This is a genomic window from Paralcaligenes sp. KSB-10 (assembly GCF_021266465.1).
Classification (GTDB): Bacteria; Pseudomonadota; Gammaproteobacteria; order Burkholderiales; family Burkholderiaceae_B.
The window spans coordinates 2,910,842-2,967,906 of the sequence record NZ_CP089848.1 but is presented as its reverse complement, the minus strand read 5'-3'; the positions used below and the strand labels follow the sequence as shown (position 1 = coordinate 2,967,906).

Sequence of the window (57,065 nt, the reverse complement as noted above, 5' to 3'; positions counted from 1 at the left end):
ACGCCTTCAATCTCGACATCACTCATAACCTTGCGCCGCCATGATGCAATGGAGCCGCTATGCCGCAGGCATTCTTCCACTGCAGGTGAAATCAGCCCGGGATCGGCACACAGATCCTGCCAAGCTTCCGGATGTTCCAGAAGCATTTTGATCGCATTGGCCGATGCAAAGGACGTCGTTTCATGCGCGGCCACGATGATCGCCATCATCATCGAGTGCAGATAGGAATCCGTGACCACATCCGGATAGTCTTTTTGCTGACGGATCGAGTAGCGCATCCACCCCGGTCCATCTGGCGTGCGTTTCATTTTTTCCAGCACTTCGCCTGCCAACTGCCAGAACTGACCGACGGTATGCGCTACCGACTCCCGTTCCTCAGGGGTCGGCCGCCCGAAGGCGTTGACCGTATGCGCAATCGAAAAGCGGTGCATTTTTTCACGATCCGAGTCATCATCGATGCCCAGAAAATGCAAAGCCACGGAGAAGGGGACATCCCATAACAGCTTCTGGAACAGATCGACGTGGCCTTCATCCATAAACTGATCGATGGCCTCTGTGACCAGGCGGCGCACCATCGGCTCATGTTGCTTCAGGTGTTCTGGTGTAAAAGGTGCCATCAGTACCCGTCGTCGAGCCATATGCGCCGGCTCGTCCTCATTGACCAAGGTCCGATTCATTGCATAGCCATAGTGCTTCAAAATGGCAGCCGCTTCATTTGAAAGCGGCTCTATCGGCTCCAAAACATTTGACGGACTGAACGTAATCGGGTCTCGAAAAATATTTTTAATCGCCTGATAACGTGTCACGACCCAGTAATCGAGCTTGGGGCTATAAAAAACCGGTTCCTTTTCGCGTGCCCAGCGTATAAATTCGGAAGGGTTTTCCATGTAAGCATCTTGAAACGGGTCGAAATCGGCGGCGTGCTGACTGATAGGGCAGCCCGTCGAGGGTTTTGGCACCGCTCCGGCTACGTGCGCGATTGGGCAGGCTGAAGGAAGTTTGTGATGGATGGCATTCGTCATGCTGCTTTCTCCGTTTAAGCCAACGCCGTGGGATAGGGGCTGGTATCGACATGATTGAGCATCATGTACGCAAGTTTTTCCAGCATCTTGGCGCGCAGGCAGGCGCTGGAAGAATCGCTCCACAGATTATTCAGTTCGTTCGGATCCTCTGCCAAATTGTAGAGTTCCCCCCAATTGGCGCCATCGTAGATGGTGACGCGGCAGTCGTTTGCCAGCAAAGTCCGGCAACGTATGCGAGTATTGAAACCCAGTATTACCCGCTGCCCTTCTTCTTCAATGATTAGCGCATCGCGCAATTGCGTGTCTGCCCCTGCCATGACAGGCATCAAGCTATGCCCTTGAATGCCGTTGTAGGGCGCTACACCTGCGCGGTTCAGTACCGTTGGAGCGATATCGACAGTGCTGACGAGGCTGTCGGAGTTCAGGGTTTTGGCTGCGCCTTCTGGTTCCGCCCATAGGAATGGCACACGGGTGAGGCCTCGGTAGTGGATTGGCCCTTTAAGCATAAGCTGATGATCGCCCAGATAATCGCCATGGTCGCTGGTAAACACCACCACGGTGTTGCGGCTCAGCCCCAGTCGATCCAATTCGCCCAGCACCCGGCCGATCTGGTGATCGATGTTGCTGATCGAGCCATAGTTTAGCGCCAGTGCCTCTTTGGCTTCCTGTTCATTGCAGGCAAATATGGCGGGCGTGTTCTTGATGGCCTTGCCGGAATCGCGCTGATCGTAGAGCCACTTCACATGAGGGGGCACCGATGTCGGCGTGCCATGGAACGAAGGGGGTAGTTCCATCTGCGCTGGGTCGTACATGTCCCAATACTTGCCGGGCGGTGTAAACGGATGGTGCGGATCGGGAAATGAACACTTCAGGAAGAAAGGTTGTCCTTGCGCGGCGAATTCCCGCAAATAGTCCATGCCACGATCGGCAATATACGCTGACGGATAAATCTCTTCAGGCAGGCGTGTGCGCCAGGCTTGGCGGATTTTCGACAGGGCATAGCCGGGTGTGGGCATGGCGCCATCCGGACCGACGTGGCGCTCCAGTTCCGGATAGTGCTTGCGCAGCCAGTATCGATAATGGCCATGAACCTCGTCGCTGTGTTCATCCACCAGACGTGCCTGCTCGAAGCCGTAGTAAGGGTAGTCCAGATCGAAATCGTCGCTGGACAGCCAGTATTTTCGCCGTTCCTGGTCGTAATTACCCGGTGTGGCGCGCATGGCCTCCTGCTTCAAGCGACTTTCAAGAGGCACCGGCCACACCGGGGGCCTGAGTGTCATGTTCTGCAGATGTGCTTTGCCCACCAGTGCTGTCCGATATCCGGCTTGCCGCAGCGATTCAACAAAGGTCATGGCCTGCAAGGATAGTGGAATACCATTGTGGCGGGCTCCATGCGTGGATGGAAAGCGGCCGGTCATCAGGCTTGCGCGATTTGGCATGCAAATAGGAGTTGCCACATGCATGTTGTTGAATTGGCTGGCCCGCCGGGCAAGCGTGTCCAGATTGGGGGTTTTCACCACCGGATTGCCATAGCAGCCCAGATGATCCGCCCGTTGCTGGTCAGTAATGAAAAACAGAAAGTTTACCGGCGCATCGGATCCAACGCTCATTGTGTCGTCCCAGTCTCTTCTACTGTCTTTTTCCAGAAGGCCAACCCGTCGGCCACCAGTTTTCTGAATGCCTCCGGCGTCATGGGCAGGGGCTTTGTACCCTGCTTGTCCAGCTCCTTAATGAACTCGGGGGATGCCAATACTGTATTGACGAGCGTGTTGAGTTTCTCCACAGTCTGGGCGGATGTACCCGCCGGCGCAAACAATCCCAGCCAGGAGCTGACGGATGCGCCTGTGGTCAGATCGGAAAAATACTCCACCCCTTTGATCGAATCATATTTTTCATCGTTGGCAATACCCAGCAGCTTGACTTTACCGGACTTGATGAACGGCAGTGCCGGGGCCAAACCGCCCATCATCAAAGGCACCGTATCCGCCGCGAGATCCATCATGGCAGGGCCAGCGCCCTTGTAGGGTACATGCTGGATTTTGAGGCCCAGTTTCTTGCTCAGCAATGCCATGGCAAATTCATGCACCGTACCCACCCCGGGCGAGGCATAGCTATATTTTCCAGGGTGTGTCTTGATGACCTCGACCGCTTCTTTCAGGCTGCTGGCCGGAAAGCTTTGATTGGCGAGCAATACCACGACGTTATCAACTACAGCGGCCACCGGGGCAAAACTTTTTTGCGGATCATAAGCGAGATCATGATAAATGAATGGATTAAGGCCGTGCGTATTTGAAGTCCCCATCAATAGGGTATAGCCGTCTGGCTTGGAGCGGGCCACGTAGCCCGCGCCAATTCCACCGCCTGCGCCGGGCTTGTTCTCCACAATAAAGTTATAGCCGGAAGCCGTGGACATTCGCTGCGCCAATAAACGTGAAATGACATCTGTGGCCCCACCGGGCGCATAAGGCACTATGATTTTGATGGGTCTGGATGGATAGTTATCGGCCGCCATGGCCGGGGTGCTGACCGCAGTTGCTACAAGACTGCAAGCCAATATTCTTTTGATCAAATGCTTCATGCCGCTCTCCTGGATTATCGCGACCGCCATTTCGCTAGAACGAATAGGGATGCGAATGTGATTTCCTCAATAGTGTGGCGCCGCATCGCCATAACGTAAAATGAAATCTTTTACCACCGCGATAACTATAAATATATGATGAGCGAGCCATTATTCCCTCAGCTGTACATTAAAAAACGTCATGTCGAGCTGCTTCTGGCCCTATATGAAACCCAGCATATGGGACGCGCGGCCGATCGCCTGAATATGAGCCAACCGGCTGCCTCGAAGGCACTGGCCCAGCTTGAAGAGCACGTCGGTGCGCCGCTATTCCTGCGCACGCCTTACGGTACCAAACCCACGCCGCTGGGCATGCTTTTGATTTCCCATGCGCAAAATCTAAATGGCGCGGCACAAAGAGTAGGCGACGAAGTCCGATCCTTGCTGACGCGCGACAGGCGTATCCTGCGCATAGGCGTGCTGCCTTCCTCGTCGGTTCACACATTGCCCAAATTGATTTCCAGCCTGATCGAGCACGACGCCGGGCTCGAGCTCACTATTTTCGAAGGCGTCTTGAACGTCCTGGTTGAAAAGCTGGAGCGGGAAGAGCTCGATCTCGTTCTGGGGCGTGTGTCCGATGCGCTCCATCGCAACTGGATTCATGAGGTGTTTTTGTATGACGAACCGGTAGCTATCGTATGCGGACCGCGACACGAACTGATACAGCGCAAGCCGAAACACTTGCGTGAACTGATCCCGTACCGCTGGATCATCCCCATTAGCGGTACCGTTCAAAGAGACTGCGTGGAAGCGATGCTCGATCGGGCCCGGCTTAGGCTTGCCGATTCCATTGAGTCGAACTCCTTATTAACCAATATCTCGCTTATCAATCAATATAACTGGATCAGCGTGCTGCCCCAAAGCCTGGCTGGCTACTATGAAACCAAAAACCTCGTCAAAACTCTAGCCATAAAATCGGGCGTCAACTTTGGCGCCATCAGCTTGCTGTATCGGAAGCAGGTCGTTGTGTCTAGCCAAATACAACTGGCGGTACAAATCATGCAAGATTTATTTCCGGCTGCTCGTCAGTAGGACAAGGTCAAAGTGAAGAAGCTGCTCTTGCTCGCCATGAGCCCTCATACAGGGGCTGAACGCCGCACATGGCGCAGACATTGTGCGGCGCTTATGGTTTTTACTGTTCGGCAGCGCCGGATTCCCGCACGATGCGTCCCCATTTCTCGCTTTCCTTGCGTATGAAAGCGGCGAATTCCTGGGGTGTTTGCGTCATGGGATCGGAGCCGATGGCCTGTAGCTTTTTATCCATGCCGGGGTGTTTGACCACCTGCTGTATCGCTGTCGAGAGTTTTTCAACCACCTCTTTGGGCAGGCCGGCGGGTCCCAGTATGGCATACCAGATGGTGATGTCGTAGCCAGGGACACCTGCCTGGGCAATGGTCGGAACGCCGGGAAACAGCGGCGATGTGGTGGTGCCCGAGACACCCAGCGGGCGGACTTTGCCGGCTTTGGCGAGTTCCACATAGCTGGGAATGTTGTCGATCATCATATTGATGCGGCCGCCTACGAGGTCGGTGATGGCCGGTGCCGTACCCTTGTATGGAATGTGCAGCAGCTTGATGCCGGTAAGCGATTCCAGCATGACGGCGGCCAGGTGGCTGGAACTGCCTATGCCCGAAGAGCCGAACGTGAGCTTGCCCGGTTCGGACTTGGCCAGTGCGATCAGCTCTTTGACGGTGTGCACCGGTACCTTGGGGTTGACCACCAGCACGTTGGCGGAGGAGGCAACCGGGCTGATGGGGGTGAAGTCCTTGACAGGATCGTAGCGCAGGTTTTTGTACAGATAGGGGTTGATGACCAGCACCCCCGTTGTGGAGAAAAACAGGGTATAGCCGTCGGGCGCTGCCCCAACCACGGATTGCGCGCCAATCGTACCCGCCGCGCCGGCACGATTTTCAACGATTACGGTCTGCCCCAGAAGAGGCCCAAGTTCGGCGGCGATGAGGCGGGCGGTGGCGTCGGTACCGCCGCCGGCGGGGAAAGGCACGATCAAGTGTATCGGCTTATCCGGATACGCCGCTTGCGCGGCAACGGCGGCGGTACATAGCGCGAGGCCTGCGAGAATGCTTGTAACATTTTTGAGGATGGACATGTAGGCTCCGGGAATAGATGGGCTGATTTCCCTTTGCGGAATATAAGCCCTGGGTCAATGGAAAATTACACTTGAAAACGATGCGGCCGCATTCAAGCCTTGTCCGGCTTGTTGTTCGCGCGGCCGTGAAATTGACGCGCATGGTGCACCATGTCGGCCGGAGGCCGCGCATGCAGATAGCCGCGGCGGGTCACGCTGATGCCCATATCCTTGAAGTCCGCCATTACTTCGGCCATCTTGATCGTTGCGCTCAGGCCATCGATTATCGGCACCTCGTCGATGCGGGTGATATGGGCACGCGCCATTGCTTCACTCAGATAGAGCTGGCCTGGAATAATGGCCTCGGCGCCTTGTGCAATCGCTACTCGCGCGGCTTTTTCGAATTTGGCCACCAGTTGCTCGGATTCCGAAAGCCCGCGGCTGATATCCTCGAAGCTGGCGTCGATGAGCAGCGTAGGCAGTGCGCGTGTGGCCAGGCCCAGTCGCTGGACGCGCAAGTCCATCATTTGATCGAAGCCTTCCTGGAACACCAGTATGGCGAATCGAGTGGACATGCAGCAGGCGAAGTGCATGGCGGATTCGCCATAGCCCACCACGGGAATATCGAGCAGAGACCGAGCTTCTTCGAGAGCGGGATCCTGCACCGAGCCGACCACGAACACGTCATAACCTTGCGCTTCGGCACGCAGCGCGTTTTCCAGGATGAGCTGCGTGCTGAAGGCCGCCATATATGGATACTTCACCACATCCGCGGGCGTGTATTTGCCATAGACGTTCTCCGGCATGCCGATGAAGTCGACCGTCACGCCGGGCCGGGCAATTTTTTTGACCCGCTCGTGCATGCCTGCGAAGTAGGCCGGAGTGCGACCGGTTTCGACGAGGCTCTGGAAAAGTATGCGCATTATTCATTCCTCCGGTCGGCGTGCCTGGCATGCCGCCAATAATCAAGAAGCGGTGAAGGCCGCGACGATGTCGCGCCAAGGCTGGCGCATGCGGGCGGCGGGCAGCGTCATCAGAGCATCGGCAGCCGGACGCAGGCGTGGATACATCGATTGGGTCAGTGCGCCGATCTTGTCCAGCCGCTGCTCGTCCGCGTAAGGCCGGTCAGGGCCGCCGGTGGCCGATAGACACTCCGCTACGAGCTGCGTGCCGTCGGCGAACCCCATTTGTATGCGCGCCGGCCTATCGTTTGGCGGCGCTGGAATCGGCGTGGGCCAGGGCGCCATGGATACGCGCTGACGCAGTCGATTCACTTTTTCATCGGCCAGCATGGCGCTGGAGAAGGCGTCGGCGCCACCGTTGCCGCGCACCACCGCTGCCGCCAGCGCGTGCGACATCGAGAACTTTGCGGCCAAGGTGTTGTGAGGCTGCGGGTTCTGCAGAGGCAGCGCCAATTCATGGGTTTCCACCTCGATGGCGGTGATATTGTCTACGCCTTTCTGTATGGCCTGGTCGCGGATCTCGAGTGTCGCCTCGACCGCGGCGTGCAGGTGCTGGCAGCAGGCGTACATCTTGGTGTAGCCGTCCAGGATGGCCCAGGATCGGCCCAGTTCCTGCGTCAGGAATTTCTCATGGGAAATACCGCCCAGCACCGTGCAATACACATCGTAAAAACTGCCTGGTGTGCCGGAGATTCCACCATCGGCCCATTCCACGGCGGCCATGCCGGATTGCGCGCCCACGCCGGCCCACACATTGCGTACCAATGCGCCGAGCGCCAGGTGATTGCGCGGCGCGGGAGTGATCAATGTAACGGCGGCGCTGGCGGCGTTCAACGCCTGTTGCGCCGACAGCTTGCGATTGAGGGCCACCGCCACCGCCGCACCCACGGCGGCGAATCGGCCATGCGATTGCATCACCGCGGGACGTTGCTCGAAGGCGCGCGCGACGCGGGTTACGACTTCGTAAGCAAGCACGATAGCGTGCAGCAGATCGTCGAATGACGTGCCGTCGGCTTCCGCGTCGGCCAGCAATGCAGGCAGCACATAGAGGCCCGCGTGGCAGGGCGATAGGCGATAGCCTTCATCCAGTTCCAGCCAATTAGTGGCGACAGCGTTGATGAGGGCCGCGTTGCGGCGATCGGTCTTTCGCCCCGGTACTGGAATGATCGTGGCTTCGGGCGTCCCCCCCGTCCCCCCGAGCTTGGGCAGCAGGCGTTGGAACTCCGGCTCGGCGGCGGCGCCGGTCATGGCGGCGAGGTCGTCGAACAGGACCAATACCGCGCGGCGCTTGACCTCTTCCGGGATATCGTGCGGCGTCGTCGAAAAGGCCCAGTCGAACAATTGGAGAATAGCTTGCTCGCAGACCTCTCTGGGGTCGGCAGGCGCGGAACTGAGGCGGCTGGACATAGGATTCTCCTAGTAAGCGTGAACAAGCAAGGACTGTGCGGCATGGTCGCCGGCTATCATGCCGAGTCCGTAGGCGCTGAGCAGGCCGTTTCCGGACATATAGCCCTGCGCGCAGTCTCCGGAGATGCCGGCCGCCGAGCCGCCGCCCGCGTACAGGTTCGGAATGCGGGACCCATCGGGCCGCTTGACGCGCGCGTGCACATCCACGACCAGGCCGCCTTGCGTATGCACCATCGCACCGGTGATGACGGCACCGTAGAATGGCGGTGCCTGAGGCACCGGCAGGCCTGCCCGATCCCAGGGATCCGGGCGTATCCCCGCGCATTCCTCGAAGCTTTGCTGCAATGCCTCCGGCGGCAGCTTGAACCTTTCGGCCAGTTGCGCGAGGGTGGGTGCGGATTTGATCGCGCCGGACGCCACGGTTTCCTTCCAGTGGTCCAGCCGGGCTACCACGTCGAACATGTTTTGATCGAAAATCGCAATGGCCTGCTGGTCCGCCTGCGCCAGCACCTCTTGGGCGAATTCCGAATAGCCCTGGTCTTCGCGCGCAAAGCGCCGGCCTTGCCGATTGACGATCACCGCACCGAGCTGCGGGATTTCCGGCGACAGACGGGTGCCGTAGCCCGCACATACCAGTCCATGCCCCTGATAGGCGGACATATGAGCGACCGCCGCTCCCAGCTCGAGTCCCCAGCGAATGGCGTCGCCGGTATTGCCCTGCACGCCAATGCAATCGATTCCGGCCATTTCGGGAATGTAGCGCGCAATCATGTCCTGGTTCGATCCGAAGCCGTCGCAGGCCAGGATGACGCGCTTGGCTCCAATGCATTGTTCACCGTCAGGACCGGCACGCACACCGTTCACCGCTCCTTGCGCATCGATTATCAGACCCATGCCGGGCGTGCGATCGGCATGGGTGATGTTGTTCATTCGCGCCAGTGCGCCTTGCAAAGCCCGTATCAGTGGCGCACCGGTCCGGCCCGGCCCGTTGTGCAGGCGCAGGGCGGAAAAGCCGGAGCGTCCAGCATCTTGATTGAGTTCGATCGGTACGCCCAGATCTTCCTCGAAAATGCGAATGATTTCGGTTGAAAGGGCGCATAGCGCATGCACGATCCGGGCATCGGCGCGGCCTTTGTTCTTGCGCAGGATATCGGCCGCCATCCGCTCCGGCGAATCTTCGATGCCGGCCGCGCGCTGATGATGCGTACCGGCCGCGGGCAAGGAGCCGCTGGCAATTTCGGCGTTGCATCCGAGCCTGGAGTCTTTGTCCAGCAATATGACGTCCAGCCCTTGCAGGCCGGCGCGGTAAGCCGCCATCAGCCCGCATGCGCCGGCGCCGACGACGACTACATCCGCTTCATAGTCGAACTCTGTATGTTCCATGGTTCCTCAGGCGAGTGAGTCAGGACATGTGGCAATGGGCGATGGCACCCGTCTTATCGTTCGATCTTGATATTGGCCTTCTTGATGATATTGCCAAAACGGTCGTACTCCGCCTTTACGAAATCGGCGAATGCCTGCTGGCTCATGCCGTTGGCCGGATCCATGCCTAGCTGGGTATAACGCTTGCTCAGGTCGCCGGCCAAGGCCTGGTTGACCGCGTCATGCAAGCGCTTGACCACGGCATCGGGGGTGCCCTTGGGTGCAAAAATGGCGTACCACGTACTGGATTGATAACCTGGCACACCCGCTTCCTGCGCGGTCGGCACTTCGGGCAGAATGGGCGAACGCTTCTGGCCTGTTGTCGCCAGCGCCTTGACGCGGGCGGACTGGATCAGCGGCACGGCAAAAGCAATGTCCGCGAAAGCGAAGTTGACCTCGCCGGACAGCACGGCCGTCATGGCCGGCCCCATGCCTTTGTAGGCCACCGGCAGAAACTTTGCGCCGGTGGCCGCGGAGAGCATTTCGCCCGCCAGATGAGGTGCTCCACCGACGCCGGAAGTACCGTATGTAATGTGTCCGGGGTTCTGTTTGGCCAGGGCCACGAGCTCCTTCAGCGTGGACACCTTGACCGTGTCATTGACGATGATCGCCGAGGGCGTCTTGACCACCAGCGCGACGGGGATGAACGCTTTCAGTGGATCGACCCGCAGCTTGTACAGGTGCGGGGCCGCCGTCATCGGGCCGGCCGAGGCGAACAATAAGGTATAGCCGTCCGGTTTGGATTGCGCCACGAATTGGTTGGCGATGACGCCGTTGGCACCGGGTTTGCTATCGATCACGATGGACTGGCCCAGAATCCTGCCCAACTCCGGCGCCAAGGGCCGTGCCACGGCATCGCTGCCTCCTCCGGGTGCGAATTGCTGAATGAGCGTGATGGGGTGGGTCGGATACTGCTCGGCACCGGCTGTGCCCGTGGCCAGCGGGGCTATTGCGAGTGTGGCGGCGGATAAGAACCTGCGTGTGATTTTCATTGCTCCTCCAGTTGTTCAGTTATGCGGGTGAAACGGTTATGTTCAGGGCATGCGTGCGTGCAAGTACCGAGGCGCGTCTGGCCCGGCCCCTTAGCGGGCCGGGCTCACACCCTGCAGACGATCCAGCAACTCTTCGGTGGTGCCGACATCGGCGTATTTTTCCGACATGTCGAATAGATTGACCGCATGGGAAACGGCGCTGCGGTCATAGACGCAATCTTGCGGAACGAAGACTTTGAAATTCAGCGAAAACGCGTCTACTACGCTCCCTCGCACGCAGCCGCTCGTCGTGCATCCCGTTACGATCAGGGTATCGGCCTGCAAATCGATCAAATGACTCGCCAGGGCGGTACCGAAAAACGCGCTCGGATGTTTCTTGGGCAGCAGTACGTCGGTCTGGGCCGGTGCGATCTCGGCAACGAAGTCATAGCCGTGCGAGGCGATATTCATGATCGCGGGCACTTTCTCCGCCAAACGGCCGCCTTCACCTGCGACTTTCGGCGCGACATGCGGATAGAGCACTGGCCAACCCTTGGCGCGGAACATCTCGAGCAGTTTTTGAATATTGCCGACCGCTTGCCAGCCCACTTCGCCGCAACTGGTGGGGAATTCTTTGATGGCTTCCCAGAAGGGCATCGGACGGGTGCCGACGGTACGGTACTGCACATCGATGATCAGCAGCGCCGGTCGTTGGCCGATACCCCCCGGCCGGCCAAAACCCGCGGCCCGATATCCGGCCTGTTCGTCTGCGCTGATGATGTTGTCCCAAGGTTTCATGATTCCATCCCACTATCGAAATTGATTTATGCAGAAAATTTCCAATTCAGGACACTAGCGGCCGCGCCAGATACTGGCCATAGCCGGGTTCGCCCATAATCTTGCCGTCTTGCATCACAGTCTCGCCGCGCACGATGGTGCGCACCGGCCAGCCCTTGAGCGTCCAGCCGTCATACAAGCTGTAGTCCGAATACGAGCCGAGCTCCTCCGCTCGCACGGTACGGCTGCGCTCCAGGTCGACCAGGGTGATGTCCGCATCCGCGCCGGTCTGCAGCGTTCCCTTGCGCGGCATCATTCCAAAGATCTGCGCGGGTGCCCTGCTCAGCAGTTCGGCGACACGCTGCAGCGATAGGCGGCCCTTGTGGTAGCCCTCGCTGAGCAGCACCGGCAGGATCGTTGCTGTGCCCGGGAAGCCCTGCGAGGCCAGCCAGAAAGGCCGTTCCTTGGTGGAGCGCTTGCGCGGCACGTGGTCGGAAGCGACCACATCGATGCTGCCGTCGCGCAAGCCTTCCCACATTGCTTCGACGTCATCCTTGCTGCGAAACGGCGGGTTGGCTTTGCCCATGGAACCCAGGGTCGAGTCGTCGTCGTGCGTCAGGTAGTGCGGGCAGGTTTCGACATGGATATGTGGATAGCGCGAGCGCCAGCGGCGCACTTCGTCCAGCGCCATGCGCGTGCTCAAGTGCGGAATATAGAGATGTGCGCCCAGTTGTTCCGCGAAATACATGGCCCGCACACAGCTCTCCGCTTCGGTGAATGGCGGCTTTGCGTTGGCCCAGTCTTTCAGCGTCGGCTGCTCGATCGACTGTGCGCGCCGGCGCAGCCTGTTGACGATTTCGATGTTCTCGGTGTGGCAGACTATCTTCACGCCCGGCAATGTTCCTGCCATTTTCAGCAGATCGTAGAAATAGCCGTCATCGGTTCCATCCAGGCCGAGGTAGCGCCCTTCCTCACCCTTGAAGTTCATGAAGTATTTGAACGAGGTGACACCATAGCGATTGACATAGGCGGGCATGTCGCGGACATGCTCTTCGTTGGCCACGCTGAAGTGGAAACCGTAGTCGACATGGCAACGAGCCCGTGCGTATTCCTGCTCACGCTCGTAGACATCGGCATAGCTTTCGTTGTTTAGAAAGTAGCCCAGAATCGAGGTAAAGCCGCCCTGCGCGGCATACACGGTTTCGGTGGAGTACTCGGTGATCTTTTCACCGAAGCCGAAATGCACGTGAGCGTCGATGAGGCCGGGAAAAGCATGCAAGCCATCCGCTCGAAGGACGGGAATCGACGCATCGACCGGCGTGTCGGGAGTCAGTCGCCCCGCGATTTTTCCGTCCTGGATCAGGAGGTCGAGCGCGCAGGGCATATGGTCGGGTTCGACCACTTGAGCGCCGCGCAGGACAAATTCAGCTGGCATGGAAAGCGTTCTCCATCATAAGTTACATAGGATGCAGGTGGCTGCATGTGGAATGGACCACCTGATTCAACTCTTCGAGCGTGCGCGGCAGCAGCCCCGTTTCATCGATGAGAAAGGCGGGCAGACTGGCGCGCAGCCAGGACGGGTCGATCCGTTCGCCAATCACCACCATCCTCGCGCGGGGGTCGCTGTCTGGCCAGCGTGCAATGGCCGCGGAGGGGTGGAAGTAGCGTCCGACCCCTTGCACGAACACATCGCGTATCGGGTCGGATAAATGCAGTAGGCCCTTGCAACGCAACAATCGGTCGCCGTATTCACAAATCAGCAGATGTGTCCACGCCGCCAGCCCCGCGGGATGAATGCGCTGCGGCCCGAGCCAAAGGCTTTCATTGTTGACCGCTCCATGCAGGTGCGCGGCATGGTTGTGACGATGGCTATCGTGGCTGGTGCCGGCCTCGTGCGTAGGCTCGCTCCTGGCCGGCACCGCGGGGTTGGCGCGCACGAAAATGTCAGTGAGCGCGTCGGCATCATTCGCCCGCACCCGCAGCGCTGTCGCATTCAGGCCGTCGAGCGCCGTATTCAATGCAAGCTCGGCCTGCTTGTCCACCAGATCGGTCTTGGTGATCGCAAGCACATCCGCGAGCGCGACCTGGCGCACGGTTTCGCGTTGCCGTCGAATCTGCCCGAGCGCCTGATGCGCGTCGACGGTTGAGATTACGCGACCCAGCACGAAGCTATCGGCCAGTGTCTGGTCGCCCAATAAGATGTTAAGGATCGGTGCCGGTTCGGCCAGCCCGGTTGTCTCGATCACCACCCGTGTGAGCGGATGCCCTGCCGCCCGTGCCTGCCGTTTCAGGTCGAGCAGGGTTTCGCGCAGGGACCCCGAGAGCGAACAGCACAAGCAGCCCGACTCGAGCAGAACCACGTTCTCGGATATTTGCGACAGGATCAGTTGATCGATACCGATGGCGCCGATTTCATTAATGACAACCGCCACTCCCCGCGTGGTTTCCGTATGCAGGAAGCGATTGAGCAGGCTTGTCTTGCCGCTGCCCAGAAAACCCGTGAGTACATCGCAGGTAATACGACAGGCGTCTGGCTGTGCCGAGTTCGCAGCGTTTTCCATTGAGGCGCATTCCCATCGATATGAGCCGGATTCGATCCGATGTTATGTCTTGATGTTACGTCCTAATCGTTACGTCTGACAATAATTTATTTCTTCTAGCGTAACATGTGACCCTATTGCGATGCAAGATCTATCGTCAATCCACAGGAGGGCTATCTCATATCCTGGACGCCCTGGACTGGTAGGCCGGACGGGGAGTGGCCCACCTGCCCGGCCATATCCGTGGATTCTTCGGTACACTTTTGGCATGGGCAGTGTTGTCCGGTCCTTGCCGTCGAGAGTCATAACCGCATATGAGTGAAAAAAAATTGAATTCGGTCGATGCCGTCAAGGTATCGGTCCGCATCCTGGATAGCCTGGCCCTCGCGCATCGTGCGATGGGTGTGACCGAGCTGGCCGAGCAATTGAGCGAAACCAAGCCTCGCATTCATAGGCATCTGGCAACGCTCAAGGAAGTGGGCTTGATTGAACAGGACAACGCCAACGAGCGCTATCGTCTGGGGTGGCGGCTGTTCCAGCTTGGCGAGGCGGCTGGCAATCAGTTTGATCTTCGGCGAAGAGCCGAGCCTTACCTGGTGCAATTGCGCGATGAATTGCGCGAGACGGTGGTGTTGACCGTTGCGACCAATGGCATGCCCATGGTTATCAGCACCATGGAAAATATCTACGCGCGCATTTGCGTGAGCGTCAAACCCGGCAACCGCCCGCCACCGCATCGGTCCGCCCTGGGGCGAGTGTCACTCGCATTTGCTTCGCCGCGGGAGCGCGATGCCATGCTGGACGAGGTGCTGGCCTCCGGTGTCAAGTTCGATGCAGCGGCGCTGACCGAGCTCTCGAAGCGACTGGATCGGATTCGCGCGGATTACTACGAAATATGCAGTGGCGAGATGATGACCGGCATCAGCACGCTGGCGGTACCGATATTTCGCGACGGCGCTTCGCTTGCCGGCTCGATTGCGATCGTGGGTTCGGTCGACGATATTCCAACGCCGCCCGACGAGCGGCAGATCAAGGCACTTCAGCGCGTCGCCCGTGAGCTGTCCGAGCAGTTGAATAGCATGATGTATTCGGAGCGCGCGGGTGCTCCGGTGCGTCGCTGATGCTCCGCGGCAACGCCTCCACTGTCTGAAAACGGTTCGGGGCCGAGGTTGCTCGTACGTTAGTCCAGCCATTGTGCTGTTGGTCAAGGTGTCTGGCTCCGGATATGATGAGGATGCTCAAACGGCTGAAGGAGATATTTTGATTACTGTCGATGAAAAGCGGCTTTGGGATTCGGTGATGGACATGGCACGCATAGGCCAGACCACCAACGGAGGCAGTTGCCGGCTGACGCTGACCGAGGATGACGTGGCAGGCCGTCGTCTTTTCATGCAATGGTGCGAAGAGGCGGGGTGCCAAGTCTATACCGACGAAGTCGGGAATATTTTCGCCCGTCGGCCTGGGACCGATTCCGGCGCGGCGCCGGTATTGTGCGGCAGTCATCTGGACACGCAGCCGCTGGGCGGGCGCTTCGACGGCGTTTATGGAGTGCTGGCTGGGCTTGAAGTCCTGCGCACGTTCAATGCGCGGGGCATCGCTACCTGGCGTCCGGTAGAGGTTGTCGCCTGGACCAATGAGGAAGGCTCGCGCTTCACGCCGGGAATATTGGGGTCGTCCGTTTACGCCGGGCGCGCGGATCTCGCGTTCGCGCGTGCCCGTCCCTGTCTGAAGACCGGGGTGACTCTTGGCGAAGAACTGGATCGTACCGGGTTCGCCAATACGCCGCGCTTTCGCGATAGGCCGGTGGCCTATTACGAAGCCCATATCGAGCAGGGGCCGGTGCTGGAACAGGCGGCTGTGCCGCTGGGCGTGGTGACTGGCGTGCAGGGCTTGCATGAATATGACGTGACCCTCACCGGCTTCGAGTCTCACGCCGGTACCACGCCTATGAAAATCCGCCGGGACGCGCTGGCCTGCGCCGCCGGGATCATCGCCGCTCTTGCGGAACTGGGGCGGCAATCGGGCGATGACACGCGCCTGACCGTAGGGCATATCGCCTGCCGACCGAACTCGCCCAGCACCATCCCTGGCAGCGTGGCATTCAGTATCGATCTGCGGCATCCGGACATTCGCCAACTGGACACGCTGGCCGAACAGGTCGCTGACATCTGCCGTGAACGCGCCAAGATGGAGAATATTGCACTCGATTTTGCGCCCGTGGCGACCTATGAGCCCATTCAGTTCAGTCCCGCTTGTGTGGATCGGGTGCGCCAGGCCAGCGCAGCACTAGGTTTTTCCAGTCTGGATATGTGCAGCGGCGCCGGGCACGATGCCGTCAATCTGTCGTACGTGGCGCCGTCGGCGATGATATTTGTGCCTTGCCGCAACGGCCTAAGCCATAATGAGGCTGAATATGCGGAATCACGCCACCTGGCGCAGGGAGCGTCGGTGCTGGCGAATGTGCTTCTTGTCGAGGCAGATTCGGCCTGACCGTTGACCGTTGACAGCATGCAAGTTGCATAAGCTATTGCCGTCTAAAGTCGCTTATCGAGAAATTCCTCGATAAGCGGATTATTATCGGCTCTTATCGATAACAGGCTGCCACCAGAAGAATGTCTTTGCAGGGCTCGAATGGAGCCAGGAAGCCGGAATTGATAAAAAGACATTAAATTCCATTCACATTGGTCTAAATCCTCATGGCACTGAAAATAATTCTTACCGGCGATGTGAACCTGATGAATATCACGGATCCGGATACGCCGTTCCGCCAGGTTAAAAAAACCTTTGACTCCGCCGATCTGGTGTTCAGCAATCTTGAGTGTTCGCTATACGAACCGCCCGCGAACCATTCGGTCGACAATGAAGGTTTTTACGTCGCCCCGCAAATCGGCAAGGACGCGTTGACGCGTGCCGGCATACGCGCGGTGGGACTGGCGAACAATGTGAACTACGGCGAGGCGGCGATCAACGAATCGATCGCGCGGCTGAACGAGGCGGGCATTGCGCATACGGGCGCGGGGGCCGATCTGGGTGCCGCCCGCGCGCCCGCGATTGTCGATGTAAATGGCGTTCGTGTCGGTTTCTTGCAGCGTACGTCCGTGTACTGGCCCACCCACCACGAAGCGCGCGTCAATGCGGCTGGCGTGGCGGTGATCCGTGGACAGACGGCCTACCAGGTGCCGGCGCACAAGAGCCGGCCGGATGTTCCGCCGCTGAATCGCCCGGGCATTCCGCCGTACATCATTACCTGGGCGGAGCCATCCTATCTGCAATCGCTCAAAGAGGATATTGCGGCGCTGAAGGCGAAGTCCGACTTCGTTGTGGTGTCCTGCCATTGGGGCTTGTGGAAAGAAGTGCTGGCGTACATGACCGAGATCGCGCATGGGGCAATCGATGCCGGCGCCGATATGGTGGTGGGCCATGGGCCTCATTATTCCCTGCCGGTCGAGGTCTATCGCGGCAAGCCCATATTCTACGGACTTGGCAGTTTTTCATTTCATACCGGGCACAATGGCCGCAAGCATGGCAATTGGGTCGGCATGATGCTGCGTTTGTGGATTGAAAGCGGGGCGATCGAGAAGGTGACGTTCCAGTTCGTGCGTCATAACGACAATAACGAAACGGTGTTGTGCCCGCTTGTCGACGAGCAGGACACACTGCGGGAGATCACGCAGGGCTCGAAAGTTTATGGGACGTGTTTTGAGCCCAGCGGCGATGAAATAATGCTTGATTTGAAAACCGTTTGAGGCAGGGGGCGGCGCCGTGGCGATTGGAAGTAGAATCTCGCTGCCTGTTTCAAAAAGGATCATGCGATGATAAGTGCCGGTCATGCCACGCGTTAATTATATTGAGCCGATCGTCATGCTGGCGACCGTCATGCAGTGGCTTGTTCTGGCAACCATTACCGGAGCCATCGTGGGAAGCGGCACGAGCCTTTTCTTGCATGGCTTGTTTTTCCTCACCGGCAAGACAGCATCCATCCCATTGTGGCTTCAGATGACATTACTGCCGCTAGGCGGATTTCTGAATGGATTGCTTCTGCATTATGGCTATAGGAAAAATACGAGCGGACTCAAGGACTCGGTCATTGCCGCGGTTCATAAGCAATCGGGCCAGATGCCCTTCAAAACACTGGCCATCAAGCCCATTGCGGCGATCATTACACTGGCGTGCGGCGGGTCCGCGGGAAAGGAAGGGCCCTGCTCACATATTGGCGGCTCGCTGGCTTCGGGCGTGGGCCGAGTGCTGGGACTAAACAGCGAACTGCAAAAGCGCATTGTGGCTTGCGGCGTCAGCGCCGGTTTTGCCAGCGTATTCGGCACGCCGATAGCAGGGGCCATTTATGGCGTTGAAGTGCTGGCTATCGGACGCATACGGCATGATTTCCTGTTTCCGGCCATTGTGGCTGGCGTTACTTCTTTTGAAGTCAGCAAGTTATGGGGAGTTCCCTACAAGTACTACAGCATCCAGTTGCTGCCCCATTTTTCCGAAACCTTATTTATCAAGACGATAGCCGTCGGAATCATTTGCGGCATTGTCGCATGGGTGTTTGTTGACCTGATCGGCCTGGTTCGCCTTCTTTTCAGCCGCCTGAGGACCCGATTCAATATGTGGCCGCCCATCATGCCACTGCTGGGTGGCATTGTGCTCTCCGCACTTATTTTCTTCATTTCGACAGACTATCTGGGCTTGAGCCTGCCTCTCATGGATAGAGCCCTGGACGGCGAGGCCATGCCTTACCTGGGCTTTTTCTGGAAAACGCTTTTGGTGGCGATTACCTTGGGCTCGGGCTTTTACGGTGGGATCGTTACCCCGCAGTTTGTCATCGGAGCCATTGCCGGGAACGCGTTTGCTCCCATGTTGGGAATCAGCCCATCATTGGGTGCGGCTGTAGGTTTGGTGGCCGTGGTAGCTGCGGCTTCAAATACCCCGGTCGCCGCCGTACTCATGGGAATTGAGCTATTTGGCGGGACAATAGGGACGGTGTACGTTGCAGGAGCGGGCATCGCGGCCTATCTTATTATCGGGCACCGCAGTGTTTATCCCGATCAACTCGTCGCCTATTCCAAAACGTCCTGGATGCGTGTCAGGCCGGACATGCCCTTGGGGCAGGAAAAAATCCATCTTTCTTACGGCTTGTTGAAGTGGTGGAGCCGGTTTCGATTCAAGCGCGCCCACGATTATTGGCGCTATTTATTGTCCAGGCTGAAACGTTAGGGCGATTCGCGCCGAGCGTCCCTGCTGCTCACTCCGGCTTTACCCCCGCGTCGTGTGCGACTTTGCCCCACAAGCGCACGCCGTCGGCGATCTTGTCGCGAAATTGATCGGGTGTACCCGGGGCCGGTGTGAAGCCGCTATTGCGAAGAATCTTGATGGCTTCCGGCGTTTCGAGCGCCTTCTGAACGGCTTGATTGATTTTCATGACCACGTCCTGCGGCATTCCCTTGGGCCCGATCAGTCCATGCCACAAGGTCACATCGTAATTCGGCAGGCCTGATTCGGCGAAAGTGGGCACGTCGGGCAAGGTCGCGTTGCGCTGTGGTGTGGTAACCGCCAGCGCCTTCAATTTACCTGCCTTGATCATCGGCAATGCTTCGGGAATACTGCTGAAAAACAACTGCGTTCGCCCCGACAGCGTGTCGGTCATGGCAGGGCCGCCGCCTTTGTAAGGTACGTGTGTCAATTCGATGCCGGCCATGCTCGCAAAATAGGCGCTGGCCAGGTGGATGATGCTGCCCACGCCGGACGAGGCATAGTTGATCTTGCCGGGTTCGGACTTGGCCAGGGCAATGAGCTCCTGCACATTCTTGACGGGCAGGGACGGCGTGGCCACCATGACGAGCGGGCCTTGCGAGATCTGCACGATGGGCGTGATGCCCTTGACCGGATCGTAGCTGAGCTTGTACAGCGCGGGGTTGACGGTGTAGCTGAGCGAGATCAGCGTCAGGGTATAGCCGTCGGCAGGCGCGCGGACGCCGTCATTGACGCCCAGCATCCCGCCGGCGCCAGGCTTGTTCTCGACCACGACGCTTCCGCCCAGAATGGTCGCCAATTGCCGCGCAATGAAACGTCCGATGAAATCGTTGCCGCCCCCGGGGGCGAATGGGACGATCAGGCGAATAGGATGATCGGGATAGGTCGCGGCGTGCGCCGGCACAGTGCCGACGACCCCCGCGCAAAACATGACGAGGGTACTCAGCGCCGATCTAAAACCATGCATGATTTGTCTCTGCGTATAGTTATTGCTTATTGGCGCCTTAAGGCGCCGTGACTTTTCAGGCTGGCGCGGGCAAGACGTATTTGATAGCTATTCAATGTACTGAAATCTTTAATCGAAAGCAAGATGACGTACGTGCGCCGTAGTGAACTGCTCTGGCCGTTCTAGACGCGATCCCAGTAAGCAGGGTCTCCAAATGCGTGCTTGAGATGTGCAGCAAACAATTTGGCCTTTGTTGCGTGGGAGCGGCCCGGCAGGCGTACCGCATGGATCGCCGCTTGTTCCTTCGGCAAGGGCGGCGATGCCTCCGGGAAAAGCGATACAAGGCGGCTGCAGGCAATCATGTCGTTCACCAGCCAACTGGCGAGATGCACTATGCCAAGACCTTCCACGGCCGCCTGTAGAAGGGCCTCTGTGTCATCGGTCCGGAACGTGCCGTGCACGTGCAGCGCCGCGCCATGCCGTTCGATGTAGCTTGGTGCGGTGCATGCCAGCCGCCTGAAGAAGGCGAACCGGGGCAGAACTACTGGTCGAATCTCAGAGCGGCCGGGACGCCGTAGTGCGCGCCGTCATAAGCCAGTGTCACATTGGCCTGCTTGGCCGCTTTGTTTTTCGTGGCGCATTGGCCTGCGGCCTCGGCATGGGTCGAGTCAACGGTCTTTTCGCTGATATGCAGCGTTGCATAACCGCCCTGACCGGCGGGGCCGATTGAGATCACGCGGGCGGTATCGGAGAATTGGCCGGCGCAATTGCCGTCCCACTCTCCATTGCCCTGTTGTGTTGTCAGATTGGCGAGCACTCTGCGCAGGCTGGATCCGTCGACAACATAAAGGCTGAGCGTGGTGGCCGCGAAGGGGTTTACTCGCGACGAGCCTTCGTAGCTCTTTCGCACACCGAAGGCGAGTGCGTGAGGTGCAAGCTGCCAGTGCGCCGTGTCCAGGGCAATGCCCCGCAGGCTGATTGCATCTGAGGTAATGGCGGACGGTTCGTAGCTGTGGGCGATGATTGCCCCTGTCTTGCTGTCCGCCACGAGTACCTGGACATCGTAGACCGTTTTGTCCTCTGTGGCGCCTTTCTGGGGCAGGGGCAAAACGGCAAGTGTTTGCGCCGGATTCTGGGGCCAGGCCTTGCAGGCGGCATTGTTGGCATCGATGGTGCGACCGGGGCTTAATGCTTGCGCCCACTCATTCAGGTGTGCCGTGCAATCCGCGTGCGCGAAAACAGGTGTGCATAGGACAAAGGCTGCAATAACTGCGCGTATGGACATGAGGTCGAGTGCGGAATGAATGGTATTGCAAAATGCTGCTGGAAGCATTCTACAGGATGCGGGATATCCCGGCGTTGCTTGCAAGATCAATCTTCGTCCCGGCCCGCACCCATAGCCACCCCCGCAGCCGATGTAGAATACGCTGCGTCGGCGCGCGTTGGGCTGGCACATCATCAATCTTGGGCCGAACACCTTCATGAAAAACACGCTCGACTCGCGAGAGTCTCCCAGCCCTGTCATTGGGCTGGCAGTCTTTGTATTGATTGCGCTGGTTGGCTTGTTCTACGTCAAATGGTTTCCGTATTACAACCGTGCCTTCGTTGCCGCGGACAGCCACTCGATCGGGACATCGATTCTGATGGGCAACGCCGCCAGCGCGCCCGAGCCGTCATTCAAGGCCGCGTTCGATTACGCTCTGGTCTACGGCAAGGCAATCTGGCAGGCGCTGGTGCTGGGACTGCTGCTTGGTTCGGCGGTTCAGGCGCTGCTGCCGCGTCATTGGGTTGCGAAAGCCTTGGGTGGAACCGGTTTTGGCAGCGTGGCCGCGGGCGGCATGATGGCGCTGCCCGGAATGATGTGCACGTGCTGCGCGGCGCCTGTCGTCGCGGGGTTGCGCGAACGGCATGCCTCGCCCGGAGGCGCGCTGGCATTCTGGCTTGGGAACTCGGTGCTCAATCCGGCCACGCTGGTCTTCATGGGTTTCGTTCTGGGCTGGCACTGGGCGGCCTTGCGCCTGGCTTTGGGCATCCCCATGGTGTTCGGCACCGGCTATCTGATTAACCGAATGATCAAGCCCGCCGAGGCCGACATCGAACGAGAACGCGCGGCACGCTTGTTTACAGAAGATGTGCCGCAAGAGGCGTTCTCTTACTGGCGAGGCGCCTTTGCACGTTGGGGCCGGATTCTGGCTCGCATGGCCCTGCGCCTTGTGCCTGAATACATCGTTCTTGTCTTGTTGCTCGGCGCGGCCCGCGCATGGCTGTTCCCGCATATTGGCGCGGATATCGGCAATCACCTGTTCTGGATCGGCGCACTGGCGGTAGCGGGCGCGTTGTTCGTGATCCCAACGGCCGGGGAAATACCGATCATCCAGGCGATGCTGTCGCTGGGTATGGCGGCCGGCCCCGCCGGAGCCTTGTTGATGACCCTGCCGCCGATCAGCCTGCCTTCTCTGGTCATGGTTGCCAAATCGTTCCGCCCCAGGGAACTGGCGACGGTGAGCGCCGCGGTAGTTATTTTCGGGATTGCCGGCGGCGGGCTAGCCGTCGCCCTGGGTTTCTAGTCGCGGGGCGGCGGACGCCGCTTACTCCCTTCAAGATAAAACCGGCCGCTGGTCCATTGGGCTTCGCGCTGCCTGGGCCTTGCGCACACTTTGTGTTGCAATGATCATTGCATAATATAAATTTATATGATAATTTCATTGCGTCATTGCTGTAAGCCTTTATCACTGGCCATGGCACGCAAGGTCTTGCTCTGAAACTGAGATGCCTCGACACACTCATGCTGCTGAATTCAGCATTCAATCGGGAGTAGAAAAGATGAAAATCCGATTTCCAAGGTTTTGCAGCGGGCTATTTGCCGCGTGTTTCTTTTTTTCATCGCTCGCTTCGGCCCAGGATTGGCCTTCTCAGCCAATTCGTCTGGTTGTGCCTTTCGCTCCGGGCGGGGGCACGGATATCCTGGCTCGTTTAATGGCACCGAAGCTATCGGCCCTGCTTGGCCAACAAATCGTGGTCGAGAACAAGCCAGGTGGTTCCAGCATTATTGGCACCCAGCTTGTCGCTCAGTCGGCTCCCAATGGCTATACCATCTTAATGGTCGATTCCACGTTCATGATCAATCCAGGTCTGCGGCCGAACCTGCCCTATGATTCGGTCAAGAGTTTTGATCCTGTGGTCCATCTTGCCGCGGGCCCGGTGATCCTTGTTGCGAATCCATCGTTGCCAGCCAAGAATTTGCAAGAGCTCATAGCCATGGCAAAAGCGAAGCCCGGCAGTCTGTTTTATGGATCGGGTGGAAATGGCGCATCCACGCATCTCGCGGGAGAGCTCTTCAATCTGGCTGCCGGAGTCAAGATCTCGCATATTCCCTATAAGGGCACCGGGGAAGCTTTTGCCGCGGTGATAAGCAATCAGGTGCCATTGACGTTTACAGGCATAAGCTCGGCACGCCCCGCTATTGAAGGGGGCAGGCTCAGGGCACTTGCCGTCACGGGAGCGCACCGCAACGCGGCATTGCCCGACGTGCCTACATTTGCCGAGGCGGGTGTGCCGGGTGTGGACAGCAGCACACATTGGCAGATTCTGGCGCCCAAGGGTACGCCACGGAACGCGGTACTGCGCCTGAACAAGGATTTCAATATCGTCCTGGCCGATCCGGATATCAAGAAACGCGTTGCCGCTCTGGGGTACGAACCGATCGGCGGAACGCCGGAGGACCTTGCCGCTCTCGACAAGAAAGAGATTGCAAAGTGGACGGAAGTCATCAAGGCCGCCCATATCTCGATTCAGTGATGACATGCCGGCGGGCGGCTGTGGTTATTCCTGCCTCGCCAGGCAGCTTGGGTGCATCCGTTTTCGCTTCGATGCCTGCTTGCCATTATTCTCATTAGGTAAATTATGCAAACCTTTACCAAAGACGGCCTCAAGATAGCTTATCAAGTCGATGACTTCACTGATCCGTGGCGCAAACCGGACACGCTGCTCCTGGTGCACGCAGCCATGGGCAGCTCGCGGCGCTGGTTCCAGTGGGTTCCTCGCCTGGCTCGGAAATATCGAGTCGTACGGCTCGATCTTCGTGGCCATGGCGAGTCACAGATTCCCGATCCCGATAGTGAATTTTCCTTGTCGCAACTGGTGGGCGATGCCATCACGGTGCTCGATCTGGTGGGCGCCAAGCAAGCCCACATAGTGGGCAATTCGGCGGGCGGTTATGTGTCGCAGCAACTGGCCATTCATCATCCCGAGCGAGTCAAAACGCTGTCGCTGTTCGCGTCTACACCGGGGTTGAAACACAGCCACGCCCCGACGTGGGTGCCGAAAATAAAGCAGATAGGCCTCAAGCAATTCCTGTCCGATACGATCCAGGAGCGCTTCGACTCCAGTGCCGATCCCGCATTGGTGAAATGGTTTATCGAGCAGGCGGGTTCCAATGACCCCGCCTTCATCGCTCGTTTTGTAATGCACATGTGTACCCATGATTTCATGGAGGAGCTGTCTGTCGTCAAGGCGCCTACCTTGATCGTTGCCGCGGGCAAAGAGCAGATCGGACATGCCAGTGCATACGAAGACATGCGGCGCCGTATTGCGGGCTCCGAGGTAATCTACTACGACACTTCGGCACACAATATCTGCGATGGCTACGCATCGCGGTGCGTCGACGATTTAATGGAGTTTCTCGCGCGGCGCGGCTGAACTTTCCCGCACGATCAGGAATGAGAGCCCTGAGGCTTGACTGCAACCGTCCTCATTTGATGGAGCATTGCAATTGGAAAATATTGAAAATGAGCGCTCCCCCTCGTCTGCAGCAGGCCGGCTGGGCGGCAAAGTCGCTCTGGTTATTGGGGGAGGTACGGGTATTGGCGCAGCCGCCGCACGCATGTTTGCGCGTGCGGGTGCCTGTGTCGTGATCGGCGACATACGCGAGCAAGCCGCCGGGAAAGTCGCCGACGACATCATCGCCGGTGGTGGGCAAGCCATCGGCGTTCACACCAATGTGTTGCTCGAAGATAGCGTCAAAGCGGTTGTTGATGCCGCCGTGGCTCGTTTTGGAGGGTTGCATGCGCTTTTCAATTGCGCAGGCGGCTCGCTGCCCGAAGATGCTCCGGTAACCGAAGTGGACTTGTCGGTGTGGGACCAAACGATGTCGCTTGATGTGCGCGGCACGATACTAAGCTGCCGCCATGCCATTCCGACTATCATCGCCTCCGGCGGCGGCACGGTAGTGAATATGTCATCGGGCGCCGCCTTGCGGGGTTCGGGCAAGGCCCACATTTATGCCGCGGCGAAGGGTGCCCTTGTTTCCCTGACGCGAACCCTTGCCGGTACATACGCAAAGCATAATGTGCGTGTCAATGCCATTTGCTCGGGTCGCGTGAATACGGAGCGGATCCGGCGGACTTATGGCGTTCCAGGGCAACCCGGACAAAGTGCGGATGCAATGCAGGTTGACGAACAAATCAAGGTCTACCCGTTCTGGTTCGGCGAACCAGACGATATCGCCCATATTGCCTTATTCCTTTCATCCGACGAATCGCGCATGATTACGGGCGCCGCCATTCCCGCGGACGGCGGACGCTCCGCATATTGAAGAGCTGCCGGCGCATCAGGCGCCTTTTTTCTCGATGAAAACGTCGAAGTGATTCCAGAGTTTTTCGCCGCGCTTGAGCAGCGCTTCCGTTTCTTTTTTGCGGCGCCAGGCAACCGCCGACACCAGGGCGTTGCACAGGCTGAACGCGGCAGTGTAAGAATCAAAGGGAGAGGCGCTGGCGGTCTGGAAAAGGATGCGGTGATCCGACAAGCCGGCGATCGGGGCCAGGGGGCTGTCGGTGATGCACATCACGCTGGCGCCCAATTGCTTGAAGTGCTGCGCTGTTTGCGTAATGACTTTTGAGTAGCGCCGTATTGTAATGGCCAGCAATATGTCCTGGCCGGATGCCCACAGCAAATTGTCGGCCAGCAGGGTATCGTCGGCACCCAGCAGATGCACATTGGGAATGCACATATTCAAATGCGTGTGCAAATAGTGGGCCACAGCATAGCTGTTCTTTGAGCCCGCGATATATATTCGACCGGCAGTTGGCTTGGTAAGAGTATCGACGACCGCTTGAAAATCATGGATGTTGATGGCTTCACGAGTAGCGTTGAGGTTTTCCTTGTCGAAGGTAAAGGCATTGTCAAGAACGGAATCCAGCGAATGGGCGTTCTTGATGGTAAGGTTTGCGCGTTGTGAGGGCGATGCCAGCTTCGAGGAAATTTCCAGGCGTGCTTCTCGTTGGGCCTCGGCAAACGAGCTGTAACCCAGCTTTGAGAAAAAGCGGACGACCGTGGAAGGACTGACGTCAACACTTTTTGCAATAGATGTTGCAGAGTCGAGAATTCCCTGCGGATAGCAGGAAATTATGTAATTGACCAGCGTGGTTTCATTCTGAGTCAGCTTTCTGGGATTTTTAGCTATTCTGTCGAAAAATTTCATTGGCTTGGCCGAGTTCTTTACGCGTCATTTTACGCTGTGCAGGCATTGTCGGCTTGCCTGTCGACTCTGTGCCATGCGGGGGTTTGCCAATTTATGCAATGCTTATTGCATATTTTCAAAAAAAATGGTTTTATGTCGTCATAATGGGTTGATAAAAGCCGGCTGACGGACATCGATAGGCGAATTCCGCTTTCGATCGGCCTTGCCAGGATGCGCGCTTGCGGCCCTCGTTTTCATTGCCTTGCTGCGTTTGAACGATGCCAATGCGGGGGCACTGAATGGAATAGGCATGGGACAAGAGATAGTTCGTGAGGCAATACTGGAATGGTTGCGGGCGCGTGAACAGCAAATGTTCGACCTGCTTGAAGAGGTGGTCGCCATTGAAAGCGGCAGCTACGGCAAAGGCGGAGTCGACAAGGTAGGTGCTGTGTTCCGGGCCTGGTTCGAGGCGGCCGGCATTGCGACCAGAGTATTTCCGCTGCCGGACCACGGGGACTGCCTGCTGGCCGAGGTGCCAGGCAGCGCGGGCGCCGATGCGCCTCACGTACTGCTGTTGGGCCATATGGATACAGTTTTCCCGGACGGTACTTTGGCCCAAAGGCCGTATCGTGTCGAGAATGGCCTTGCCTATGGCCCGGGAGTTGCCGACATGAAGGCCGGCTTGGTCATGAACGCTTTCGTGGCGCGTGCGTTTGCCGAGGTCGGAGGCAACAGGGCGCCCATTCGTGTTTTTTTTACCGGCGATGAAGAGATCGCCTCACCCGCATCGCGCGATCTGACCTTGACGATGGCCAAAGGCGCCTCGACGGTCCTGAATGCCGAGCCGGGGCGGCCCAGCGGGAATGTCGTGGTCGAACGCAAGGGCGCATTCTTTATCGATTTTGAAGTGGACGGTGTGGCGGCTCATTCAGGCGTGGCTCATGACAAGGGCGCTAGCGCGATCGAGGCCATGGCCCGGAAAATCGTTGGCCTTCATGCCCTGACCGATAAAAGCATGGGCGTGACCGCCAATGTAGGGACCATACAGGGCGGCGTTTCCGTGAATACCGTCGCGCCTCACGCAAAAGGCCAACTGGATGTGCGTTTTCCAAAGGGTGTGGATGAAAATCGGCTGCGCAAGCGGATCTTGAACATTATCGAAGGCCAGTCGCTGGCTTGTACCTGCGGCCGTGTGACACACGAGGGCCGGTTCCTGCCTTTGTTCCAGACTGATGCCAGCCGGGAGCTCATGGCGGATTACGCGCAAGCGGCGCAAGAGCTGGGTTTGTCTGTAGCGGGTGAGTCCACGGGCGGCTCGGCGGATAGCGGTTTTACGGCGGCGGCCGGCGCGCCCACGCTATGCGCCACAGGCCCCGTTGGCGGCCATGCTCATACACCTCAGGAGTATTGCCAGCTGGACACTTTGGTTCCCAGAGCCCAGACGGCTGCATTGACCATATTGGCGAGAGATCCGCTTTAAGCCGGGATCGAGCGCGAAACCCATTCAATGTTAGAGCGCACAACACGCGATTCTTGTCACGGAGACACTGTATGAAAGATCTAATGGCTTGCCTGACGTTCGACTTCGACGCAATGTCGGGCCTGGTGGCGCGGGGGATGATGACACCCACCCCGGTGTCTCGCGGAGAGTTCGGTGCCGTGGCGGTTCCCCGCATACTTGATTTGCTTAAGCGTTACGGCATCAAGTCGTCGTTTTTTGTGCCGGGTGTCGTCATTGGTACGTATCCGCAGTTGTGCGAGCGCATCGTGGCCGAGGGGCACGAACTGGGCAATCATGGCTGGACGCATGTGCCGCCGGCCAGTCTTTCACCCGAACTTGAGGAAGAAGGCCTGGTTCGGGGCAATGAGGCGATTTTCAAGCTGACAGGCAGGAATCCGGCAGGCTATCGCTCGCCCTCGTGGGATCTGAGCGACCATACGGTGGGCTTTCTTTTGCGCCATGGCTTCCTGTACGAGAGCAGCATGATGGCGAATGACCATGAGCCTTATCGGGTTCGCCAGGGCGATGTAGTGCACACCGACAAGCCCATGGAGTTCGGCAAAGAGACTTCATTGGTAGAGATGCCCATCAGCTGGTCGCTCGACGATTTCCCGCATTTCGAGTTTTTGCGTACGTCCGCCAGCCTGATGCCCGGCCTGATGAATGCCAGCGGTGTGCTGGAAAACTGGCTGAACGATTTTGAATATATGCGGCGCACCTGCGATTGGGGTGTGCTGACCTACACCTGCCATCCCTATGTCATAGGGCGTGGCCACCGGATGCTTATGCTCGAGCGTCTGATCGAAGGCCTGCTCGGGAAAGGAGCCCGTTTTGCAACCATGGAGACGGCGGTACGCGCCTACCTCGAACGCGCTTGAGGCAACTGAAATTGGGGTGCGGGAACAACTATTTTGCTTTTAACCGAATGGAGAGGAAATGACTCGTTTAGCCCCCGTTGATGAGAAGGAAAACCCCGAGTTCATGGCCGTTCTGGCCGAGCTCACGCAAAGCCGTGGCAAGGCATCCAATGCCTTGCGTTCCATGGGACATGCGCCTGAAGGCCTGCGTCGTCTTGCTGCTGTAGGGGATTATGCTCGCTATCACTCCTCGGTTTCCGCACGGATCCGGGAAATTGTCATCGTCATTACCGGGCGCGAGTCGTCCTACGCGATGGGGCACCATGGGCCGCTTGCCGTGCAGGCTGGCGTGACGCAAGATGAAGTTGATGCTTTGTGCCGGGGTACGGTTCCCGTCTCATTTCAGGGTGTGGATGCGGCGGTAGCGCGCTATGTGCTGGAGTTCACCTCAAAGAGCTCAGTCAGCGATGCTTGCTTCGAGGCCTTGAAAGAGTGGATGACGCCCCGCGAAATAACGGATGTTTCCATAACTTCAGCGTATTACGTTGCCTTTGCAATGATTGCCACAGCCATGGGAGTCACGCACGATTCCGAGGACTATGTCAAAGCGGAGCTGGACTGGCAGCGCAAGAAGGATCAGGGTTAGCAGGGTATTTTCAATATATCGTTAAAGAGAGCCGTCATGAGAATCGTTCGATCTGCCTTTCATATTTGCCTGGGGCTTTCCGCCTTGTTCGCGGGCGGCGCCGTGTTTGCTGCGGATGCCTATCCTTCAAACCCCATCAAGATTATTGTCGGCTATCCCGCGGGAGGAGCGAACGATATTGTCGCGCGCAGCGTGGGCGCGGGCCTGTCCAAGGAACTGGGCCAGCCCGTGGTCATCGAGAACATTACCGGGGCGGGCGGATCCATAGGCGCCGGGGCAGCCGCCAGGGCGCGCCCCGATGGCTATACCCTGTTCATGGGGGCTGGGGCGCATGCATTGGCGCCGAGCGTGCGCAAGAATCTTCCCTACGACATGGTCAAGAGTTTCGAGCCTATCAGCCTGGCGGCAATAGGCACTTATGTGCTGGTGGTGAATCCCTCGGTCAAGGCCACTTCTGTTGCGGAATTGGTCGCATTGGCCAAGGCGAATCCGGGCAAGCTGGATTTCGCTTCGTCGGGAGTCGGCGCGCCCTTGTACCTGGCAGGCGTCCTGTTCCAGGAGAAGACGCATACCAAGCTGACCCACATCCCTTACCGTGGCGATGCCGATGCCAACACTGCGGTTGTCGCCGGCCAGGTCGATATGATCTTTGGATCGTTGGGACCGATATTTCCGCTCATACAGTCTGGAAAGGTTCGCGCTCTTGCTGTGACCAGCAACAAGCGCAGTAAGGTAGTACCGAATCTACCCACTTTGGATGAGGCCGGCCTTAAAGGCTACAACATCGGAACCTGGTGGGGATTGCTGGCGCCGGCCGGTACGCCCAAGCCCATTGTCGATCGACTGGCCGCGGCCGTGGCCAAAGTAACGTCGGATCCGGCAATGAAAAGCCATTTCGAGAAAATGGGGATTGAGGCCGCCAGCGATACTCCCAGCCAGTTCCGGTCATTCATTGCCGATGAACTGGCTCGCTATGCAAGTTTGACCAAGGCGGCCGGTATTGAACCCCAGTAATAATCCTTCCCCGCGTATCGCTGTTGTCGGCGCCGGGGCGGTGGGCGGCTGGGTCGGCGGCAAGTTGGCGCAGGCGGGTTTTGATGTGACCTTAATCGACCCATGGCCCGAGCATGTTTCGGCGATGCAGGAGCGCGGGATTATTCTGACGGAATCCGGACGGGACGCCCGGATTCCCTTGCGTGCCTTGCATATCGGCCAGGTCCAGTCTTTGTACAAAGACCCGATCGATCTGGCATTTGTTTGCGTCAAGCTTTACGACACAGGCTGGGCGGCTGAATTGATTGCACCGTACCTGTCGGCGTCGGGCTATATCGTCACCTTGCAGAACAGTTTGGTGGAAGAACGCATTGCTGCCGTGGTTGGTTGGGGGCGCACAGTGGGTTGCGTAGGCGGGGGCATGTACGTGGGGCTGGATGGGCCAGGACATGTTGCCAGGACACGGCATCAAGGAAAGAGCGCCTCGCAAATATTCTATGCCGGAGAAGCTCATGGCCGTGTGACGCCACGTGTTCGGCAGCTTGCCAAGATGCTGAGCCACGTGGATGCGGCAGGATACACCACCAATCTGTGGGGCCTGCGCTGGTCCAAGCTGGTGGCCAATGCGATGACGTCTGCATTGTGCGCAGCCTGCGGCTTGAGCCTCAAGGGGATTTTTTCAGAACCTGAAAGCCGACAATTGATGCTGCGGCTGGCTGGCGAGGCGATTGATGTGGGAAAGGCTTTGGGTTATACGGTTGAGCCCGTATTTGGCGTGGCGGCGGATCGTTGGATGGCTGCCGCGGCGGGCGATGCTCAGTGCCTTGTCGACGTAGAGGCGGCCTTTCATGCCCAAGCCGAGGTATTGACCGAGGCCTCTTTGTCCGGCACGGCCCAGGATATTGCCAAGGGCCGCCGTACTGAAATCGATTATATGAATGGCTATGTTTTTGCCCGTGCAATTGAGTTGGGAATCAATACGCCGACACATGTGGCGCTCACGACCCTTATAAAGAAAATGGAGCGTGGCCAAGCCTGTCCCGGGAAGGAATCCATGGGCTTGCTTTGGGCGGAGTGAGAAATCTCGGCAAGGCCTCGCGTCGATGCCGACGCTATTCGCCCGCCGCAAGATAAAGCTGGCGATAGGCCTGTACGAGATCATCCAGCTTGAATGCGCGGTTGAGCCCGCTGGGATTCGGCAACACCCAGGCTTTTGCGCCGGCGAAGTCGGTCGGCTGCGGCCCCCATTGGACCTCGCGTTGCCTGGATATTGCCGAATAGGCGACTTTGCCCAAGAAGGCGATATAGCGCGGCGCATACCGTTCAATTTTTTGCTGGAGCGCGGTCGAGGCGGCGATGAACTCATGGCGGGACAATTCGTCGGCGCGCACCGTGGGGCGTGCGACAGCCGCAGTCAGGCCGCAACCGTAGGTCAGTAGTGCGCGGTCGTTCTCGGCGCGTATTTGCAGGGGTGTGAATCCGGCCAGATGAAGCACGCGCCAGAAACGATTGCTTCTACCCGCGAAATGGTGGCCGGCCGCTGCCGAACTCAGGCCGGGATTGATGCCGCAAAAAATCACGGCCAGGTCTTTCGCAAGGATGTCCGGAAGCGTTTGAGGCAAAGTAGGCGCCATGCGGGCTTTCCTTAAAGCCACGGGGGCGGGATCTCGCGCCACTGGCCGGGCAGCAAGCCGTCCAGGCTCCATGGCCCGATCCGGATGCGCACCAGGCGCAAGGTGGGCAGGTTCACGGCGGCGGTCATGCGCCGCACCTGGCGGTTGCGCCCTTCGTGAATGCTCAGCTCCAGCCATCGGGTTGGCACACTCTTGCGAAAACGCACAGGAGGGTGGCGTTCCCATAATTGCGGTTCGTCAAGCAGGCGCGCTTGGGCCGGCAGCGTGAGGCCGTCCTTGAGTTCGACACCCTCGCGCAGCTGGCGCAGTTGCTCCTGAGTGGGTTCGCCTTCCACCTGGACCCAATAGGTTTTTGTCATTTTGTATTTCGGATTGGTGATGCGCGCCTGCAAACCGCCGTCGTTGGTGAGCAGGACCAGGCCTTCGCTATCGCGGTCGAGGCGTCCGGCGGGATAGACCTCGGGGATCTGGACGAAATCCTTGAGCGTGGTCCGGCCCTCGTCGTCGTGGAACTGGGCCAACACGTCGAAAGGCTTGTTCAGCGCCAACAAATGGGGTTCGGCGGGGGGCGCTTTGGCGACGCGGCGCACAGCCGGCCGACCCAGGCGAAGGGAGAGCGCTGAACGAGACGGAAACGGCATGCGATAACCCCGGTGAGTAGAGAAAGACAGTGTAACCGCCGTCGAAAATATGACGGACGCTCAATGCCATACCTGGGAAATTACCTATATCGATCTCCTGATTTTTTTCCTCGGGCGTGTTTATAATATTTTCCATTCCCATATACAGAGACTTAGTTCCATTTTTTGGAACAATAATTATGAAAGCCACTCAATGAGTTCCTTGAATAGCGCCGCCAGGATTTTGCAATTACTGGCCAGTCGCGAGCGCAACCTGACGGTGACGGATGTGGTGGAAGGGCTGGGCATGCCCAAGAGCTCATCGTCCCGATTGCTCAAGCAAATGATGGATTGCGGCCTGCTGGAGCGGGACAAACGTACCTTGGCCTATGGCCCTTCTCTATTGATGCTTGAACTGGCTCACCAGGTTCGCGCGGCGACGCCGTTGCTGGAACGCATGGAACGCGCGGTGCAGGAACTGGCGCAGGAAACCGGGCATACCGGCTACATTTCGGCGCTGGATGAAAGCGGCAAACATGTCGTTGTGTTGCGTGTACATCATGGCGCGCACCCCTTGCGAGTGGTGACATCACCCGGCCATCGCCTGCCCGCGTTTGCGACCTCGACAGGTCGCGCACTGCTGGCGCGGCTCGACGATGAAGCGATACGCGCGCGGTTTTCCGACGATTTCGATTGTGCGTCCGAGGGTGCACCCAAGACCGTATTGGCATTGATCCAGCAACTGGAACGTGTGCGCGATCGCGGTTGGGCCCTTGCCCTGAATGAGGCTCTGCCAGGTGTGGGATCGCTAAGCTGTGCCGTCAGCGATCCGCAGGCCGGCCAAACGCTTTCCTTTTGCCTTAGCTTTCCCGTATCCCTGGCTCAACCCGAGCTTATCGACACGCTGGCCCGGCGCCTTGTCGGCCATGCCAGTTCTATCGGCCGCGCGGCGGGAGATTCCTTCTGGAATGCGCAGTCATGACCAACCGTCTTGCAACAAAAACCACATGGGAACTCTCATGAACACATCTACCCATCCTCGCGTCGGCAGCGTCGGCACACTGGTGCTTCTGGTCCTGCTGAGCGTGCTCGGCGCGATCATCGGGATCGAGCTGCTGACATCGCTGGGCGTCACGCCCAACACATCGATCATTGGCGCTTTGGTGGCAATGATCATCGCGCGAATACCCATGTCGCTGTTTGCGCGTTTTCGCTCCATCCATGAGCAGAACCTGGCGCAGACAGCCATTTCATCGGCGACGTTCGGGGCGGCCAACAGCCTGCTCCTGCCCATCGCCGTTCCGTACCTGATGGGCCGAACCGACCTGGTCATACCCATGTTCATCGGAGTGGGCTTTGCCATGCTGCTGGACGCCTACATGCTGTACAGGCTGTTCGACTCGCGCATATTCCCCGCATCCGGCGCCTGGCCTCCGGGTGTTGCCGCCGCCGAAGCCATCAAGGCGGGCGATGGCGGTGGCAAGCAGGCCAAGCTGCTCGGCGCGGGCATAGGGGTGGGCGTTATAGGCGCATGGCTGCATGTGCCGATGTCGGCATTCGGTATCGCCTTTTTAGGGAATATATGGGCCCTGACCATGTTCGGCATAGGGTTGCTGATCCGCGGATACGCAAAGCCGATCATGGGCTGGGACATCAACGCTTTATACATTCCCCACGGTCTTATGGTGGGTGCCGGGCTGGTGGCGCTGATACAGGTTGCCGGCCAGATCTGGTCCGGCAAGGCAAAGGCCGGCAGCAAAGAACAGCCCGCCGCAGCGGGCGAGCCGGACGTCATGGTGACCCGCACGGCCGAGAATCTGCGTCGCACGCTGCGCCTGGGATCCACCGCCTATATCGTGCTGGCGGCCCTGCTTGCCCTGGGCAGCGGGCTGTATGCCGAAATGTCGGCGACCATGCTTGTTGCATTCGTTATCTATGTGGCATTCGCCGCCTTCGCGCACGAGATGATTGTTGGCATAGCGGCAATGCATTCGGGCTGGTTTCCCGCGTTCGCCGTAGCGCTGATCACATTGATCATAGGCATGCTGATCGGCTTTCCGCCAGTGGCTCTGGCCATGCTGTGCGGTTTTTCGGCAGCCACCGGCCCCGCGTTTGCGGACATGGGCTACGACTTGAAGGCGGGTTATATATTGCGCGGCAATGGCGCGGATCCGCGTTTTGAGCTCGAGGGCCGGCGTCAGCAATTGGCCGCGGGCATGCTGGCTTTCATTGTTGCCCTGCCCATCGTCTACTTTACTTACAATAATTTCTTCACGCGTGGGCTGATACCGCCTGTAGCCGCTGTGTATGTGGCCACCATCAAGGCCGGCGTCGCCGAAGGCGTGGCCCTGCAATTGCTGATCTGGGCCGTCCCTGGCGCCATTATTCAGTTTCTTGGAGGATCCAAGCGCCAATTGGGCGTGCTGCTGTCCACAGGCTTGCTGATTGCCAATCCCCTGGCAGGCTGGGCAGTCATCATCGGTATTGTGTTGCGCATTATTGCGCTGCGCATATGGGGGGATAAAGTGCGCAACAGCCTGGAGGTGTTCGCGGCCGGCACTATCGCCGGCGACGCCCTGTTCAGCTTTTTCAGCTCCATGATCCACGCCCAGGCAAAAGTCAAATAATCGACCCTTTTTATTCTACGGAAGCAACGCCATGAGTCTATCCCATACTGTCAAAGTCTTCGATGCGCTCGACAGCGCCTACGCCAGCGGCCAGACCGTCGTCGAGCTATTGAAGCCGTATGCAGAATTTGCCAAATGCATTGTAAAAACCATTACAGGCCCCAAAGGCAAGACCGATTTCGTTCGCGTGGAAATCGCGGGCACCCACGGCAAATCGTCCGGCGGCAAGGCGCCGACGCTGGGAATCGTCGGTCGCCTGGGCGGTGTCGGTGCGCGTCCGACCCGCATCGGCCTGGTGTCGGACGGTGACGGCGCCATTGCCGCTGTGGCGGCCGCGCTGAAGCTGGCGCACATGCGCACCCAGGGCGACGCGCTGCCGGGCGACGTGGTGATCAGCACCCACATATGCCCGGACGCTCCCACGCGTCCGCATGAGCCTGTCGATTTCATGGATTCGCCCATGGATACCGAAACGCTGAATGAAAATGAAGTCTCCGGCGAGATGGATGCCGTGTTGTCGATCGACACGACCAAAGGCAACCGTATTCTGAACCATAAGGGATACGCGATATCGCCTACAGTCAAACAGGGCTACATCCTGCGGGTATCGGAAGACCTGGTGCGCATCATGGAAATGACCAGCGGCCGCCCCGCCGTGACCTTCCCCATTACCACGCAAGACATCACGCCGTATGGCAACGGCGTCTATCACCTGAATAGTATTTTGCAGCCTTCGGTTGCCACCCGGGCACCCACCGTGGGTGTGGCGATTTCGGCCGCCAGCGTGGTGCCGGGTTGCGGCACAGGGGCCAGCGATGAATACGATATTGCAGCCACCGTGCGTTTTGCGGTAGAGGTGGCCAAGGAATTCACGCGCGGCACATGCCTGTTCCATGACGAAGAGGAATACGGCCGCCTGGTCGAAATGTACGGATCTTTGGCGCACTTGCAGAAGCGTCAATAGATGCTGATGCGAAGCCTTTCGCCAGGCTGTCTACGGAGAATCAAATGAACGCTATACCTCAGTTGCTGGGCACGCTGACAATAGGGCAGGCGCCACGCGCCGACATCACTCCCATTCTGCGGGCCGTGCTGCCTGAAGGAACGCAATTGATGCAGGCCGGCGTGCTGGACGGCCTGTCGAAGGAACAGATCGCGGCGGACTATGCGCCGGTTCCAGGCCGCCCTCTCCTGGTATCGAGGCTGCTGGATGGCTCTTCGGTGAAGCTGGACAAGGCGGCGGTGCAGGCGACGCTGGCGGTCAAGCTTGCCGAACTGGAGGCGCGAGGCTGCACCGTTATCCTGATTCTATGCACGGGTGAATTCCACGGGCTTGTTCTGAAAAACGCCTGGCTGGTGGAACCCGACCGTATTGTTCCGCCCGCGGCCGCGGCAATCGCGGGCGAGCGTCAGGTCGGCGTTATCGTACCCTTGATCGAGCAGGCCCGTACCGAGGCGGACAAATTCAGTGCATTGAGCAAGCCGCCTATCTGTGAGGCCGCAACACCCTATGCGGACGGGATGGGCGCAGTCGAAAATGCGGCGCGCACTTTGCGTGAACGCGGCGCTCAGATGCTGCTGATGGATTGCATGGGGTTTACCGAGGCGCATCGGCGCGCCGCCCGTCTGGCTTCGGGGCTGCCTGTGTTGCTGTCCAACGCCTTAATCGCAAAAATGACAGCGGAGCTGATTGCGTAGGCAATCGCCGTGACGATAGGCATCCATGCCGTTGACAACAAGGTGAACAATACGATGAAACTGCTTCTTCTCAGTAATTCGCGCGGGCCGGATGGGGCCTATCTGGTCCATGCCATTGAACCCGTCCGCGCGTTGGCTGGCGGCCGCTCCCGAGCGCTTTTCGTGCCGTTCGCGGGTGTTGCCGCGGCTTGGGACGATTACACGGCAACCGCGCAGGCCGCGCTGGCACCCGCCGGATTGGTCCTGACGGGCGCGCATACGGTCGATGCCGCCGCTGCCTCTCAGTTCGAATTGATAGTCGTGGGCGGCGGCAATACGTTTCAACTATTGAGGGAATGTCGCGGGCGGGGGTGGCTGGACGCCATCCGTACGCAGGTGCGCGGCGGTACGCCTTATTTGGGATGGAGCGCGGGGGCCAATCTGGCCTGCCCGACCATTTGCACGACCAACGACATGCCTATTGTCGAGCCGGGGGGCTTTGATGCATTGGGATTGATCGGAATCCAGATCAATCCCCACTACACCAATGCCTTGCCGGCGGGGCATCAGGGTGAAACGCGGAACCTGCGTATCGCGGAATACCTGGCCGCAAACACCGCTTCCACGGTGGTCGGCCTGCCCGAAGGAAACTGGCTTAGCGTCGATGACGGCTCCATCGTTTTTCGAGGGCCGCACATGGGATTCCTGTTTCGACACGGGACGCCCGAGGCAGAGTTGCGAGACGGTATGGCGTTATAGGATCAGCAAGCCTGAAGAATGTTGATTAATCGGTTGGCCAGCATGGGCGCGGTCTTGCGCCCATATTCGACCATGTGCGGCGACACTCCGTGCGCTCTCAGCGCTTCGGCGTTTTCCCATTGCTCGATCACGGCAAACGTGTCGTTTCCGATGGGTGTCTGCGGCTTGCCGAAATCCGGCACGTCGACAACAGCTTCATAGCTGACACATCCTTTTTCGGCAAGCACCGCCGGGACGTTCTTCTTGAACAGCGCCAGCACGGCGTCGCGTTGGCCGGGTTTTGCGGTGATGGTAGCAATGACATGGATCATTCGGGTGTGCCTCTTTGGTGCGGATCGAAGCGTGTCATCATAGTCGGATTTTGGCCGGTATGCGTCTTTCATCACGAAGGCAGCCTCTACTCTTTGGATCAAGCCATCGCAGCCTTGACACGTTCAGGCCTAAACGGGGTCTGGCGCAGGCGTGCCCCGATGGCGTCGAAGACCGCGTTGCTGATCACCGCCGCCGTGGGGCAGGTGGATGGCTCCCCACCCCCGTGGGACGGATATTCGGGCCGATTATTGACCAACACGATATCGATCCGATCGGGGATTTCCTCGAAGCGCAGAATCGGGTAGCCCTGCCAGTCGAGGCTGGTGACATGCGCATTATCGAACATGACTTCTTCATGCAGCGTGCGGCTTATCGACTGGATGATATTGCCCTCGATCTGGTTCTTCAGCCCATCGGGGTTCACCACCAGGCCGCAGTCGTGCGCAACGACCACACGCTTGACCCGGATCTGGCCGCTCTCGCGGTCCACCGTGACATCGGCAATCGTCGCCACGTAAGAGTTGTCGCGGTTCACCCAGGCGATGCCGCGGCCCTGGGCCAGTTTGCCGCCGTTTTGCTCTTTGACGGGCGAAGGCCGGCTTTTCCAGCCATAGGCCTCGGCCGCCGCGCGCAGCACGGCGATGGCGTGCGGATCCTTCAGATACCTGAGGCGAAAGGACAGCGGGTCTTGCCTGGCTTTGGCGGCCAGTTCGTCGATGAACGATTCCATTGCATAGGTGGTCTCGAACTGTGCGGGCGAGCGCAGCCATGCGGTGAGCAGCGCCACATGCCCTTCGCCGTGACAGGCCACGTCGGCGTTGTCGAAGGTATAGGCATAGGTGACTGTTCCGCGCCCCTGCCCGGTGCTGCCGATTTCAGGCCCGTTCGCCAGCCCTGCGGCGATCAGGTGCGTATTGCTGGTCGTGGGGATCCACATATGGTGCCGCCATGCCACGACATTGCCCTGGTCGTCCACGGCGCCCGTCAGGTCCTGGACGATAGCCGGCCCCTTCGGCTCCCAGCCATGTTCGTCCCAGCGCATCCATTGCACGCGAACCGGGCGCCCCACGGCCTGCGACATCAGTGCCGCATCGGCGATGACATGCTCAAGGCCGTTGCGTCCGTAGGATCCGGAAGCCTCGAACCAGTTCAGTTCGATGTGGTCCGGATTCATGCCCAGCAGCTTGGCCATATCGCGCCGCGCCTGGTGAGGCATTTGCGTACCGGCCCAGAAAATGGCCCGGTCTTTGTTTACGTCGGCGATGGCGCAGGATGGACCAATCGAACCATGCATCTGGAACGGTGTCTTGTACGTGGCCTTGAGTACGTTGGGGGCGGATGCCAGCGCCATATCCACCGAGCCCTTGGCGGCGACCGAAGAGTTGCTGCCGGCCTCGGTGCGCAGGGTATCCCAGATCTTGTCCTGGTCGGGCAGGCCGTGCCAATCGGACCACTTGGCCTGGCCGGCCTGCGGTCCGGCCGGATTCAGTTTGGAACCCAGTTTGTCCGCGGCCTGGATCGCCGCCCATTCGGTCTCGGCAACCACGCCCAGGAAATTGTCGCGGCGCACGACTTGAACGAACCCGGGAATATCTTTCAGGCCGGTTTCGTCGACGCTCAGCAGTTTGGCCTGTACGCCATACGGCCGCACGACGCGTCCGTGCAGCATGCCCTCTACACGGACGTCCTGGATGTAGGTGAACTGGCCTGTCACCTTGGCCGGAATATCTTTTCGAGGCACGGGCTGGCCAACCACCGTATAGGTGGATGGATCTTTGACGACAGCATTGGGCGCGACTTTCATGTCGAAGGTTTTGCCGCTGACATCGATGGCCATGTCCAGGCGTTTGCCTGCGACCAGCTCGCCATAGCTGATGGATTTGGATGGATCGCCAACGACGGAGATGGCGCCGTTCCTGGCGGCGAGCTGATGCGCCGGCAACTTGAAATGCGCAGCGGCCAGATTGAGCAGCGCCTGGCGGCCGGCCGCGGCGGCGTGGCGGATTTGCGGGCCGGCGTAACGGACGGTGCGGCTTCCGTAGGATGGGCCCTGGTCGACGGTGTGGGATGTCGTGCCCATCACCACGTCGAGCTTGTCCACGGGAAAATCGAGTTCTTCCGCCGCAATCTGGGCCAGCGCGGTTTCTATGCCCGTGCCGACGTCGACCTTGCCGGTGAACAGGGTGGCGGTATTGTCAGGACGAATGGCGAGCCAGGCGTAAAGCCTGGCTGCATCGGGGGGCGGGGCCGCGGTGGATGCCCCTGAGGCGACGGTTTCCGCCATGATGCTTTTCGGGTCGAGCAGGGTGAATGCGATCAGCAAGCCGCCCGACGCTTTCATGAAATCGCGGCGGCTGGGCGAGGCCATGCCCGCGCGGTGGAATTTGTCTGGTGCGTTCATGCCTGGCCTCCGTGCTTCGCCGCGCGCTCGATGGCGCGCACGATGCGCATGTGCGTGCCGCAGCGGCACAAATTGCCATTCAATGCCTGTTTGATGTCGTCCCGGCTGGGCTTCGGGTTGTGGTCGAGGAATGCCTTGGCCGTCATGATGATGCCGTTGATGCAATAGGCGCATTGCGCGGCCTGCTCATCGATGAAGGCTTGCTGGAGTGGGTGGGGCTTCTCTGGGGTGCCCAGGCCTTCCAGCGTGGTGATCTTCTTGCCTTGCGCGGCCGACACAGGCGTCACACAGGAGCGTATGGCGGAGCCATCCATAATGATGGTACAGGCTCCGCATTCCGACAGGCCGCAACCGAATTTCGGCCCATGCAGTTTGAGGTCGTTGCGCAGGGCGTACAGCAGCATGCTGTCAGGCTCGGCATCGACCGAGTGATCCTTGCCGTTTACATTGAGGGTAGTGGTCGTGGACATGGCGCCCCTTTTTGACGTGTGCCTGGTGGGAAGACCGCAGACGATGGGGTCTGTGGCGCAGGCGCGATATGCGCGGTGGGAATTTCGAAAAGGTTACTCCTGTCGCGCGAGGATCGTCAATGCGCCGGGGCGATTGTTGCTACGGCAAGTCGCAGGCCACAAAATAAATGGTTCTTGCCGAAAAAAAAACGGAGGCTGTTCCTGGTACGGCGTTTCGGCCCTCAGCCTCTATCTTTTGCGATTCGTTCATAATGGCGGCTTTGCCGCTTTGTTCCTACGGAGAACACTATGATTGTTGAAATGAGGATTTATCACTGCGCCCCTGGCCGCCTGCCGGCCTTGAACGATCGCTTCGTCAACACCACGCTGGGCTTCTTCAAAAAATACGGGATCAGGCAGATCGGTTTCTGGACCACCGTTATCGGGCCGGACAATCATGCGCTGACCTATATGCTCCAATGGGACAGCCTTGCCGAGCGCGAAGAAAAGTGGAACGCGTTCCAGGCCGACCCGGAGTGGATGGCCAAGCGTTCGGCTTCTGAGGCAGACAAGCCCATCGTCGCCAGGATCGAGAACCATTTTCTGGCGCCTACGGCATACTCGGCGCTGCGCTGACTACTTCAGTTGCTCCCGCAGCTCCCGCTTGAGCACTTTTCCATAGCTGTTTTTGGGCAGGGAATCGATAAAAATGTAGCGCTTGGGGCGCTTGAAACGGGCCATGCTGTCAAGGCAGTGCGTGCCGAGCGATTCGACATTGAGGGTCTTGCCGGGGTTGGCGACAATAAAGGCAACGACAATTTCGCCCCATTCCGGATCGAGCTGGCCCACCACGCAAGCCTCGGCGACATCGGGGTGCGAAAGCAGGACTTCCTCGACTTCGCGCGGGTAGATGTTCGAACCGCCGCTGATGACGACGTCTTTGGAGCGGTCGCGCAGGGTTAGAAATCCCGCCTCGTCCAGCATGCCCATGTCACCCGTGTAGAGCCAGCCGTCGCGCAGCGCTTCGGCTGTCGCTTGCGGCTTGCCCCAGTAGCCAGACATGACGGAATCGCTGCGGCAGATGATCTCCCCGATTTCGCCGGCGGGCAGCGGCTCGCCCGGCTTGTTCACGATGCGCACTTCCACACCCGAACGCGGGAATCCGACCGAACCGAGGAGGTTGTCGCCGGCATGGATGTGGTCTTCCTGGCGCAGGCCGGAGATCGTCATGGGGATTTCGCCCTGGCCGTATATCTGCGCGAAAATCGGGCCGAAAACAGCCAGCGATTTTTTGATTTCATCGACATACATGGGGCCGCCTCCGTAGACGATGCAACGCAGGTTCGCCGGCCGTCGGCCTGATTTTTCGGCCGCCATACGCAGGCGCTGCACCATGGTCGGCGCCAGAAATGCGCCGCACGAGGGATGCGTATTGCAAAGCTCCAGGAATTCGCCGGGCTCGAACGCGCCGCTGGCGGGGATAACCTGGCGTGCCGCGCGTGAGATATAAGCGGGTATATAAAGCCCTGATCCGTGGGACATGGGCGCCGCGTGGATCTGGCTGGCATTTTCGTCGAAGTGTTCGATGTCGGCCAGGTGGCAGATGGTCATTGCCATCAGGCTTCGGTGCGACAGCATCGCTCCCTTGGGGCGGCCGGTGGTGCCGCTGGTGTAGAACAGCCATGCCAGTGTTTCCGGCGTGGTTGCGGCGGGGGGTTCAGGCTCCGCGGAAAATAATTCGGCATAAGCGCTTTGCCCTAGGGTTACGAGACGATGCGATCCGGGCTCGAGTGCGTCGTTCAGGTCGCCGGCCAGCCGCGGTGATGCAAAGATCATGGACGCCCCGGCATCGCCGACGATATGCGCCATCTCCTTGGCATGCAGTTTGTAGTTCAGCGGGACGAAGGCCATGCCGGCGGCCCAGATGCCGAACATCAGCTCGACGATTTCCGGCCGGTTCTCGCTGGCAACCGCAATACGTGAACCCGCTGGCAGCAAGTGTCGCAGCGCGGTTGAGAGGGCCAGTGCACGCCGGTGCAGCTCGGCATAGCTGCAAACTTTCGCGTCGCCTTGGTAAATTGCGCCGCGGTCGGGGAAGCGGCGGGCGGAATGTTCCAGCACGGAAAAAAGATTCATGTTTTCTACCGTTATATCGTGTGATGGTCGAGGTGACGCATATCAAAAAACTTTGACAGTGCCATAAACCGAGACTACTCTACAAGCCGGAGGTAGACAATTTCAGTTGCTAAGAACAGTATGCCCCCGTCAATCATATCTGTCGGTAAACACTCTGAGGAGGAGATTATGTCTGACATGAAAGATGACAAAAGCATAGGTATTACCCGGCGCGGAATACTCAAGGCCGGTGCCGCCGCGGGACTACTCACCGGCATTGCCAGCGTGGGCCCGTTCATTCGTACCGCCCGTGCGGCGGAGTCGATCAAACTGGGTGTGTTGCTGCCCAAGTCCGGCACTTATGCGGTGCAGGGCGAACAGGGCCATAACGGCGCCACCATCGCCATAGACGATGTCGGCGGCAAGATTCTGGATCGTCCCGTGGAACTCGTGTGGCTGGATGAAAATGGGCCGCAGACCACGCAGCAGAACATGCACAAACTGATTCAGGAACAAAAGGTCGTTGCTGTTCAGGGCGGTGTTTCCAGCGGCGATGTCCTGGCCATCATGCCCGTGGCTGAACGCGAAAAAATCCTGCTGATGGCAACCGGCCCCAATGCCACGGAAATCACCGGCGCCAAATGCGGCAAGCATACGTTTCGCATAGACCTGCCCAATTACGAGACTGTACGCAGCATCTATCCGTCGCTGTCCAAGCACGGCAAGAACTGGTATTTTCTTTATGCCTCGTACGCCTGGGGCATCGACGGCTACAAGCAGATGAGCGAAGTGCTGCTCAAGGATGGCGGCAAAGTCGTGGGTGCGGATCAAACGCCGCTTGGCACCACCGACTTCAGTTCCTATATTCTCAAGATCATGTCGGCCAAGCCGGATGTCATCTTCCTGGGCGTCGGCGGCGGCGACATGACCAACTTCCTCAAGCAGTTCCATCAAATGGGGCTTACCGGCAAGATCCCGCTATCGTCCCTCATCGTCAACGACACCGATATGTGGGCGGCGGGACCCGAGGCGGCCTCCGGCCTGTATCCCAAGATCTGGAACTACACAGGCAGCCAGAACACCAGCATCAGCGAGCAGTTCGCCAAAAAATATCAAACCAAGTTCGGCAAGCCGCCGGAAGCGGAAGCCTGGCAAGACTGGTTCGGCTGCACGGCGATTCTCACGGCCATCAAGGAAACCGGGTCCACCAAGACCGAGAAGTTGATCGAGTTCCTGGAAAACCACAAGTTCGAAGGGTACAAGGAGCGCGCGATGTACTTCCGTCCCTGGGATCATCAACTGATACAACCCACGCTGGTGGCCCAGATCAAGCCGAAGATCACGACTCAGTACGACTATTTCGACATTGTGGCAGTTGCGCCGCCCAAGGATCAGCCGCTGGAAGCTTTGTATGGGTCGAAGGCCGAGACCGAGTGCAAGATGGCCTAGGCCGATTGATGCATAAACCCATGTAGCGCAAGCAGCACCGCTGCGTGTGCTGCGTTTCGAGTGCGAGGAGATGCCCGGTGGTCGATGCTACGCTGTTCGCGTCACAGCTTATGAACGGCTTGGTGCTGGGCTTTCTGTTCGTGCTTATCGCGGTCGGCATGTCGATCATTTTCGGTATGCTCGGGCTGGTGAACTTTGCCCATGGCGCATTCTTTGCCCTGGGCGCCTATCTTGCCCTCACACTGCGGCCGTATATCGGTTTTGTCGGCGCGCTGGTCCTGGCGCCGATCCTGGTCGGCGCTATCAGCCTTGTCGTGGAGCGCCTGTTGTTGCGTCCGCTCTACGACAAGGAGCCTTTGCTAAGCCTGTTGCTGACCTTCGGCCTGGCGCTCTTCATTGAAGAGTTGCTGCGCACCATATGGGGCGCCATGGGCCATCCGTTCGATACGCCCGCATTCCTTTCCGGATTTGTGCATTACGGCCCCGTGTTCGTGACGCGCTACCGCCTGGCCGTGCTGATAATCACTATTGCGCTGCTTGCCGCGATCTGGCTGTTTCTCGAGAAAACCCCGTTCGGCCGCATCGTTCGCGCCGGCTCGCGCGACCCTGAAATGGTCAGCATGCTGGGTATCAATCTGAAGCGCGTGTTCATGTTTATCTTCGGCCTGGGTTGCCTGCTTGCCGGTGCGGCCGGGGTACTGGCCGCGCCGCTGTGGAGCGTCATGCCCTCGATGTCCGAGCAGGCCATCATGCCGGCATTTGTGGTGGTGGTCATCGGCGGCCTCGGCAGCCTGCGCGGGGCAATCGTGGCCGGGCTGATGGTGGGTGTTGCGGTGGCCATGACGATCCAGTTCTGGCCGGTGGCGTCGACATCCATTATGTACGCGCTCATGATTGTAGTGCTGCTGACACGGCCGCGCGGCCTGTTCGGCGAACGATGGGAGCGTTTCGAGTGAGCCGCCTGCGCCAGACCCTGACTCATCCTCTCGTGGTGCTCGCCGTGGTTTTTGTCGTTCTGCCGACGCTGATGTCGATGGCGGGCTCGACGATCAGCCTTGCCACACAGGTGGTGATCTACACGCTTTACGGCCTTGCCTACAATTTATTGCTGGGCTACACGGGCATGGTGTCGTTCGGTTCGTCGGTCTTTTTCGGCATGGCCAGCTATGCCAGCGCGCTATTTGCCATTCATATCGTCCAGAATGTCGTGCTTGCCCTGATTGTGGGCACGGTCTTTGCGGCGCTGCTGGGCCTGGTGCTGGGCCTGCTCATCCTGCGCCGGCGTGGCCTTTATTTCGCCTTGCTGACGCTGGCATTCACCCAGTTGTTCTACGAAATCTGTTTTCGCTGGACCAACCTGACGGGCGGGGAGAACGGTTTGCAGGGCGTCGACCGCCCCGGCCTGGAAAGCGCGTCCAGCTATTACATCTTCTGCGCCGTGCTGGTGCTGGTGTGCGCCTGGCTGCTTTATCGCGTGGCGCACTCGCCCTTCGGGAGGGTGCTTCAGGCCATACGCGACAATGAAAAGCGCGTGCAGTATCTGGGCTATAACCCTTGGGGCTACAGGCTTAGCGCCCTGGTGCTGCATGCGGCTTTCATCGGCCTGGGCGGGGGCTTGCTCTCATTCCTGATCCATGGCGTATACGCCGACAACATGAACTGGCAACATGCCGGCGATCCGGTAATGATGACGCTGCTGGGCGGCATACATCATTTTCTCGGCCCGTTGTGGGGTGCGATCATCTACATCAACCTCAGCGATCAGCTCAGTTCAATCACCGAGCACTGGTGGCTGTTCTTCGGTGCGCTGATCATGGCCGTGGTGCTTCTTTCGCCGGAAGGGCTTTGCGGTATCTACGCGCGTCTGCGCGGCAGCGGCCATTGGGGCTTGACACGCACACCCCTGCCACCATGCCCCGCTACGCTGCCAGACTTGTTTTCGGGCCGTGCCGCGTCCACCGGCGAGGCGGTGCTGCAAGTGCGCAATTTGTGCAAGCGTTTCGGTCGCGTGGTGACCGCCGATGACATCAGCCTTGATATCCGGTCGGGCAGCATTCACAGCCTGATCGGCCCGAACGGCGCGGGAAAGACAACATTCTTCAATATGCTCACGGGCCTGATCCCCAATGACAGCGGGCAGATTCAGTTCAAAGGCCAGGACATCAGCAAATTGGCCGTGCATGAACGAGTCCGGCTTGGCATGTCGCGTTCCTTTCAAATCGTCAGCCTGCCAGGCAATCTCACGGTTTTCGAAGCTGTACGCATCGCCGTGCAGGCGCGCTCGCCCGCGCGACCCTCCTTGTGGCGCGATGCCTATAGCCTGACAGACCTGGCCGATCATGCCTGGGCATTGCTGCATGCCGTGGGCCTGGAAGGCAGGGCCGGCGAAATCACGCTCAATCTGCCGCACGGCGAGCAACGCTTGCTCGATATTGCCGTGACCATGGCAACCGGGTCCGAGTTGCTGCTGCTTGACGAGCCGCTGGCGGGCCTGGCGGACGCGGAGCGCGAACGCATCAGTTCGCTGATTCGTCGCCTGGCGGGCCTGCATACCATTTTGCTGATTGAACATGACATCGACCGCGTGGTGTCCCTGTCCGACCGGATTACCGTATTGCATCAAGGGCGCGTCATCGCCGACGGCTCGCCGCAGGCCGTGGTCAACAACCCCCAGGTGGTTGAGGCCTACCTTGGCGAGGTGGTCGAAGAGGGCAAAGGTGTTGCGCGGCCAGTGATTGCGTCGAGGCAGGTCGAACCGGCCAAGGCCGGCCGGCCCATACTGCAGTTGCAGGATGTGGCCTCGGGGTATGTGGGCAGCCGCATTCTGGACGGCCTGTCGCTGGAGGTGGGCGAGGGCGAGGCCGTCGCATTGCTGGGCCGCAACGGGGTGGGCAAGACGACCACGCTGCATACCATCATGGGGCAATTGCCGGCCAGCGCCGGGCATATCCGCTTCGACGGCACGGATATCACCGGCTGGACGTCCAACCGCGTCAACCGGCAGGGTTTAGCCATAGTTCCTCAGGGGCGGCGCATTTTTCCCAATCTCAATGTTGTCGATAATCTGCTTATCGCGCGACGGCCGGGCGGCTGGGAACTGGATCAGGTGTTCGAACTGTTTCCAAAGCTGGGGGCGCTGCGCGATTCCATAGGCGGAAACCTGAGCGGCGGCGAACTGCAGATGCTGGCAATTGCCCGCGCGCTCATGGCGCCGACGCGGCTCATTCTCCTGGACGAGCCGTTCGAAGGCCTGGCCCCTTCGGTGGTGAATGAAGTCCTGGAGGCCGTGGTGCACCTGCGCGAGCGCACCAGCATCCTGCTGGTGGAACAGCGCGTGGATCTGGCTTTGCGCATGGTCGACCGGGCTTACATTATGGTCAATGGCCGTATCGCCTACGAAGGTGCCGCCGCAGATCTCAAGGAAAACAAAGAGCTCCAGGTAAAATTTTTAGGTGTATGACATCTTGCGGGCTGTCTTGGCAATTATGGCAAGGCCGGGTTTTCGCAAGGGAAGATTTTTGGCATGAACAGAGGCGAAAATGTTTGACGATATAAGCATGACAGGCAGGAAAGTACTGATTACGGCGGGTGCCAGTGGGCTTGGCCTGGAAATGGCCAGGGTATTTGCCGCGGCTGGATCCGATGTGTTTATTTGCGATGTCGATGAAGCCGCCTTGGCGGCGGCCAGGGCCGAGCTGCCCCGGATTCATGCCGCGGTTGCCGATGTTTCCGATGAAGCCAGCGTCGCCGCCTTGTTTGAGCAGGTGGGTGCGCGTCTGGGCGGGCTCGATGTTCTGGTCAATAACGCCGGTATTGCAGGTCCCACGGGTTATGTTGAAACGCTGAACAAGACAGATTGGGACAAAACCCTGGCCGTCAACATTACCGGGCAATTTCTTTGCGCCCGCCTGGCCATTCCATTGCTGAAGCAATCTAAAGCCGGTGTGATGATCAATATGTCGTCGGCGGCGGGGCATTTGGGGTTTGCCGGCCGGTCGGCGTACGCTGCATCGAAGTGGGCCGTGGTCGGTTTTACAAAGACGTTGGCGATCGAACTGGGCCGGTTCGGCGTGCGTGTCAATGCCATTTTGCCGGGTGCGGTCGAAGGGCCGCGCATACGTGCCGTCATTGCGTCCAAGGCGCAGGCCCTGGGCATCTCCGAAAAGGAACTCGGACAATCGTACGAGCAGCAGGCTTCTCTGGGCCGCATGGTGTCGGCGCGCGACATTGCCAACATGGCGCTGTTTACGGCCAGCGGCGCGGCTCGAAGCGTCAACGGCCAGGCGCTGGCCGTCGACGGACATACCCAGGCCCTGATTTAACACGACACTGGGGAAATCATGAATGTTGCGGTAATTGGCACGGGGCTTATAGGGCAGGCCTGGGCGATTGTATTTGCCCGGGGAGGTTGTACGGTCAGGCTCTGGGATGGCGATCCGCTTGCGCTGGACCGGGCGCTTCAACTGATTTCGGCTCAGGTGCGCGAGCTCGTCAAGCAGCAGCTGCTTGACGATGCCCAGGCCCTGATGGCGCGCATCCAAATCTTTCGTAGCCTGGATGAAGCGCTTGAAGGGGCCGAGTACGTTCAAGAAAATCTGCCGGAAGTGCTTGAGATTAAAAAGGAGATTTTCAGCAAACTGGATTCACTGAGCGGCGCGGATACCGTGTTGGCCAGCTCGACATCCAGTATCCCGGCCTCGGCGTTTACCGAAGCGCTGCCAAGCCGCCACCGCTGTCTCGTGGCCCACCCCGTGAACCCGCCCTATCTCATTCCTGTGGTCGAACTGTGCGGCGCACCCTGGACGGACGGGAAATTCATTGAAGCGGCCCGGTCGGTCATGCGCTCGATCGGGCAGAAGCCGGTAGTCGTGAACAGAGAGCTGGAAGGCTTTGTATTGAATCGCCTGCAGGGCGCGCTTTTGCGCGAGGCTTTCCGTCTGGTGCAAAATGGCTATGTCAGTGCCGAAGACCTGGACGCTACGGTGAAAGACGGTCTGGGCCTGAGGTGGTCCTTCATGGGGCCGTTCGAGACCATAGACTTGAACGCACCGGATGGGCTGCAGGATTACTGCAATCGCTATGGCGGTATGTACCAGTCGATTTCCGAAGAGCAAACCGGCACGGATGCCTGGGATGCCGGCCTGGTGGCGGAGCTCGAGCGGCAGCGGCGCAGCCTGCTTCCCAAATCGGAACTGCTGAATCGGCGACTGTGGCGCGATGAGCGGCTGATGGCTTTGTTAAGGCACAAGAAGCAGCTCGACTCCGCCGAGTAAATCAATCTGTATTTTGCAAGGAAAAATGATGGCAAGCAAAAAGAAAGTGATTATTACCTGCGCGGTGACCGGCGCAATACATACTCCAAGCATGTCCAAGTACCTGCCGGTGACGGCCGACGAAATTGCCGAGGCGGGGATTGCCGCGGCCAAGGCGGGCGCGGCAATATTGCATTTGCACGCGCGCGATCCAAAGAATGGCAAGCCGTCGCAGGATCCGGAACTGTTTCGCCCCTTTCTGGCGAAAATCAAGGCGAACACCGATGCCGTGATCAATATTACGACCGGTGGAAGCCCTCACATGACGGTGGAAGAGCGCATGCGCCCGGCCATGGAGTTCAAGCCCGAAGTGGCGTCCCTGAATATGGGTTCGATGAACTTCGGCCTGTTTCCCATGCTCGAGCGCTTCAAGACATTCCAGCATGAATGGGAGCGCGAGCACCTGGAGAACAGCCGCGACCTGATTTTCAAGAACACGTATAAAGATATTGAAACCATATTAAGAAAAGGCACTGAAAATGGCACGCGATTCGAATTCGAGTGCTATGACATCAGCCATCTGTATAACCTGGCGCATTTCATGGATCGCGGCCTGGTGCAAAGCCCGCCTTTTATCCAGTCTGTTTTCGGGATTCTGGGTGGCATCGGACCCGATCCGGAAGATTTGATGCATATGCGCCGTACGGCCGACCGCCTGTTCGGCGATAACTACCAATGGTCCATTCTGGGTGCGGGCCGCAATCAGATTCCCCTGGCCACCATGGGCGCCGCCATGGGTTCGAACGTACGGGTAGGGCTGGAAGACTCGCTGTGGATAGGCCCCGGACAAATGGCCTCGTCCAATGCCGAGCAGGTAAGCCGCATTCGCATCGTCCTCGAGGCATTGAATCTGGACGTGGCCACGCCCGACGAGGCGCGCGCCATTCTGCATTTGAAGGGTGCGGGCCAGGTCAATTTCTAAGAGGAATCATCCATGTTCGATTTGTCGGGCCAGGTTGCGCTTATTACCGGTTCTTCGCGCGGCATCGGCTATGCGGCCGCGCGGGCCCTGGGCCGGCAGGGCGCCGTTGTTGTCATCAACGGCCGCGATCCCGCGGCGCTCGCCCGGGCCGCCGAAGATCTGCGCGGCGAAGGCATTACTGCGCATGCCTTGCCTTTCGATATGTCGGACATCGACCAGGCCGTCAGCGCTGTCGATGAGGTATTGAAAGCCGTCGGTAGAATCGATATCTTTTTTGCCAATGCCGGGATCCAGCACCGTGAGCCTCTTTTGACATTTCCGCTGCTGGAGTTCGAACGTGTGATATTTGCAAACCTGACCTCGCAGTGGGCGCTGGGGCGGCACATTGCCCAGGGCATGGCAAACCACGGCTATGGCCGCATAGTCTTCACCGGCTCGGTGACCGCGTTGTTGGGGAGGCAAGGCGTTACGGCCTACACAGCTGCCAAGGCCGCCATGCACGGGTTGGTCAGGCAATGGGCGGCCGAGTTGTCGGAGTCGGGCATTACCGTCAATGCCATCGCACCGGGCTACATAAAAACGGAGCTTACCCGGAATCTTTGGAACGACGCCAAGTTCACTGCCTGGCTGCAAGACCGCGTTCCGCAAAAAAGGTGGGGTGTGCCCGACGATCTGGCCTCCGCCCTGGTATTCATGGCCGCCCGTGAATCAGGGTTCGTAACCGGCCAGATCCTGGTTGTGGACGGAGGCATGTCGTCCACCATGTAGGCTCCTGGCCGCGAGTGCTGTGGATCGCAGAGGTTCAGTAGGCGGCAGAGGCGCTTGTCGGTTCCGGCCTGGCGCCCGGCGTAATGAAATCGGCGGCCAGGCGGCGGGCGGCGTTGGCGTAGATCAATATATCGACGCCCGTGGCGACAAAAGTGCAGCCCAGTTCCAGGTAGCGCCGCGCCAGTTTTGGATTCGATGTCAGGGTACCCGCGGCCCGCCCGCTCGCCACAATGGTCTTGATGGCATGTTCGATGGCTTCTTGCACCTCGGGGTGATTCGGAGATCCCCGATGATTCATTGATGCGGCAAGATCGGCGGGCCCGATGAACACGCCATCGACCCCGTCCACAGCACAGATTCCTTCAAGATTTTGCAGCGCGGCCGAGGTTTCGGCCTGGACGAGCAGGCAGATTTCGTCATCGGCGATATCCAGATAGTCGGTGCGCGCGCTCCAACGCGAAGCCCGGCCCACGGCGCTGCCCACTCCCCGCGTGCCCGAAGGTGGATAGCGTGTGGCGGCAACCAAGCCGCGGGCCTGTTCGACGGTGTTCACCATGGGGACAAGCAGGTTCTTGACGCCGATATCCAGCAATTGCTTGATGAGCGGCGTTTCACCCGCCACCGCGCGCACCACCGGGGCCGAGGGGTGCGGCGCAATGGCCTGCAGTGCCGCAAGGACGGCGCGTAAATCGTTCGGCGCATGTTCGCCGTCAATCAACAGCCAATCGAAGCCTGTGGTAGCGCTGACTTCGGCCAGGTAGGGGTCCGCCATGGAGAGCCAGAGGCCGATCTGGGGCCGGCGGGCAGCCAGGGCGGCTTTGAAGGGATTATGCGAGGGCATGGCTATATTCCACCATAAAAGGATTGGGGCGGTGTTGGCGTACGGTTCGCGGGGGTTCGTGGCCTGGATATCCGGTTCAACTGACGATGCCGAGATGCCAGGGCACGAATTCATTGTCGCCAAGGCCCAGCGCTTCGCTCTTTGTGGGAATGCCCGATGCGGCCCGCAAGATATGTTCGAAGATGTGCCGGCCCATCTGTTCGAGGGTCAGCACGCCGTCGAGCACCAGGCCGCAATTGATGTCCATGTCTTCTTCCAGACGAGTGAACATGGGAGTGTTGGTGGCAAGTTTCAGGGTAGGCGCGGGCTTGGAACCGAACATCGAGCCGCGTCCGGTGGTAAAGCAGATCAGGTTTGCGCCGCTGGCAATCTGGCCGGTGGCGGCCACCGGGTCGTAACCCGGCGAATCCATGAATACAAGACCCGCGGTTTCGATGGGTTCGGCGTATTCATAGACGGCTTGCAAGGGAGTGGAGCCGCTTTTCATGACGGATCCCAGTGATTTTTCAAAAATATTGGCCAGGCCGCCTTGCTGGTTGCCGTGCCCCACGACGCCGTTGAACTGTGCATTCTGGCCCACCGTGTAGCGCTCCCACCAGGCGAGGCGGTCAAGCAGCTTCTGCCCCACTTCGGGCGTGACCGCGCGGCGCGTGAGCAAATATTCGACGCCGTGAATTTCGGGCGTCTCCGATAGAATGGCGGTTCCGCCGTGGCGGACCAGCACGTCCATGGCCGCGCCCAGGGCGGGGTTGGCGGTGATGCTCGAAAAGCTGTCGGAGCCGCCGCATTCCAGGCCTATTTTGAGATGGCTGGCGGACACGGTTTCCCGCACCGCGCGGTTGGCCGTCGGAAGCATTTCCTCGACGGCCTGGATCCCGGCGGCGATGGTGGCCCGCGTGCCGCCGATTTCCTGCATGACCAGCGTGCGCAACTGAGCGCCTGGCGCAAGCTGTTGAGACTCGACCAGCGCCGAGACCTGATTCCGTTCGCAGCCCAGGCCCACGATCAAAACGCCGGCCAGATTCGGGTGGCGTGCATAACCGGCGAGCGTGCGGCGCAGTACGTCGAAATGTTCGCTTGGCGAGGACATGCCGCAGCCGCTGGTTTGTGCGAAAGCGGCAACGCCATCCACGTTCGGGTATGGCGCCAGGCGTTCAGGGGTGAAATGCGCGGCGATATTCTTGATGACGGTGGCCGAGCAATTGACCGACGACAGTATGCCTATGTAGTTGCGTGTACCTACGCGCCCATTCGGGCGCATGAAGCCCATGAACGTGGCCCGCGCGGCTTCGGGGACGTAGTCGACCGCTTGTACGTCCCGGCAGAATCCCGGGTCGCGATAATAGTCCGCCAGTTCGATGTTGTGGCTGTGCATATAGTCGCCGGGCTCGATGTGGCGCATGGCAATACCGATCACGATATTGCATTTTTTTATCTGCTCGCCTTTGTCGATGTGCCGGGCGGCAATCTTGTGTCCGGCCGGCACCTGGGCGCGCACGCGCACGCCGAGTTCCGGCAGTTCCTGTCCAAGCGACAGCGGGGACTTGGCAAGCAGAACGTTGTCGTTGGGGTGCAGCCGGATCAGCGGAGAGGCGTTCATCGCGGGTTCAGGCAATTTGCATCAATTCTTTGAGCTTCAAGTTCTTGATCAGCTCGGTTTCCTGGGTGTAGACCTGTTTGACATATTGCAGATACTCGGGCCCATCCAGGTACATGACCGGGGCATCGATGTTGCCGGTCACACGCTTGAATTCATCGCTGTTGACGGCAACTCGAAATGCGTCGCGCAGCGTCTTTTCCACGGCCGGATCGAGCCCCTTGGGCGCACCCACGCCGTTTGGAGCCTCGACGACCATGTCGTAGCCCAATTCCTTGAGTGTCGGGGCATTTTTGAAACGCGGTGTGCGTTCCGAGCCCCAGGTGGCCAGAAGACGCAGCTTTCCGCTTTCGACATAAGGCGCCCAGGAGCTTGAGTCGGCAAGCAAGTCAACGCGTCCGCCAAGCACGTCCTGAAGCGCGGCGGCGCCGCCTTTGTAGGAAATGGGAGTGAGCTTGATGCCGGCTATCTGCGAGAACTCTTCCATGCCTACGTGCGTGGCGCCGCCGATACCGGAGTGCCCATAGGTCAGCTTTCCGGGATTTGCCTTGGCGTAGGCCACCATATCCTTGAGCGATTGGAATGGGGAGCTGCTCAGCGCGGCAATGCCGAATGTCTGGCCCGAGGTGCGAGCGATATAAGTAAGATCCTTGCGGGGGTCGAGATGCAGGGTGCCCAGTTGCGAGAAACGCGTGACTGAAATGGGAATCTGCCCAATGGTGTAGCCATCGGGCTTTGCCATCGCGAGCGTTTTGGTGCCTATCATGCCCGAGGCGCCTGACCGGTTTTCCACGATGATCGGTTGCTTGAGGGCTTGCGAGGCCACCTGACAGAGCGCCCGCATGGATTGGTCTCCCGTGCCTCCCGGAGGCCATGGGCAGATAAAGGTGATGGGATGATTCGGGTACCCGGCGGCGCGAGCGGCGCTGGGCAACAGCAGCCCGGCGGCACCGGACGCGGCAGCCGCCGCGCTGGCCACAAGCAAGCGGCGTCTTTGGGGATTTTGAGGTTTGGTTTGTCTCATTGGTCTTCCTACAGAAGTTATTCGTATTGCTGGGCGGTCGAATTTCACGTGCCAGTTATTTATTGTCGTAAACTCCATCATAATTATCTAATCAAATATTGGAATCTATTCATAACCTAAAGGTTATTTATATTTGAATCATGGCACAGATAGACCGGGTACTTCGCTCCAATATAAAGTTACGCCACCTGCAGTTGGTGGTGGCGCTGGATCAGTTCCGGCATATCGGACGCACCGCCGACTTTCTTTCAGTAAGCCAGCCTGCCGTTTCGAAAATGCTGACGGAAGTGGAAGGCATGCTGGGACTGGCGCTGTTCGATCGCTCGACGCGCGGTACGGCACCTACAGCGGCGGGGCTGTCGCTGATCCGGTTTGCGCGTTCGGTGTTGGCCCAGTACGAGCGCACGCGCGATGAAATCTCGGCCGTCGCAAGCGGGGCGGCCGGCCGCACCCGCGTGGGCTGCATGGGAGGCGCGTTGCCGGTATTGTTGTCGCGGGGTGTGGCGCTTCTGAAAGAACGCTCGGCGCGGGCCACTGTCCTGATCGAAGAGGGCGATCTTACTCATTTGCTGCCCAAATTGAGAATCAACGAGCTGGATTTTTTTCTGGGACGTCTGGAGCCAGGCTATGCGGCACCCGACCTGGTGACAGAGGCGCTCTACAACGAGCCCATGGTGGCGGTGGTCAGGCGAGGCCACCCTTTGGCTCGAAAAGCCAGGCCCACGTGGGCCGACCTGGCCCGCATGTCTTGCGTCATGCCTCCTCCATGGGCATCGCTGCGTGTCAAGATCGAGCAGGAGTTTCACCGCTGCGGCCTGGAGCCGCCCATCGATCTGGTTGAGTCCTCTTCGTATTTCGCCATCGCCACTTTTGTCGGTCAGCTTGACGCGGTAGGGTTTATGGCCCGCTCGGTCGGCCAGCATTTCGAGCGCGAAGGCCTGTTCAGGATATTGGCCCTGGACGTAGGCGTGGAACTGCCGCCCGTGGGTATTATCACCATGCGCGGGCAGCGCTTGACGACAAGCACGCAGCAACTGATCGAATGCCTGCGCGCCGCCGTTGCGGAGCTGTTTGGCCCGAAGGGCAATACCGCGGCCAAAGCTGAAAGGCCTGGACGAGGCCGGAGTAAATAAACCTCAAACGCCCTCGGACTCCGCCAGTTGCTTGTGTCTAAACGCGCCAAGGCGCGCGAGCATCCAGCCGGGATACTCGGCCGGCAGGGCGCTTACCGTGTCCAGCGCGCTGAGTTCGTCGCCGTCCAGCTCGATGGCTGTTGCCGCAATGTTGTCCTTCAGTTGATCGACACGCTTTGCGCCGACGATCACGCTGGTGACGGTCTTTTGGTGCAACAGCCAGGCGAGCGCGATCTGTGCGACAGACACGCCCCTGGGCTCGGCGATATCGCGCATGACTTCGATGCAGTCATAGGCGAGCTCAAGGTTTACCGGAGGGAAATCGAAAGTGGCGCGACGGCTGCCCTCTTCGGGCTGAACGCTGCGGCCGTACTTGCCGCTTAACAGGCCGCCGGCCAGCGGGCTCCAGACCAGCAGCCCGACATTTTCGCTATTCAGCAACGGAATCAGTTCACGTTCGAGATCGCGGCCGGCAATGGTGTAGTAGGCCTGCAGGGATTCGAACCGCGCGAGGCCGAGCCGCTCGGAGATTCCAAGGGCTTTCATGATCTGCCAGGCGGCCCAGTTGGATACGCCGACATACCGCACATGGCCGTGCCGCACCAGATCGTCGAGGGCCCGCACGGCCTCTTCAATGGGGGTCGCGGGATCGAAACCGTGGATCTGATAGAGGTCGATATGGTCGAGTTGCAGGCGTGCCAGGCTGGCCTTCACGCCATCCATGATGTGATAGCGCGACATGCCGCGCGAATTGACGCTTTTCGTGCCGGTTTCGCCGTACACCTTGGTTGCAACCACGACATTCTCGCGCGGCACTTTCAGGTTTTTCAGTGCCTGCCCGGTGATGATTTCCGAATTGCCTTCGGAGTAAATGTCGGCGGTATCGATGAAATTGATGCCGGCATCCAGCGCATGGCCGATCAGCCGGTCCGCTTCAAGCTGTTGGAGGGTGCCGATCTGGCCCCACA

Annotated in this window: 53 protein-coding genes (2 of these 53 running past the window's edge); 28 read left to right on the top strand and 25 right to left on the bottom strand. The window is 59.2% G+C overall.

The features are described from left to right. The 3 genes in view from LSG25_RS13615 to LSG25_RS13605 are tightly spaced (at most 14 nt apart) and all read right to left on the bottom strand, a layout consistent with a single transcriptional unit that may run on beyond the window. Positions 1–1,022: the 5' end (the start) of a cytochrome P450/oxidoreductase gene (locus LSG25_RS13615; protein WP_232741464.1), read on the bottom strand. 1,339 nt of this gene lie to the left of the window's left edge; 1,022 of the gene's 2,361 nt are visible here — the first part of the coding sequence; it begins with the start codon at positions 1,020–1,022; the stop codon falls past the left edge of the window. A gap of 14 nt (positions 1,023–1,036) precedes the next feature. After that, entirely contained in the window at positions 1,037–2,632 is a 1,596-nt protein-coding gene (locus LSG25_RS13610) for a sulfatase (RefSeq protein ID WP_232741463.1), read from the bottom strand. After that, positions 2,629–3,600 carry a tripartite tricarboxylate transporter substrate binding protein gene (locus LSG25_RS13605; protein ID WP_232741462.1) on the bottom strand — a complete coding sequence of 324 codons (972 nt, stop codon included), beginning with the start codon at positions 3,598–3,600 and terminating at the stop codon, positions 2,629–2,631. Before LSG25_RS13605 ends, LSG25_RS13610 begins: the two co-directional genes overlap by 4 nt. 135 nt (positions 3,601–3,735) lie before the next feature. Between LSG25_RS13605 and LSG25_RS13600 the strand changes: the two genes are divergently transcribed. Beyond that, entirely contained in the window at positions 3,736–4,671 is a 936-nt protein-coding gene (locus LSG25_RS13600; protein WP_232741461.1) for a LysR family transcriptional regulator, read from the top strand. A 100-nt stretch (positions 4,672–4,771) separates the two neighbouring features. Here LSG25_RS13600 and LSG25_RS13595 read toward each other — a convergent pair whose 3' ends face one another. From LSG25_RS13595 to LSG25_RS13560, 8 genes are all read right to left on the bottom strand, one after another. Further along, a complete protein-coding gene (locus LSG25_RS13595; RefSeq protein ID WP_232741460.1) occupies positions 4,772–5,746 on the bottom strand; it encodes a tripartite tricarboxylate transporter substrate binding protein in 975 nt (324 codons plus the stop codon). Positions 5,747–5,838: 92 nt separating this feature from the next. Continuing rightward, positions 5,839–6,648: an aspartate/glutamate racemase family protein gene (locus tag LSG25_RS13590; RefSeq protein ID WP_232741459.1), complete on the bottom strand. Its 810-nt coding sequence runs from the start codon at positions 6,646–6,648 to the stop codon at positions 5,839–5,841. Positions 6,649–6,690: 42 nt separating this feature from the next. Next, positions 6,691–8,094, bottom strand: a complete 1,404-nt coding sequence (locus tag LSG25_RS13585; RefSeq protein ID WP_232741458.1) for an MmgE/PrpD family protein — start codon at positions 8,092–8,094, stop codon at positions 6,691–6,693. A gap of 9 nt (positions 8,095–8,103) precedes the next feature. Beyond that, positions 8,104–9,477 carry an FAD-dependent oxidoreductase gene (locus LSG25_RS13580; RefSeq protein WP_232741457.1) on the bottom strand — a complete coding sequence of 458 codons (1,374 nt, stop codon included), beginning with the start codon at positions 9,475–9,477 and terminating at the stop codon, positions 8,104–8,106. 53 nt (positions 9,478–9,530) lie between these two features. Next, positions 9,531–10,508, bottom strand: a complete 978-nt coding sequence (locus LSG25_RS13575; RefSeq protein ID WP_232741456.1) for a tripartite tricarboxylate transporter substrate binding protein — start codon at positions 10,506–10,508, stop codon at positions 9,531–9,533. A 90-nt stretch (positions 10,509–10,598) separates the two neighbouring features. Next, positions 10,599–11,285, bottom strand: a complete 687-nt coding sequence (locus LSG25_RS13570; protein WP_232741455.1) for an isochorismatase family protein — start codon at positions 11,283–11,285, stop codon at positions 10,599–10,601. A 46-nt stretch (positions 11,286–11,331) separates the two neighbouring features. After that, entirely contained in the window at positions 11,332–12,699 is a 1,368-nt protein-coding gene (locus LSG25_RS13565) for a dihydroorotase family protein (RefSeq protein ID WP_232741454.1), read from the bottom strand. Between the two features lie 22 nt (positions 12,700–12,721). Then, positions 12,722–13,825: a GTP-binding protein gene (locus LSG25_RS13560; protein ID WP_232741453.1), complete on the bottom strand. Its 1,104-nt coding sequence runs from the start codon at positions 13,823–13,825 to the stop codon at positions 12,722–12,724. 293 nt (positions 13,826–14,118) lie between these two features. Here LSG25_RS13560 and LSG25_RS13555 point away from each other — a divergent pair, with 293 nt between their 5' ends. From LSG25_RS13555 to LSG25_RS13540, 4 genes are all read left to right on the top strand, one after another. Then, positions 14,119–14,925, top strand: a complete 807-nt coding sequence (locus LSG25_RS13555) for an IclR family transcriptional regulator (protein ID WP_232741452.1) — start codon at positions 14,119–14,121, stop codon at positions 14,923–14,925. A 139-nt stretch (positions 14,926–15,064) separates the two neighbouring features. Continuing rightward, positions 15,065–16,294: a Zn-dependent hydrolase gene (locus LSG25_RS13550; protein ID WP_232741451.1), complete on the top strand. Its 1,230-nt coding sequence runs from the start codon at positions 15,065–15,067 to the stop codon at positions 16,292–16,294. A 206-nt stretch (positions 16,295–16,500) separates the two neighbouring features. Next, positions 16,501–17,550: a CapA family protein gene (locus LSG25_RS13545; RefSeq protein ID WP_232741450.1), complete on the top strand. Its 1,050-nt coding sequence runs from the start codon at positions 16,501–16,503 to the stop codon at positions 17,548–17,550. Positions 17,551–17,632: 82 nt separating this feature from the next. Beyond that, positions 17,633–19,021, top strand: coding sequence for a chloride channel protein (locus LSG25_RS13540; protein ID WP_232741449.1), 1,389 nt, complete (start codon positions 17,633–17,635; stop codon positions 19,019–19,021). Between the two features lie 28 nt (positions 19,022–19,049). Here the strand turns inward: LSG25_RS13540 and LSG25_RS13535 are convergent, their stop codons facing one another. From LSG25_RS13535 to LSG25_RS13525, 3 genes are all read right to left on the bottom strand, one after another. Beyond that, a complete protein-coding gene (locus LSG25_RS13535) occupies positions 19,050–20,024 on the bottom strand; it encodes a tripartite tricarboxylate transporter substrate binding protein (protein WP_232741448.1) in 975 nt (324 codons plus the stop codon). A gap of 161 nt (positions 20,025–20,185) precedes the next feature. Continuing rightward, the gene (locus tag LSG25_RS13530) at positions 20,186–20,470 is read right to left on the bottom strand and encodes a LysR substrate-binding domain-containing protein (RefSeq protein WP_255696750.1); all 285 of its coding nucleotides are present in this window, start codon (positions 20,468–20,470) and stop codon (positions 20,186–20,188) included. A 74-nt stretch (positions 20,471–20,544) separates the two neighbouring features. Continuing rightward, complete coding sequence (locus LSG25_RS13525; RefSeq protein ID WP_232741446.1) at positions 20,545–21,336, bottom strand: hypothetical protein; 792 nt, start codon at positions 21,334–21,336, stop codon at positions 20,545–20,547. Positions 21,337–21,484: 148 nt separating this feature from the next. Between LSG25_RS13525 and LSG25_RS13520 the strand changes: the two genes are divergently transcribed. The 4 genes from LSG25_RS13520 to LSG25_RS13505 all read left to right on the top strand — a co-directional run bounded on the left by LSG25_RS13520 (position 21,485) and on the right by LSG25_RS13505 (position 25,596). After that, positions 21,485–22,570 carry a permease gene (locus LSG25_RS13520; protein ID WP_232741445.1) on the top strand — a complete coding sequence of 362 codons (1,086 nt, stop codon included), beginning with the start codon at positions 21,485–21,487 and terminating at the stop codon, positions 22,568–22,570. Positions 22,571–22,979: 409 nt separating this feature from the next. Next, positions 22,980–23,801, top strand: coding sequence for a tripartite tricarboxylate transporter substrate binding protein (locus tag LSG25_RS13515; protein ID WP_232741444.1), 822 nt, complete (start codon positions 22,980–22,982; stop codon positions 23,799–23,801). 105 nt (positions 23,802–23,906) lie between these two features. Continuing rightward, on the top strand, positions 23,907–24,701 hold the full coding sequence (locus LSG25_RS13510) for an alpha/beta fold hydrolase (protein WP_232741443.1): 795 nt from the start codon (positions 23,907–23,909) through the stop codon (positions 24,699–24,701). A 73-nt stretch (positions 24,702–24,774) separates the two neighbouring features. Further along, entirely contained in the window at positions 24,775–25,596 is an 822-nt protein-coding gene (locus LSG25_RS13505; RefSeq protein ID WP_232741442.1) for an SDR family NAD(P)-dependent oxidoreductase, read from the top strand. A 15-nt stretch (positions 25,597–25,611) separates the two neighbouring features. Here the strand turns inward: LSG25_RS13505 and LSG25_RS13500 are convergent, their stop codons facing one another. Then, positions 25,612–26,481, bottom strand: coding sequence for a MurR/RpiR family transcriptional regulator (locus LSG25_RS13500; protein WP_232741441.1), 870 nt, complete (start codon positions 26,479–26,481; stop codon positions 25,612–25,614). Between the two features lie 289 nt (positions 26,482–26,770). On the opposite strand from LSG25_RS13500, the gene LSG25_RS13495 reads away from it, so the two are divergent. From LSG25_RS13495 to LSG25_RS13475, 5 genes are all read left to right on the top strand, one after another. Further along, positions 26,771–27,940, top strand: a complete 1,170-nt coding sequence (locus LSG25_RS13495; RefSeq protein WP_232741440.1) for a M20 family metallopeptidase — start codon at positions 26,771–26,773, stop codon at positions 27,938–27,940. 71 nt (positions 27,941–28,011) lie between these two features. Then, positions 28,012–28,839, top strand: coding sequence for a polysaccharide deacetylase (locus LSG25_RS13490; RefSeq protein ID WP_232741439.1), 828 nt, complete (start codon positions 28,012–28,014; stop codon positions 28,837–28,839). A gap of 58 nt (positions 28,840–28,897) precedes the next feature. After that, positions 28,898–29,464 carry a carboxymuconolactone decarboxylase family protein gene (locus LSG25_RS13485; protein ID WP_232741438.1) on the top strand — a complete coding sequence of 189 codons (567 nt, stop codon included), beginning with the start codon at positions 28,898–28,900 and terminating at the stop codon, positions 29,462–29,464. A gap of 36 nt (positions 29,465–29,500) precedes the next feature. After that, positions 29,501–30,478: a tripartite tricarboxylate transporter substrate binding protein gene (locus LSG25_RS13480; RefSeq protein WP_232741437.1), complete on the top strand. Its 978-nt coding sequence runs from the start codon at positions 29,501–29,503 to the stop codon at positions 30,476–30,478. Continuing rightward, positions 30,465–31,535, top strand: coding sequence for a ketopantoate reductase family protein (locus LSG25_RS13475; RefSeq protein WP_232741436.1), 1,071 nt, complete (start codon positions 30,465–30,467; stop codon positions 31,533–31,535). Before LSG25_RS13480 ends, LSG25_RS13475 begins: the two co-directional genes overlap by 14 nt. A gap of 34 nt (positions 31,536–31,569) precedes the next feature. Here the strand turns inward: LSG25_RS13475 and mug are convergent, their stop codons facing one another. Beyond that, positions 31,570–32,091, bottom strand: coding sequence for a G/U mismatch-specific DNA glycosylase (gene mug / locus LSG25_RS13470; RefSeq protein WP_232741435.1), 522 nt, complete (start codon positions 32,089–32,091; stop codon positions 31,570–31,572). Between the two features lie 11 nt (positions 32,092–32,102). Continuing rightward, positions 32,103–32,732, bottom strand: a complete 630-nt coding sequence (locus LSG25_RS13465) for a pseudouridine synthase (protein WP_232741434.1) — start codon at positions 32,730–32,732, stop codon at positions 32,103–32,105. Positions 32,733–32,925: 193 nt separating this feature from the next. Between LSG25_RS13465 and LSG25_RS13460 the strand changes: the two genes are divergently transcribed. Genes LSG25_RS13460 through pepE form a run of 5 tightly spaced genes read left to right on the top strand, consistent with a single transcriptional unit; the run spans position 32,926 to position 37,774 of the window. Then, positions 32,926–33,693 carry an IclR family transcriptional regulator gene (locus LSG25_RS13460; RefSeq protein ID WP_232741433.1) on the top strand — a complete coding sequence of 256 codons (768 nt, stop codon included), beginning with the start codon at positions 32,926–32,928 and terminating at the stop codon, positions 33,691–33,693. Between the two features lie 37 nt (positions 33,694–33,730). Next, a complete protein-coding gene (locus LSG25_RS13455) occupies positions 33,731–35,338 on the top strand; it encodes an OPT/YSL family transporter (RefSeq protein WP_232741432.1) in 1,608 nt (535 codons plus the stop codon). Between the two features lie 31 nt (positions 35,339–35,369). Further along, positions 35,370–36,302 carry a DUF1177 domain-containing protein gene (locus LSG25_RS13450; protein WP_232741431.1) on the top strand — a complete coding sequence of 311 codons (933 nt, stop codon included), beginning with the start codon at positions 35,370–35,372 and terminating at the stop codon, positions 36,300–36,302. 44 nt (positions 36,303–36,346) lie between these two features. Then, entirely contained in the window at positions 36,347–37,036 is a 690-nt protein-coding gene (locus LSG25_RS13445) for an AroM family protein (protein ID WP_232741430.1), read from the top strand. Positions 37,037–37,090: 54 nt separating this feature from the next. Beyond that, complete coding sequence (pepE, locus tag LSG25_RS13440) at positions 37,091–37,774, top strand: dipeptidase PepE (RefSeq protein WP_232741429.1); 684 nt, start codon at positions 37,091–37,093, stop codon at positions 37,772–37,774. 2 nt (positions 37,775–37,776) lie between these two features. On the opposite strand, the gene LSG25_RS13435 is transcribed toward pepE, so the two are convergent. From LSG25_RS13435 to LSG25_RS13425, 3 genes are read right to left on the bottom strand one after another with little or no spacing between them, the layout of a single operon-like run. Beyond that, a complete protein-coding gene (locus LSG25_RS13435) occupies positions 37,777–38,157 on the bottom strand; it encodes a putative quinol monooxygenase (protein WP_232744689.1) in 381 nt (126 codons plus the stop codon). Between the two features lie 26 nt (positions 38,158–38,183). Next, positions 38,184–40,487 (bottom strand): molybdopterin cofactor-binding domain-containing protein, encoded by a 2,304-nt coding sequence (locus LSG25_RS13430; protein WP_232741428.1) that lies wholly within the window; start codon positions 40,485–40,487, stop codon positions 38,184–38,186. After that, positions 40,484–40,957 (bottom strand): (2Fe-2S)-binding protein, encoded by a 474-nt coding sequence (locus LSG25_RS13425; RefSeq protein ID WP_232741427.1) that lies wholly within the window; start codon positions 40,955–40,957, stop codon positions 40,484–40,486. The genes LSG25_RS13430 and LSG25_RS13425 overlap by 4 nt, the downstream gene beginning before the upstream one ends. A 288-nt stretch (positions 40,958–41,245) precedes the next feature. On the opposite strand from LSG25_RS13425, the gene LSG25_RS13420 reads away from it, so the two are divergent. Then, positions 41,246–41,572, top strand: a complete 327-nt coding sequence (locus LSG25_RS13420) for an NIPSNAP family protein (protein WP_232741426.1) — start codon at positions 41,246–41,248, stop codon at positions 41,570–41,572. On the opposite strand, the gene LSG25_RS13415 is transcribed toward LSG25_RS13420, so the two are convergent. Next, positions 41,573–43,072 (bottom strand): AMP-binding protein, encoded by a 1,500-nt coding sequence (locus LSG25_RS13415; RefSeq protein WP_232741425.1) that lies wholly within the window; start codon positions 43,070–43,072, stop codon positions 41,573–41,575. A 168-nt stretch (positions 43,073–43,240) separates the two neighbouring features. Here LSG25_RS13415 and LSG25_RS13410 point away from each other — a divergent pair, with 168 nt between their 5' ends. From LSG25_RS13410 to LSG25_RS13380, 7 genes are all read left to right on the top strand, one after another. Then, complete coding sequence (locus tag LSG25_RS13410) at positions 43,241–44,500, top strand: ABC transporter substrate-binding protein (protein ID WP_232741424.1); 1,260 nt, start codon at positions 43,241–43,243, stop codon at positions 44,498–44,500. Between the two features lie 110 nt (positions 44,501–44,610). Continuing rightward, on the top strand, positions 44,611–45,456 hold the full coding sequence (locus tag LSG25_RS13405) for a branched-chain amino acid ABC transporter permease (protein WP_232744688.1): 846 nt from the start codon (positions 44,611–44,613) through the stop codon (positions 45,454–45,456). Next, the gene (locus LSG25_RS13400; protein WP_232741423.1) at positions 45,453–47,960 is read left to right on the top strand and encodes an ATP-binding cassette domain-containing protein; all 2,508 of its coding nucleotides are present in this window, start codon (positions 45,453–45,455) and stop codon (positions 47,958–47,960) included. The genes LSG25_RS13405 and LSG25_RS13400 overlap by 4 nt, the downstream gene beginning before the upstream one ends. Positions 47,961–48,039: 79 nt before the next feature. Continuing rightward, positions 48,040–48,822 (top strand): SDR family oxidoreductase, encoded by a 783-nt coding sequence (locus LSG25_RS13395; protein WP_232741422.1) that lies wholly within the window; start codon positions 48,040–48,042, stop codon positions 48,820–48,822. Positions 48,823–48,840: 18 nt separating this feature from the next. After that, on the top strand, positions 48,841–49,773 hold the full coding sequence (locus tag LSG25_RS13390; RefSeq protein WP_232741421.1) for a 3-hydroxyacyl-CoA dehydrogenase: 933 nt from the start codon (positions 48,841–48,843) through the stop codon (positions 49,771–49,773). Between the two features lie 28 nt (positions 49,774–49,801). Beyond that, entirely contained in the window at positions 49,802–50,734 is a 933-nt protein-coding gene (locus LSG25_RS13385; protein WP_232744687.1) for a 3-keto-5-aminohexanoate cleavage protein, read from the top strand. Positions 50,735–50,746: 12 nt separating this feature from the next. Next, positions 50,747–51,502 carry an SDR family NAD(P)-dependent oxidoreductase gene (locus LSG25_RS13380; RefSeq protein WP_232741420.1) on the top strand — a complete coding sequence of 252 codons (756 nt, stop codon included), beginning with the start codon at positions 50,747–50,749 and terminating at the stop codon, positions 51,500–51,502. A 34-nt stretch (positions 51,503–51,536) separates the two neighbouring features. Here LSG25_RS13380 and hpaI read toward each other — a convergent pair whose 3' ends face one another. The 3 genes from hpaI to LSG25_RS13365 all read right to left on the bottom strand — a co-directional run bounded on the left by hpaI (position 51,537) and on the right by LSG25_RS13365 (position 54,964). Then, positions 51,537–52,343 carry a 4-hydroxy-2-oxoheptanedioate aldolase gene (gene hpaI, locus LSG25_RS13375; protein ID WP_232741419.1) on the bottom strand — a complete coding sequence of 269 codons (807 nt, stop codon included), beginning with the start codon at positions 52,341–52,343 and terminating at the stop codon, positions 51,537–51,539. A gap of 76 nt (positions 52,344–52,419) precedes the next feature. Further along, on the bottom strand, positions 52,420–53,943 hold the full coding sequence (locus LSG25_RS13370) for a UxaA family hydrolase (RefSeq protein ID WP_232741418.1): 1,524 nt from the start codon (positions 53,941–53,943) through the stop codon (positions 52,420–52,422). 7 nt (positions 53,944–53,950) lie between these two features. Further along, on the bottom strand, positions 53,951–54,964 hold the full coding sequence (locus tag LSG25_RS13365) for a tripartite tricarboxylate transporter substrate binding protein (RefSeq protein WP_232741417.1): 1,014 nt from the start codon (positions 54,962–54,964) through the stop codon (positions 53,951–53,953). A gap of 140 nt (positions 54,965–55,104) precedes the next feature. On the opposite strand from LSG25_RS13365, the gene LSG25_RS13360 reads away from it, so the two are divergent. Next, the gene (locus LSG25_RS13360; RefSeq protein WP_232741416.1) at positions 55,105–56,097 is read left to right on the top strand and encodes a LysR substrate-binding domain-containing protein; all 993 of its coding nucleotides are present in this window, start codon (positions 55,105–55,107) and stop codon (positions 56,095–56,097) included. Positions 56,098–56,100: 3 nt separating this feature from the next. Here LSG25_RS13360 and LSG25_RS13355 read toward each other — a convergent pair whose 3' ends face one another. Next, positions 56,101–57,065: the 3' portion of an aldo/keto reductase gene (locus LSG25_RS13355; protein ID WP_232741415.1), read on the bottom strand. The gene runs 85 nt beyond the window's last position; 965 of the gene's 1,050 nt are visible here — the last part of the coding sequence; its start codon lies off the right edge, out of view; the stop codon is at positions 56,101–56,103.

Excerpts from the sequence above, each read along its gene's own strand:
- LSG25_RS13555 (WP_232741452.1), top strand. The coding sequence starts at position 14,119 with ATGAGTGAAAAAAAATTGAATTCGGTCGATGCCGTCAAGGTATCGGTC.
- LSG25_RS13405 (WP_232744688.1), top strand. The coding sequence starts at position 44,611 with ATGAACGGCTTGGTGCTGGGCTTTCTGTTCGTGCTTATCGCGGTCGGC.
- LSG25_RS13585 (WP_232741458.1), bottom strand. The coding sequence starts at position 8,094 with ATGTCCAGCCGCCTCAGTTCCGCGCCTGCCGACCCCAGAGAGGTCTGC.
- LSG25_RS13610 (WP_232741463.1), bottom strand. The coding sequence starts at position 2,632 with ATGAGCGTTGGATCCGATGCGCCGGTAAACTTTCTGTTTTTCATTACT.
- LSG25_RS13565 (WP_232741454.1), bottom strand. The coding sequence starts at position 12,699 with ATGCCAGCTGAATTTGTCCTGCGCGGCGCTCAAGTGGTCGAACCCGAC.
- LSG25_RS13360 (WP_232741416.1), top strand. The coding sequence starts at position 55,105 with ATGGCACAGATAGACCGGGTACTTCGCTCCAATATAAAGTTACGCCAC.
- LSG25_RS13600 (WP_232741461.1), top strand. The coding sequence starts at position 3,736 with ATGATGAGCGAGCCATTATTCCCTCAGCTGTACATTAAAAAACGTCAT.
- LSG25_RS13575 (WP_232741456.1), bottom strand. The coding sequence starts at position 10,508 with ATGAAAATCACACGCAGGTTCTTATCCGCCGCCACACTCGCAATAGCC.
- LSG25_RS13365 (WP_232741417.1), bottom strand. The coding sequence starts at position 54,964 with ATGAGACAAACCAAACCTCAAAATCCCCAAAGACGCCGCTTGCTTGTG.
- LSG25_RS13605 (WP_232741462.1), bottom strand. The coding sequence starts at position 3,600 with ATGAAGCATTTGATCAAAAGAATATTGGCTTGCAGTCTTGTAGCAACT.
- LSG25_RS13380 (WP_232741420.1), top strand. The coding sequence starts at position 50,747 with ATGTTCGATTTGTCGGGCCAGGTTGCGCTTATTACCGGTTCTTCGCGC.
- LSG25_RS13515 (WP_232741444.1), top strand. The coding sequence starts at position 22,980 with ATGGCACCGAAGCTATCGGCCCTGCTTGGCCAACAAATCGTGGTCGAG.
- pepE (WP_232741429.1), top strand. The coding sequence starts at position 37,091 with ATGAAACTGCTTCTTCTCAGTAATTCGCGCGGGCCGGATGGGGCCTAT.
- LSG25_RS13545 (WP_232741450.1), top strand. The coding sequence starts at position 16,501 with ATGGCACTGAAAATAATTCTTACCGGCGATGTGAACCTGATGAATATC.
- LSG25_RS13520 (WP_232741445.1), top strand. The coding sequence starts at position 21,485 with ATGAAAAACACGCTCGACTCGCGAGAGTCTCCCAGCCCTGTCATTGGG.
- LSG25_RS13580 (WP_232741457.1), bottom strand. The coding sequence starts at position 9,477 with ATGGAACATACAGAGTTCGACTATGAAGCGGATGTAGTCGTCGTCGGC.
- hpaI (WP_232741419.1), bottom strand. The coding sequence starts at position 52,343 with ATGCCCTCGCATAATCCCTTCAAAGCCGCCCTGGCTGCCCGCCGGCCC.
- LSG25_RS13445 (WP_232741430.1), top strand. The coding sequence starts at position 36,347 with ATGAACGCTATACCTCAGTTGCTGGGCACGCTGACAATAGGGCAGGCG.
- LSG25_RS13460 (WP_232741433.1), top strand. The coding sequence starts at position 32,926 with ATGAGTTCCTTGAATAGCGCCGCCAGGATTTTGCAATTACTGGCCAGT.
- LSG25_RS13385 (WP_232744687.1), top strand. The coding sequence starts at position 49,802 with ATGGCAAGCAAAAAGAAAGTGATTATTACCTGCGCGGTGACCGGCGCA.
- LSG25_RS13450 (WP_232741431.1), top strand. The coding sequence starts at position 35,370 with ATGAGTCTATCCCATACTGTCAAAGTCTTCGATGCGCTCGACAGCGCC.
- LSG25_RS13525 (WP_232741446.1), bottom strand. The coding sequence starts at position 21,336 with ATGCTTCCAGCAGCATTTTGCAATACCATTCATTCCGCACTCGACCTC.
- LSG25_RS13510 (WP_232741443.1), top strand. The coding sequence starts at position 23,907 with ATGCAAACCTTTACCAAAGACGGCCTCAAGATAGCTTATCAAGTCGAT.
- LSG25_RS13590 (WP_232741459.1), bottom strand. The coding sequence starts at position 6,648 with ATGCGCATACTTTTCCAGAGCCTCGTCGAAACCGGTCGCACTCCGGCC.
- LSG25_RS13500 (WP_232741441.1), bottom strand. The coding sequence starts at position 26,481 with ATGAAATTTTTCGACAGAATAGCTAAAAATCCCAGAAAGCTGACTCAG.
- LSG25_RS13480 (WP_232741437.1), top strand. The coding sequence starts at position 29,501 with ATGAGAATCGTTCGATCTGCCTTTCATATTTGCCTGGGGCTTTCCGCC.
- LSG25_RS13410 (WP_232741424.1), top strand. The coding sequence starts at position 43,241 with ATGTCTGACATGAAAGATGACAAAAGCATAGGTATTACCCGGCGCGGA.
- LSG25_RS13395 (WP_232741422.1), top strand. The coding sequence starts at position 48,040 with ATGTTTGACGATATAAGCATGACAGGCAGGAAAGTACTGATTACGGCG.
- LSG25_RS13490 (WP_232741439.1), top strand. The coding sequence starts at position 28,012 with ATGAAAGATCTAATGGCTTGCCTGACGTTCGACTTCGACGCAATGTCG.
- LSG25_RS13435 (WP_232744689.1), bottom strand. The coding sequence starts at position 38,157 with ATGAAAGACGCATACCGGCCAAAATCCGACTATGATGACACGCTTCGA.
- LSG25_RS13560 (WP_232741453.1), bottom strand. The coding sequence starts at position 13,825 with ATGGAAAACGCTGCGAACTCGGCACAGCCAGACGCCTGTCGTATTACC.
- LSG25_RS13485 (WP_232741438.1), top strand. The coding sequence starts at position 28,898 with ATGACTCGTTTAGCCCCCGTTGATGAGAAGGAAAACCCCGAGTTCATG.
- mug (WP_232741435.1), bottom strand. The coding sequence starts at position 32,091 with ATGGCGCCTACTTTGCCTCAAACGCTTCCGGACATCCTTGCGAAAGAC.
- LSG25_RS13465 (WP_232741434.1), bottom strand. The coding sequence starts at position 32,732 with ATGCCGTTTCCGTCTCGTTCAGCGCTCTCCCTTCGCCTGGGTCGGCCG.
- LSG25_RS13420 (WP_232741426.1), top strand. The coding sequence starts at position 41,246 with ATGATTGTTGAAATGAGGATTTATCACTGCGCCCCTGGCCGCCTGCCG.
- LSG25_RS13370 (WP_232741418.1), bottom strand. The coding sequence starts at position 53,943 with ATGAACGCCTCTCCGCTGATCCGGCTGCACCCCAACGACAACGTTCTG.
- LSG25_RS13570 (WP_232741455.1), bottom strand. The coding sequence starts at position 11,285 with ATGAAACCTTGGGACAACATCATCAGCGCAGACGAACAGGCCGGATAT.
- LSG25_RS13495 (WP_232741440.1), top strand. The coding sequence starts at position 26,771 with ATGGGACAAGAGATAGTTCGTGAGGCAATACTGGAATGGTTGCGGGCG.
- LSG25_RS13390 (WP_232741421.1), top strand. The coding sequence starts at position 48,841 with ATGAATGTTGCGGTAATTGGCACGGGGCTTATAGGGCAGGCCTGGGCG.
- LSG25_RS13535 (WP_232741448.1), bottom strand. The coding sequence starts at position 20,024 with ATGCATGGTTTTAGATCGGCGCTGAGTACCCTCGTCATGTTTTGCGCG.
- LSG25_RS13430 (WP_232741428.1), bottom strand. The coding sequence starts at position 40,487 with ATGAACGCACCAGACAAATTCCACCGCGCGGGCATGGCCTCGCCCAGC.
- LSG25_RS13595 (WP_232741460.1), bottom strand. The coding sequence starts at position 5,746 with ATGTCCATCCTCAAAAATGTTACAAGCATTCTCGCAGGCCTCGCGCTA.
- LSG25_RS13540 (WP_232741449.1), top strand. The coding sequence starts at position 17,633 with ATGCCACGCGTTAATTATATTGAGCCGATCGTCATGCTGGCGACCGTC.
- LSG25_RS13425 (WP_232741427.1), bottom strand. The coding sequence starts at position 40,957 with ATGTCCACGACCACTACCCTCAATGTAAACGGCAAGGATCACTCGGTC.
- LSG25_RS13415 (WP_232741425.1), bottom strand. The coding sequence starts at position 43,072 with ATGAATCTTTTTTCCGTGCTGGAACATTCCGCCCGCCGCTTCCCCGAC.
- LSG25_RS13455 (WP_232741432.1), top strand. The coding sequence starts at position 33,731 with ATGAACACATCTACCCATCCTCGCGTCGGCAGCGTCGGCACACTGGTG.